Genomic DNA, 54,882 nt, shown 5'->3' with positions numbered 1-54,882 from the left:
GGGCGCCACGGCGCCCTCAATGCCCTTGCTCGCCGTGATCGGTCCCATGGCCCCCGGCGAGGCGCTCCGACAGAGCGAAGGCCAGCGTCGAGACGACGAAGGTCAGATGAATGCCGAGATAGAAATACAGATCCCGGTCATTCATATGCGGCACGTCCATGAAGGCTTCGAGCAATTTGATCGCGGAAATGGCGACGATAGTCGAGAGCAGCTTCAGCTTCAGCTCGGAGAAATCGATCGAGCCCATCCAGTCCGGCCAGCCGGGCTGGCTGTCCGTATCGACCTTGGAGACGAAATTCTCATAGACCGACAGCATGACCGTCACCACCAGAGCGCCGGTCAGCGTCATGTCGATGAGGTCGAGCACGAGCAGCGTCATATTGGATTCGGTAGCGGTGACGAGATGCGCCGTCGCCTCGAAGAGATGGACGCCGGCTTTGTACAGAAGCTCGAGGAGCCCCACCGCCAGCATGATGAAGAAGGGCGCCAGCAGCCAGCGCGACAGGAACAGGAAGGATTCGAAAAAGCGCTTCATCTTCGTCTCGCTCGGCGTGAGGGCGGCGGAGGCGTACACGAATTCGCCCCTCCGGCCAAGCTCCCGTGGGCGGAGCGACCCGCGCTGCGCCCGAGCGCCCGCGGCCTGCCCGCGGAATCGTCTTGACCCCTGCGGTCGTCTCCCGTAACGTCGAGCCCAGATTTCGACTGGGAGCGGGCCGTGAAGGGCATTCTTCTCGTACGCAGGGCGCTGGAGACGGATCGGGTCTGAACCCGAATGTCCGCCGCTAGCGCTTATCCGAGGCCCTCCCGGGGGCCTTTTTTATTGCCTGCGTTGCGCCCGCCCGCCGTCGTCGAGCGTTTCCAGCCGAAGTGGACGCCGGTTCGGCGTTGGAAACGCGTCAAAACAAAAGACTCTATAGGTCGCAGAAACCGGAGCTCGAGAAATATGGCGAAGCAAATGACCGGAGCGGAAATGGTCGTCGAGGCCCTGAAGGATCAGGGCGTCGAAGTTCTTTTCGGCTATCCCGGCGGCGCCGTGCTTCCCATTTATGACGTGCTCTTCCATCAGGAGAAGGTTCGTCACATTCTCGTGCGCCACGAGCAGGGCGCGGCCCATGCGGCCGAGGGCTACGCCCGCTCCTCCGGCAAGCCGGGCGTGCTGCTGGTCACCTCCGGCCCCGGCGCCACCAACACCATCACCGGCCTCACCGACGCGCTGATGGATTCCATTCCGCTGGTCTGCATCACCGGCCAGGTGCCGACGCATCTCATCGGCTCCGACGCCTTTCAGGAATGCGACACGGTCGGCATCACCCGCCACTGCACCAAGCATAATTATCTGGTGAAGAACGTCGACGATCTGCCGCGCATATTGCATGAGGCGTTCTACGTCGCCTCCAGCGGGCGGCCCGGCCCCGTCGTCATCGACATTCCCAAGGATGTGCAATTCGCGTCCGGGGCCTATACGGGCCCGCGCAATGTGCATCACAAGACCTATCGACCCAAGCTCGACCCCGACACGGACGCGATCCGCAGCGCGGTGAAGATGATGGCCGCCGCCAAGCGGCCGATCTTCTATACCGGCGGCGGCGTCATCAATTCCGGCCCGGCGGCCTCGACGCTGCTGCGCGAATTGGTCTCGCTGACCGGCTTTCCGATCACCTCGACCTTGATGGGCCTCGGCGCCTATCCGGGCTCCGGGCCGGGCTGGCTCGGCATGCTCGGCATGCACGGCACTTTCGAGGCCAATAACGCCATGCACGACTGCGATCTGATGATCGCCGTCGGCTCGCGTTTCGACGATCGCATCACCGGAAGGCTCGACGCTTTCTCGCCCGGCTCCAAGAAAATCCACATCGACATCGATCGCTCCTCGATCAACAAAAATGTGAAGGTCGATCTGCCGATCGTGGGCGATTGCGGCCATGTGCTGGAGAGCCTGGTGCGCGTCTGGCGCGCCGAGGCGATGCATGCGGAGAAGCAGCCGCTCGACGCCTGGTGGAAAAAGATCGACGAATGGCGCGACCGCAAATCGCTCGCCTTCCGCAATTCGGACAAGGTCATCAAGCCGCAATACGCCGTGCAGCGGCTCTATGCGCTGACCAAGGATCGCGATCCTTACATCACCACAGAGGTCGGCCAGCACCAGATGTGGGCCGCGCAGCATTATCATTTCGACGAGCCCAATCGCTGGATGACCTCGGGCGGGCTCGGCACGATGGGCTATGGCCTGCCCGCGGCGATCGGCGCGCAGCTCGCGCATCCCAAATCGCTCGTCGTCGACATCGCCGGCGAGGCGTCGATCCTGATGAACATTCAGGAGATGTCGACGGCGATCCAATATCGCCTGCCGGTCAAGATATTCATCCTGAACAACGAATATATGGGCATGGTGCGCCAGTGGCAGGAGCTTCTGCACGGCGGGCGCTACTCGCACTCCTATTCGGAGGCGCTGCCCGATTTCGTGAAGCTGGCCGAAGCTTTCGGCGCCAAAGGCATTCGCTGCTCCGACCCCGCCGATCTCGATCGCGCGATCCAGGAGATGGTCGACTATGACGGGCCGGTGATCTTCGATTGCCGCGTCGAGAAAAACGAGAATTGCTTCCCGATGATCCCCTCGGGCAAGGCGCATAACGACATGCTGCTCGCCGATCTCTCCGACGACGCCGGAGTCGAGCTCGGCTCGATCATCGACGAGAAGGGCAAGATGCTCGTGTGAGACGAGTGAGATCGTGAGTAGGGAGCGGCCGGCAGCGCCGCTCTTTCTACTCGCCGCTCACTGCTCACCACTCACTCGCGGAAACCGCTCATGAACGCTCCCCTCTCCCCGCCCTCGCCCTATTCCTCGCCGACGTCGCGCTCCAATGTGGAGACGCATACGCTGGCCGTGCTGGTCGACAATGAGCCGGGCGTGCTGGCGCGCGTCGTCGGCCTGTTCTCCGGGCGCGGCTATAATATCGAGAGCCTGACGGTGGCGGAGGTCGCCCATGGCGAGCATCTTTCGCGCATCACCGTCGTCACCTCCGGCACGCCGGAGACGATCGAGCAGATTCATCACCAGCTCGAGCGTCTGGTGCCGGTCCATAAGGTGACCGATCTCACCGTCTCCGCCCGCTCGCTGGAGCGCGAGCTGGCCATGGTGAAGGTGAGAGGCAAGGGCGAGGAGCGCAATGCCGCGCTGCAGCTTGCCGAGGCCTTCCGCGCCCGCGTCGTCGACGCCACGACCGAGAGCTTCATCTTCGAGCTGACCGGAAAGCCCAATAAGATCGACGAATTCGTCGATCTGATGCGCCCGATCGGCCTCGTCGAGGTCTCACGGACGGGCGTCGCGGCGATCTCGCGCGGGCCGGACCCGATCTGACCGCGCCAATCCTTAATTTTTGACCTTCGCGCAATGGACGCGTAGAAAGGTCGACGAAATGCGCCGTTATCTCGCAGGTCTTCCCGAGATGACGGAAAAGCCACGTAAAATCAATCAGGAAAGACGATCCGCCGGGACCGACCGGCGGTTGAAGAACTCTTGAAGGCGAGCGACGGCGTCTGTCGTCCTGCGGAGGAAAGCGAGAATATGCGCGTCTATTACGATCGGGATGCCGACATCAATCTGATCAAGGGCAAGAAGGTCGCTGTGGTGGGCTATGGCAGCCAGGGCCACGCCCATGTCCTGAACCTCAAGGATTCCGGCGTCACCGAGGTCGCGGTCGCGCTGCGCAAGGGCTCCGCCTCCGCCAAAAAGGCCGAGGGCGCCGGCGTCAAGGTGCTGGAGGTCGCCGAGGCCGCCAAATGGGCCGATGTCGTCATGATGCTGACGCCGGACGAGCTGCAGGGCGAGATCTACGCCGCCGAGCTCGCGCCGAATCTCAAGCCCGGCGCGGCGCTGTTCTTCGCCCATGGCCTCAACATCCATTTCAACCTGATCGAGCCGCGCAAGGATCTCGACGTCATCATGGTCGCGCCCAAGGGCCCCGGCCATACGGTGCGCGGCGAATATCTGAAGGGCGGCGGCGTGCCCTGCCTCATCGCCGTGCATCAGAACGCCTCCGGCAATGCGCTCGAGCTCGGCCTCTCCTACGCCTCGGCGATCGGCGGCGGCCGCGCCGGCATCATCGAGACGAGCTTCCGCGAGGAATGCGAGACCGATCTCTTCGGCGAGCAGGTCGTGCTCTGCGGCGGCCTCGTCGAGCTGATCCGCAATGGCTTCGAGACGCTGGTCGAGGCCGGCTATGCGCCGGAGATGGCCTATTTCGAGTGCCTCCACGAAGTGAAGCTGATCGTCGACCTCATCTATGAGGGCGGCATCGCCAATATGAACTACTCGGTCTCCAACACGGCCGAATATGGCGAATATGTCACCGGCCCGCGCATCATCACCAAGGACACCAAGGCCGAGATGAAGCGCGTCCTCGAAGACATCCAATCCGGCAAATTCACCCGTGACTGGATGCTCGAGAACAAGGTGAGCCAGACGTCCTTCAAGGCGACCCGCGCCCGCAACGCCGCTCATCCGATCGAGGAAGTCGGCGGACGCCTGCGCGGCATGATGCCCTGGATCGGAAAGAACCGCCTGGTCGACAAGGACCGCAATTAGTCGAGCCGTTCCGAGGAGGGGGAAATCACGACGCTCAGCTCGGATCGAACGCATCGTCGGAAGAGGAGCGGTTGCACGGCCGCCCTCACGACGGGGAAGCGCGATGCAGCCGAAAATCGACGAGCCTGACGAGGAGCATCGTCGCGAATTGAGACGCAATGTCTTCGAGATCACGCGCCTGCGCATGGCGGGCAGGATCGACGAGATGATGCGTTATTTCGCTCGCGATGTCGTCGTGCGTTATCACGGCACCAAGGAGGGCTTGTTCCTTCCGGGCGTCCTGCATGGCCGCGACGCGTTCAAAGAGAATATCCGCCTCACCGACGTCAATTACGAGCCGCTCGGCGGCGAGGTGCTCGACATTCTCGTCGACGGCGAGCGGACGGTGGTCCGGTGGCGCAATTCCTGGCGCCACCGCAACTCCGGCCGCACGGCGACGCTGGACATGGCGCATTTCTTGTACTGGCGGAACGGGAAAGTCGTCGAGCTGCTCGAATATCTCGACTATCACGGCTTGGGACGATCCGCCGCGGAGGCGCTGATCGAGCGGGACGAGCCTTAACCCCGATAATCGCGGATCGAGGCGTCGCATGACGAATTGCGAAGATTACTTCTCTCGCCCGCCGCCAGGGCTCGATCGTGACGAGATACTGCGCCGCGTCGAGCTGCTCGCCGCGCAACCCGCCGAAAACGGCGATTTCGGCGTCGTCCGGGATTTCTGCTCGCCGGAGGTCGTCTGCGAATTCGTCGGCGACAAATCCCGCATCCCCTACGCCGGCCGCCATTTCGGGGTCGACGCGCTGCTCAACATATTGCGCGCGATCAATATCGACTTCGCGCAGTCGGAGCAGCAGATCGACGACGTCATCATCGACGGCGGCCGCGTCGCGATCCGACGCAGCGTCCGCTGGCGCCACCGCGGCGCCGGCCTCGAAGGCCGTGTCGATCTCGCCGATTTCGTGCGTTTCGAGAACGGCCTCATCACCGAATTGATCGAATTCCGTGATTCGATCACCATTCTCTCCATTCAGGGCGATCCGCCCTGGCCTTAGCCGAACCCGGGCCCTTTCTATGCGATTACGTTTTTCGACACTCGACGTCTTCACGACGCGCCGCTTCGCCGGCAATCCGCTCGCCGTCGTGCTCGGCGCGGACGGGCTCGATTGCGCGACGATGCAGACGATCGCCCGCGAGTTCAATCTGAGCGAGACCGTCTTCGTGCTGGAGCCGCGCGATCCGGTGAACACGGCGCGCCTGCGCATTTTCACCCCTCTGCGGGAGCTGCCTTTCGCCGGCCATCCGACAATCGGCGCGGCCATCCTGCTGGCGACGCTGCGCGCGCCCGAAATGCTGACGCGCAACGGCGTCGTCATCGCTCTCGAGGAAGAGATCGGCCTCATCCGTTGCGAGGTGGTCAGAGACGCGTCCAGCGCCATTCTCGCCCGCTTCGTCGCGCCGCGCCTGCCTGTCCGCGGCGAACGGACGCCGGACGCCGCGTCGCTGGCGCGCGCGCTCGGCCTCTCGGCGGAGGAGATCGGCTTCGGCCGCCACCTTCCGTCGAGCTTCTCCGCGGGGGTGGAGTTCGTCTTCGTTCCGCTCTCCTCCCGCGCGGCGCTGGATCGCGCGGGGCCGGACCCGGCGACCTTTGCCGCCGTCATGGGCGACGCAGTGGGCGCCTATCTCTATACGAGCGAGACGGTGGAGCCCTCGAGCGCGGTCTGCGCCAGAATGTTCGCCAATGGCGTCGGCATTGGCGAAGACCCGGCGACGGGCTCGGCCGCAGCCGCCTTCGCCGGCGTCGCCCACGCCTTCGAGGCCCCCGAGGACGGCGAGCACGAATTCGTCATCGAGCAGGGCTACGCCATGGGCCGCCCCTCCCGCATCATCCTCGGCTCGCGCGTCGAATCGGGTCGGCTCGCCGCGGTCAGCGTCGCGGGACATGCGATCGAAGTGCAGCGCGGAGACCTGGATCTATGAGCGGCGAGGTCGAATTCGCCACAGTCTCGGCTCTGCATTGCGTCCTCGAGCCACATGACTGGGCCTTCGACCGGCTGCGTGGCGCGGAGATCGACGCCCATTGGGCCGCGCGCCGCGCCGCGATTCCCGCGCTCTATGACGGGCCCGTGATGCTCGCCCATGGCGTCTCGCGCGGCGACGGCGCGACGCTCGGCGTCAAATTTTTCCAAACGCGCTTCTCGCGCTTCCTCGCCTGGCGGGATTTCGGCTTTCCGGACGCCGCCGTCTACAATTGCTTCTCCATGCCGGCGCTGCGCTCGGCCGACGGCGCCTTTCTGCTCGGCGAGATGGGGGCGGACCATTCCGCGGCCGGCGCGATCTATTTCCCGGCCGGCACGCCGGACCCGAGCGATCTGCGCGACGGGCTCGTCGATCTCGAGGCCAATCTGCTGCGCGAGCTCGAGGAGGAGACCGGCGTCGCGCCGCGGGAGGTGGCGCTCGCTCCCGACTGGACCATCGTCTTCGCCGGACCGCGCGTCGCCTGCATGCGAATCGCCCAATCGCCGCTTTCCGCCGCCGCGCTCGAAGCGCGCGTCACGGCCCATATCGCCTCGCAAAAAAAGCCGGAGCTCGCCGGCGTTCGCATGGCGGCGCGACGCGCCGACCTCGCCGAGCCGCGAATGCTGGACTTCATCCGCCGTTTTCTCGAGCCACTGCTGCCCGCATGAGCAAATCGGGGCTGAATTTCCTGCGGGCGCGGTGTAGATTGCTCGGCATGAGCAAAGTGCAAGCGATCGGCGGCCAAACCATCGGCGGCCATGCGGCGCGACCGGGCGGCCCGACTCCGCCCGAGGACAGCGCGCGCGCCATTCGCGGCGCTCTGCTCGGCCGCTCGCTCGTCCTCGTCGGCATGATGGGCTCGGGCAAGACCTCCATCGGCCAGCGCCTCGCGCAACGCCTGGGGCTCCCCTTCAAAGACGCCGACGCCGAGATCGTCGCCGCCGCGGCGGGCATGTCGATTCCCGATATTTTCGCCAAATATGGCGAGGCGCATTTCCGCGATTGCGAGCGCCGCGTCATCGCCCGCCTGCTCGCCGGCGAGCCCTGCGTGCTGGCGACCGGCGGCGGCGCCTTCATGGACGAGACGACGCGCCTGCGGGTGAAGGAGCGCGGCGTCTCGCTGTGGTTCGACGCCGCCCATGACGTGCTGCTGCGCCGCGTGCGCCGCAAGGGCGACCGCCCGCTTTTGCAGACCAGCGACCCCGCCGCCGTGCTGCGCCGGCTGATGGACGAGCGCTATCCCGTCTACCGCCAGGCCGATATCGCCGTGCTCTCTCGCGACGTCCCCCATGAGGTGATGGTCGAGGAGACGGTGGCGGCGCTGCTCGCCTGGGCCGTGGGCGCGCCGGAAAGCTCCACGACACAAGGGTTTACCAGATTCATGACGTCACGAACGCCGCCCGCCCCCGTCGAGCCGCAAACTGTCGAGGTGGGGCTCGGCGACCGCGCCTATGACATCATCATCGGCGCCGGCCTGCTCGAGCAGGCCGGCGAGCATCTCGCGCGCATCGCGCCGGGCGCGGCCTGCGCCGTCGTCACCGACGCCAATGTCGCCCGGCTGCAGCTCCCCGTGCTGCGCCACAGCCTCGAGAAAAGCGGCATTCGCACCACCTCCATCATCGTGGAGCCGGGCGAAAGCTCGAAGTCCTTCCCCGTCTTCCAGCGCGTCTGCGAGGAGATTCTCGAGGCGCGCATCGAGCGGCGCGACGTGGTGCTGGCGCTCGGCGGCGGCGTCGTCGGCGATCTCGCCGGCTTCGCGGCGGCGAGCGTGCGGCGGGGCTCCCGCTTCGTGCAGGTTCCGACGACTCTGCTGGCGCAGGTCGACTCCTCCGTCGGCGGCAAGACCGGCATCAACACGCCGCAGGGCAAGAATCTCGTCGGCGCCTTCTACCAGCCCTCGCTGGTGCTGGCCGATGTCGACGCTCTGGCGACGCTGCCGCTGCGCGAGTTCCGCGCCGGCTACGCCGAGGTCGTGAAATACGGCCTCATCGACGACGCCTTCTTCTTCGAATGGCTGGAGAACAACGCCTCCGCCGTCTTCGCCGACCGCGCCGCCCGCGTCGAGGCGATCTCGGTGAGCTGCCGCTCCAAGGCCAAGATCGTCGCCCGCGACGAGACCGAGCAAGGCGATCGCGCCCTGCTCAATCTCGGCCATACATTCGGGCACGCTCTCGAGCGGCTCGTGCATTACGACAGCGAGCGCCTCGTCCATGGCGAGGGCGTCGCCATCGGCCTCGTCTCCGCCTTCCGCTTCTCGGCGAGCCTCGGCCTGTGCAGCCAGCAGGACGCCGAGCGCGTCGGCCGCCATCTGGCGCGCGTCGGCCTGCCGACCCGCATCCGCGACATTCCCGGCTGGCGCGACGACGCCGACGCCATGCTCGACGCCATGTTCCAGGACAAGAAGGTCGAGAAGGGCGCGCTCACCTTCATTCTGGCGCGCGGCGTCGGACGATCCTTCGTCGCCAAAGGCGTCGAGGTGGACAAGGTGCGCAGCTTCCTCAAAGACGAGATCGCCCGCGAGTAGGCGCGAACAGGTTCATCATGCACGGCGGAGTCGAAACGGGCCTCGAGAAGGTCGACATTTGGGTCGCGGCCTTCGTGGTCCTGCTATGCGTTCTCCTGTCGGCGTTCTTCTCCGCCTCCGAGACGGCGCTGACCGCCGCCTCGCACGCCCATATGCATGCGCTGGAGAAGGAGGGGGACCGCCGCGCGGGGCTCGTCAACCGCCTGTTGCGCCAGCGCAATCGCATGATCGCGGCGCTGCTGCTCGGCTCCACTCTGGTCAATATCGGCGGCTCGGCCTTCACGACGAGCGTGCTGGTCTATCTCACCGGCGAGAGCGGCGCCGTCTACGCCACCATCATCATGACTGTGCTGCTGCTGGTCTTCGCCGAGGTGCTGCCGAAGACGGTCGCGATCAACCATCCCGACCGTCTGTCGCTGCGCGTCGCCCGCGTCATCAGCCTGTTCGTCGCCATTTTCGGCCCGCTGCTCTTTGCGGTGGAGGCCTTCGTGCGCGGCGTGCTGAAGCTCGCCGGCGTCGAGATCGGCCACGGCCGCACGCTGCTCTCGCCCTATGACGAGCTCAAGAGCGCCGTCGACATCATGCACGAGGAAGGAACCGTCGAGCGCAATTGGCGCGACATGTTCGGCGGCGTGCTCGATCTGCAAATTCTGCATGTCGCCGATGTGATGATCCACCGCACCAAAATGCGGACGATCGACGCCGATCTGCCGCCCGAGCAGATCGTGCGCGAGGTGCTGGCCTCGCCCTTCACGCGCATGCCGGTGTGGCGCGACCGGCCCGACAATTTCATCGGCGTCATCCACTCCAAGGATTTGTTGCGCGCGCTCGATGCGGCGGGAGCGGATTTCTCCAAGCTCAGCATCGACGACATTGCGCTCGAGCCCTGGTTCGTGCCGGAATCGACGACGCTCGAGGATCAGCTCGAGGCCTTCCTCAAGCGCAAGACGCATTTCGCGCTCGTCGTCGACGAATATGGCGAGGTGATGGGCCTCGTCACGCTCGAGGACATTCTCGAGGAGATCGTCGGCGACATTCGCGACGAGCATGATCTCGCCATGCAGGGCGTGCGCCCGCAGGGGGACGGCTCCGTGCTCGTCGACGGCGCGGTTCCGGTGCGCGATCTCAATCGCGTGATGGAGTGGAGCCTGCCCGACGAAGAGGCGACGACGATCGCCGGCCTCGTCATCCATGAGGCGGCCGCCATTCCGGAGGCGGGGCAAGTGTTCAACTTCCACGACTTCCGCTTCGAGGTGCTGCGCAAGATGCGCAACCGCATCACCGTGCTGAAAGTGACCCCGACCGAGGCCAAGGAGCCGGACTGACGCGCGCCGGGATCACGCCGCGCTTTCCTCGGCCGGCCCTTCGTCGAAGCGTCGCCGCGCCGCGACGATCGCCGGATGGCTCTGTTCCGCCCAGCGAATGAGCGCCGCGAGCGGCTCCAACATCGCGCCGCCCAGAGCCGTCAACCGATAATCCACGCTCGGCGGCTTGGTCGGATAGACGGTGCGCGCGACCAATCCGTCCCGCTCCAGATTGCGCAGCGTCTGCGTCAACATGCGCTTGGAAATATCGGGCGCCGCGCGGGTGAGCGCGCCGAAGCGCTGCGGCCCGCCGGCCAGCGCCATCACTATCAGCGTCGTCCATTTGTCGCCGACGCGATCCAGCACGTCGCGCACCGGACAGCGGCTCGCGTCCAGGACCAGGCTCCGCCATTCGACGAATTTGCGCGCGAGCTCGTCCCGCCCGCTCGGCGAGACGGTTCCCTCGAGGTCACCACGTCCCAAAAAACTGCCTCCTTCACGGGGTTTGTGGTCTCGGATAGTTACCATGTAGCAGAAATGAACCTGGAAGGAACCATCCCATGACCTCGATCGCCACCCCGCGCATTTTCGTGACCGGCGCGACCGGCCAGCTCGGCCGGCTCGTCATCCACGCGCTGCTGCGAAGCGCGCCCGCGACACAGATCATCGCCGGCGTGCGCCGCGCCGACAGCGACGCCGCCCGCGATCTCGCCGCCCTGGGGGTCGAGCTGCGCATCGCCGATTACGCGCGGCCGGAGACGCTCGCGACGGCCTTCGAAGGCGTCGACCGGCTGTTGCTGATCTCGTCGAGCGAAGTGGGCCAGAGAACGGCTCAGCATCGCAATGTGATAGAGGCGGCGACGCGGGCCGGCGTCGGGCTCATCGCCTATACGAGCCTGCTGCGCGCCGATGTCTCGCCGCTGGCGCTGGCGCAGGAGCATCGCGAGACGGAAGCAGCCTTGCGCGCCAGCGGAACGCCTTTCGTGCTGCTGCGCAACGGCTGGTACACGGAAAATTACGCCGCCTCCATCGCGCCGGCGCTGGCGCATGGCGCCTTCATCGGCGTCGCCGGCGAGGGCCGGATCGCCTCCGCCGCGCGCGCCGATTACGCCGAGGCCGCGGCCGCCGTGCTGACGGGCGCGGATCATGCCGGCCGCATTTATGAATTGGCCGGAGACGACGCCTATACGCTCGCCGAATTCGCCGCCGCGATCGGCGAAGCCTCGGGACGAAAGATCGTCTATCAGAACCTGCCCGAGGCCGATTTCACCGCCGCTCTCGTCGGCGCCGGCCTGCCGGACGGATTCGCCGCTCTGCTCGCCGATTCCGACGCCGGCGCCGCAAAAGGCGCGCTATTCGACAATGGCGGCCAGCTCAGGGCGCTGATCGGTCGGCCGACGACGCCTTACGAGGTCACGATCGCGCAGACATGGGCGACGCTCGCCGCATCCTCCAGCGCCGAATGACCGACGCTTCGATCCCGCGCGTGCGGGTGATAAGCTCCCGCGTATGAGCGAAGCAGCGGCGGATTTCTCCACGGTCACGATCGGCGCGTCTTTGCGCCGCGTGACCTTCGGCAATCATTTGCCGCTCGCGCTCATCGCCGGCCCCTGCGCGCTGGAGAGCCGCGCGCAGGGCCTCGAGATCGGCGGAGCGCTGGCCGAGTTCGCCGATCGGCTGAAGCTCGGCGTCGTCTTCAAAGCCTCCTTCGACAAGGCCAATCGCAGCTCGGGCGCCTCGGGGCGCGGCCTCGGCCTTTCCGCCTCTCTGCCGATTTTCGCCGAGATCAAGGAGCGCTTCGGTCTGCCCATCCTCACCGACGTTCATGAGACGACGCAATGCGCGCCTGTGGCGGAGGTTGCGGATATTCTGCAAATCCCCGCCTTCCTCTGCCGGCAGACCGATCTTCTCGCGGCGGCAGCCCACACGGGGCGCGTCGTCAATGTGAAAAAGGGCCAGTTCCTCGCGCCCTGGGACATGCGCCACGCCATCGACAAGCTGCGCGCCGAGGGCGCCGCCGGCACATTGGCGACGGAGCGCGGAACCAGCTTCGGCTATAACGCCCTCGTCTCCGACATGCGCGCTCTGCCCATTCTCGCCGAGACGACGGGCGTTCCGATCATTTTCGACGCCACCCATTCCGTGCAGCAGCCGGGCGGGCTCGGCGCGGCCTCCGGCGGCGAGCGGCGCTTCGTCCCCGTGCTGGCGCGGGCGGCGGTGGCGGTGGGCGTCGCGGCGCTGTTCATCGAGACGCATCCAGACCCGGATAGCGCCGTCTCCGACGGCCCGAATATGATCGCGCTGCGCGAATTGCCGGCGTTGATCGAGGCGCTTCTGCCCTTCGACCAGTTGGCGAAGGCGCTCCGATAAAGCGCCTCACCCCCGCCCGCGATAGGGCGGAACGCCCTGGTCGGGCAGCCAGAGTCCCGCGGGCGGCTCGCCCGTCTGCCAGAAGACGTCGATCGGTATGCCGCCGCGCGGATACCAATAGCCGCCGATGCGCAGCCAGCGCGGCGTCATCGCCACCACGAGATCCTTGGCGATGCGGATGGTGCAATCCTCGTGGAAGGCGCCGTGATTGCGATAGCTGCCGAGATAGAGCTTCAGCGACTTCGATTCGACGAGCCACTCCATCGGCGCATAGTCGATGACGATATGCGCGAAATCCGGCTGGCCGGTCACCGGGCAGAGCGAGGTGAATTCCGGCGCGACGAAGCGGACGAGATAGGTCTCGCCCGGATGCGGATTGGCGACGAGGTCGAGCTCGGCCTCGTCGGGCGAATTGGGCAGCGCCGTCTTCTGCCCGAGCAGCGCGGCGCCCTTGTGCGTCTTCGTCATGCGGAAAACTCTTAACCCGACGCGGGCGCGCGTCAATCGGGCGCGTCAGTCGGGCGCGTCAGTCGAGAATGAGATCGGCGCGAAAACGCCGCGCCAACTCGATCATCGCGCCCGCAGCCACGGCCGCGCCGGCGATGAGCGCGAAAAAACCCGCGCCCGAGAGGCTGGACCAGAAGCCGCCGAGCCAGCCGCCGAGGAAATTGCCTGCGAACATGGTCAAGAACCAGGCGCCCATCGCCATGGAGCGCGAGCGCGGCGGCGCGAGGCGCGAGACCAGCGAGAGCGTGATCGGCGAAAAGCACAATTCGCCGAGCGTGAGAACGGTGAAATAGACCGCGAGCCACAGCCAGCTCGACAGCCCCTCGTCGCGCGTCGCCGCGGCCAAGGCGAGGATCAGATAGGCGAGGCCGAGGCCGAAACAGCCGAGCGACAGTTTGACGATGGTCGAAGGCTCCCGCCCCGCGGCCGAGAGCCGCGCCCATAGCGCCACGAGCGGCGGCGTGAAGAGGAAGATCATCAGCGGGTTGAAGGATTGGAACCAGGTGACGGGAATTTCGCCGCGCCAAAACCATAGATCGACATGGCGATCGGTGAAGCGCTCGGCCCAGAGCGCGATGGTGTTGCCCTGCTGCTCATAGGCCGCCCAGAAGAGAATGGCCGGCGGCGCGAGCAGCAGCAGGCCGAGCAGCCCGCGCCGATCGCCGCGCGTCGCGCTCTCGGCGACGGGCGCCGGCGCGGTCTCCATCGGCAGGCTGGGCAGGCCCGAAAGATAGATGGCGAGGCCGATCGCCATGCCGACGCCGGCGCTGGCGAAGCCATAATGCCAGCCCAATGTCTCGCCGATCGTTCCGCTCACCAGCGGCGCGAAGAAGCCGCCGACATTTATGCCGACATAGAAGATCGAGAAGGCGCGATCGCGGCGCGGATCGTCTTGCCGATAGAGCCCGCCGACTTGCGTGATGATATTGGGCTTGAAAGCGCCATTGCCGAGCGCGAGCGTCATCAGCGCGACGAGAAACAGGCTCTCCGACGCCATCATGAAATGGCCGGCGATCATCAGCGCCGCGCCGAGACACACCGTGTAGCGGCGCCCGAGCCAGCGATCGGCGAGATAGCCGCCGAGAATGGGCGTCAGATAGACGAAGCCCGTGTAGAGCCCATAAATCTGTGAGGCGAAGGGCTGCGGCGCCAGCGGGCCGAAGGCGAATTCGAGCGCGCGCTTCAGCGTGTCGAGGCCGATGACGCCCTCGGCGCGCCCCGGCCCGAGCAGATGATCCACCATGTAGAGAACGAGCAGAGCGCGCATTCCATAATAGGAGAAGCGCTCCCACATTTCGGTCGCGAAGAGAAAGGCGAGCCCGCGCGGATGGCCGAGCAGATCGGCCGCGCGCGGGGAGCCGATCACAGGCGCTCGCCCGCATCCGGCCGCATCGCCTTTTTCAGAATGTCCGGCGGAATGCGAATATCGGCGACCTTCCACGTCCAATCCGAGAGGGCGAAGACGATCGCGACGCCGTCCTTATGCGTGATGCGAAATCGCGTCGGCGACACGAGCTCGAAGCGATGCGCGAAACGCCGGAGATCGAGCTCCTTTTGCTCGCCGCCCTCGCCGCCGCCCGCGGCCGCCGGCGCGCGCCGGGACAGCAAGGCGCCTATGGCGGCAGGAGAGACGAAGCGATCGACCGCCGTGTCGATGAGCGCGGGGCCGATGGCCGCCAGCAGACCGGCGCCGAGCCGCGCGCCGGGACTGCGATTCTTGTCCGCCTCGTCGAGCGCGCGCGTCATGACGATCGTCGCGAGCTGCTCCTTGATCGAGGTCCGCACGGCGGGAAAATCGACATGGTCGGATATAGCCTCGGCATTGCCCGCTTTGACGCCCGCCTCGAGCTGGCGCAGCGAGAGAAAGGCGTAGCCGGCGTAGAGAAGCGCCAGAGCCAGCAGCGCGACAAAGGCGATAAGGGCGCGTCGCATGATGTTTCCCCGGAAAGCCGCGTCGAAGGTGACGACGCGGCGACCTGTCGGTTCTCGTCCATCCGGGGACGATCTGGCAAGCCTGCGCGTCAGGCGCCAGGTCGATCGCTGCGAGCGCGCGGGGTCGATGAAGACACTCTGTGAGAGTGATTTGGTGCCCAGGAGAGGACTCGAACCTCCACGGCTTTCACCACTGGTACCTGAAACCAGCGCGTCTACCAATTCCGCCACCTGGGCAACGCGGCTCTCTTACGAGGCCGACGCTCCGCTTGTCAATGGCGCTCGTCATGCTTCGGTCACGCTCGCGCGGCGCATTCCCTTTCCGGCCAAATCGCGCTAGAGCATCCGCCCGAAACGGAGCGATAGTCTCGAGCGCTCCGAGCGAATCGGCGTGGGGCGAAGAATGAGCGCAGATGTGAACGATGCCGGGCGGATCGTGACGGTGTTCGGCGGGTCGGGTTTCATCGGGCGCCATGTGGTGGCCGCCCTGGCGCGGGACGGCTGGCGCGTGCGCGTCGCCTGCCGGCGGCCGGACCTCGCCTTTTTCCTGCAGCCTCTGGGCAAGGTGGGGCAGATTTTCCCGGTGCAGGCCAATCTGCGCAATCCGGCCTCCGTCGCCGCCGCCGTGCGCGGGGCCGAGGCCGTCGTCAATCTGGTCGGCGTGCTGGCCGAGGGCGGCAAGCAGAAATTCTCGACCCTTCATGCGCAGGGCGCCAAGGCCGTCGCCGAGGCCGCCGTCGCGGCGGGCGTGAAGCATCTCGTGCATGTCTCGGCGATCGGCGCGGACAAGAATTCGCATTCCGTCTACGCCCGCACCAAGGCGGAGGGCGAGGCCGCGATTCGCGGCGCTTTCCCCGGCGCGGTGATTCTGCGCCCCTCGGTCGTCTTTGGTCCGGAGGATCAGTTCTTCAACCGATTCGGCACGCTGGCGCGCTATCTGCCGTTCGAGCCCGTCATCGGCGAGGCGACGCGCTTCCAGCCGGTCTATGTCGGCGATGTCGCGCATGCCGTGGCGCTGGCCGTGGACGGCCGCGCCCAGGCCGGCGCCACTTATGAGCTCGGCGGCCCGGAGGTGAGGACGTTCCGCGCGCTCGTCGAATATGCGCTGAAGGTCGCCGAGCGAGACGTGAAAATCCTGCCGCTGTCCTTCGCCACCGGCGCGCTGATCGCCCGCGTCACGCAGACGCTGCACTCCCTGTCGCTCGGACTGTTCCCGAGCCTGCTGACGACGACGGTCGATCAGGTGGAGCTGCTGCGCCACGACAATGTCGTCTCCGCCGAAGCCAAGGCCGCCGGGCTGACGCTCGAGGGTCTGGGGATCGCGCCGACGGCGTTCGAGACGATCGTCCCGTCCTATCTCTACCGTTTTCGCAAGACCGGGCAGTATCAGGCGCAGCGGCTCGCCTGAGCCGCGCCGCCGTCAGCGCGCCCGCGCCGCCGCGCGGGCGGGCGGGGCGGCGAGACGCTTGTGCAGGCGCACCATGAAGGCGACGCCGAACAAAGGCGTGAACAGATTGAGCCCCGGCACGGCGACGAAGCCGGCGATGAACAGGCCCGCGAGGAACAAGGTCGTCGCATGGCGGCGCGTCAGCTCGCGGGCTTCCGCCAGCGAGCAATAGCGCGTCGCGGCGAAGGCGAAATATTCCCGGCCGAACAGATAGGCGTTGGCGATCACGAAGACGATGGCGTTGACGCCCGGCACCAGCAGCAGCAGCAGCGCCACGAGATTGACGCAAGCCGAGACGAGCGCGAAGCGCAGCGCCATGACCATCGCCTGACCGGCCGGCAGCGGGCGGCCGCGGGGCCCATGGGGGTCCAGCTCCTCCTCGACGACATCGGCGAGATCGTCGAGGAAAAAGCCCGCGACGAGAATGGAGATCGGCGCGATGAGAAAGGCGAGGCCGACGATCAGCCCCGCCCCCGTCGCGAAAGAAACGATGGTTCGCAACCAATAATTATCGACCGTGAGAAACGAGAGCGCGACCTTGTCGAGCCCCGTCCAGGCGAGCGCCAGCAGCACGAAGGTCAAGCCGAGGCTCTTGAGCAGCACTGTGCGGAAGGGCGGAGAGAAGATCTGACGGGCGGCGTCCAGGGCGGCTTGCAGCATGAGGGCTCCGAGGCGAAATTCGCCGTCAACATGGGGGGATGCGGGCGCAGGCGCAAGCCGCGCCGAGGCAATCGCGAGAAAGGCTCGGCGGAAGCGGCCCTCCTCGCGACGAGGCGCGTCGCGCGGTCGTCCGCAGGCCTGAGCGGCGCGGGCGAGCGCCGTCGTGAAATTTGTGCTAGGGGCTCGCGCGCGGCCCGAATTCGAAAGGCGAGGTCTCGGCATTGATAGGACGACATTGGTTCAGACGGCGCCCCCGTTCCGAGGAGGTTCCGGTCGCGAATTTGTTTACGGGCGACGAGACGCGCGCCCCGTCATTCCAGAACGCCGTCGACACGATTCCCGGCTGGAACTGCCATTTTCCCGTCGAATATGGCCTCACGGCCGGACGACTGCCGGCCTTCGACGATCCGCGCATCAGCTGGACGATCGAGCGCTATGGCGATCTCACGGATCGCAAAGTGCTGGAGCTCGGCCCGCTGGAAGCCGCGCACACCTATATGCTGGCGAGGGCAGGCGCCCATGTCGACGCGGTGGAGGCCAACCGGCTCGCCTTTCTGAAATGTCTGGTGACGCGGGAAGTTCTCGATTTCCCCAACGCCCGCTTCTATCTCGGCGACTTCGTGCAATGGCTCGAGCAGACGCAGAAGCGATATGATCTCATCGTCGCGAGCGGCGTGCTCTACCATATGCGCGAGCCGTTGCGGCTGCTGCGCGCCATGTCGGAGCGCGCCGACGCCATTTATCTTTGGACGGTCATGGTCGACGACGACCAGCTCCCCCCCAGCGCGACGCAGCGGTTCGAAAATCTCGACGTGCGTCTCTATGCGCGCGGCTATGGCGATCGCAGCGTGGCCTTTTGCGGAGGCTCGATGGATTTTCCCAATTGGATGCACAGGGACGACATTCTCGCCGTGCTCGCGGCGCTCGGCTATGACGACGTCGCCGTGCTGAACGACATCATCGGGACGGCGGGCAACGTCCTTCCGACATTTTCCGTATTCGCCAGACGGAGCGCTTCGGTCGGGTGACGACGTCTCGCGGCGCGGCGGGGGCCCGGCCCTTTCGTCTGCGCCGCCCGATCCGACAAGGCGCGCGCCGCCAGCGGGCGTCTCTTCATAGAGGAATGGTATGAGCATTCAGGACAACGCCAAGCAGCTCCCCTTCGGCAGACGCATGTTGCGCGCGCTTCGTTCCCTGGTCGGGTTGAAGAACGAGCCGCTCCCCGTGGAGCACGTCAAGCTCAATCGCAGCCAGTACAAGACGATCTGGAACTCCGTCTCGGTCTCCGAAGACAATGCGAAAATGGCCGTCAGCGGCTATATCGACGAGGATCTGTATCGCCAGATGGGCGAGGGCACGCGCGACATGCTGCAGAACTATGTCGGCATAGGGCCGAACGATGTGGTGCTGGAGATCGGCGCCGGCGTCGGCCGCGTCGGCGCCGCGCTGGCCCCCATCTGCAAAGAATGGATCGGCGCCGATGTCGCCGAGAACATGCTCGGCCATATTCGCCAGCGCCTTGCCGCTTTCGACAATGTTCGCACCGTCGCGACCAGCGGCTTCGATCTCTCCGCCGTGCCGGACGCCTCCGTCGACGTCGTCTACAGCACGGTCGTCTTCATGCATCTCGAGGAATGGGATCGCTACAGCTACATCAAGGAAGGCTTCCGCATTCTGCGGCCGGGCGGACGCATGCTCGTCGACAATGTCGACATCACCTCCGACCTCGGCTGGAAATTCTTCGAGGAGCATTGCGCGGTTCCGCCCTTCGAGCGGCCGGCGCAGATCAGCAAGACCTCGACGCCCCAAGAGCTCGAGACCTATTTCCAGCGCGCCGGCTATGAGGCGATCGAGCAGGTGCGCGCCGGACTGTGGATCGTCACCTATGGACGCAAGCCCGCGGCTCCCGCGCAGGAGGCCGCCGCCGCTCTGGAAGAGGCCCAAGCCGTCGGCTGACGGCGTAAAAATTGCTTTCATGCCGCCCGAGGAACGGGCGGCATGAAGACATTTCTCGACTGGTCGGCTTACGACACTTACGGCATAGGCGACGCCTATTCCGGCATTCCGGCGACCGGCGGCAATTACGCCAAGGCGGTCGCCGTGTGCATGCACAGCCGCGATTGTCAGAAGACCGCCAAGGGCGTCATGTGCCCGAGCTATCGCGTCACCGGCGATGTGAAACATTCGACCGAGGCCCGAGTCGCCGCCTTCAAGGCCGCGCTCAACGACGGAACCGACGAGCGCGCCTTCGCCGACCCGCGCCTCGACGAGGCGATGGACCTCTGCGTCTCCTGCAAAGCGTGCAAGAAGGAATGTCCCAGCGCCGTCGATATGACGCTGATCAAGACCGAATATCTCGCCCAGCGTCATGAGATCGTCGGCGTGCCGAAGCGGCTGCGCCTGTTCGGCGGCGTGCCGGAATGGGCGGGGCGGCATCGCGCGCTGCTGCGCTTCGGCATTCGGCTGCGCAATCGCTCGCGTCTTCTGTCCAAGCTCGCGGAAAAATGGATCGGCGTCACCGCCCGCCGTCCGATTCCCGAGCCCGCGCCGGCGGCTTTCACACGCTCCGCCCCGGCGGCCGGCGTCGGCGCGCGCGGCGAGGTGATCCTCTTCGTCGACACTTTCTGTCATCACTTCGATCCGCATGTGGCCGAGGCCGCCGTCGAGGTGCTGGAGCATGCCGGCTATAGCGTCCGCATCGCCGAGCCGGCCCCGACCGATGCGGAGCCGGATCGTCCGCTGTGCTGCGGCCGCACCTATCTCACCACCGGAATGGTGAAGAAGGCCCGCGGCGAGGCGGAGCGCGTGCTCGCCGCCTTCCGCGGCGAGATCGCCGCCAAGACGCCGATCATCGGCCTCGAGCCCTCCTGCCTTCTGTCGCTGCGCGACGAGCTCTACAGCCTCGGCCTCGGGCCGGAGGTCGGCGATCTCGGCAAGCAGCTCTTTCTGCTCGAGGAGTTTCTGGCCCGCGAGCATCAGAACAAGGGCCTGCGCCTCGCGCTGAAGCCGCTCGATCTGCCCAAGGCGGTGGTGCATGGCCATTGCCATCAGAAGGCCTTCGGCGTGATGAAGGCGACGAAAAAAGTGCTCGGCTGGATTCCGGGCTTTTCCTTCGACATCGTCGAGACGAGCTGCTGCGGCATGGCCGGCAGCTTCGGCCTGGAGGCCGAGCATTACGAGACCTCGATGAAAATGGCGGAGCTTTCGCTGCTACCGGCGATGCGCGACGCCGCGCCCGACGCGCCGCTGATCGCCAATGGCTTTTCGTGCCGCCATCAGATCGAGCATGGCAGTGGCCGCAAGGCGCGCCATATCGCGCTTCTGCTGCGCGACGCGCTGCAACCGGCGCAGCCCGCGGAATAGGGCGAGAGCCACCAAGGCCGTCATGGCCGGGCTTGTCCCGGCCATCCACGCCAAGCGGCGGAGGCATTGTCGGACGCGCGCTCTCGCCAGAGGGCCATAAGGCCCGCTTCGCGCGCAACCGTCCAGCTTTGTCGGCTATCCGACAGAAATGAACGCCAGCGCGCTCAGCTCTCCCCCGCGCGACGCTGGGAGAGTTCCTCCATCAGCGCCGATACGGTGTCGAGCAGGCGGATCGCTCCCGGCAGGCGGGAATGGGCGTTCTGCTGCGCCTCGCCCACGGGCTCGAGCCCGCGCCACCAGTCGATGAAATCGCCGATCAGCGCCCGCCCCGGAATTTGCTCGAACGGAACGCCCGGATAGGCGTCGAGGCCGAAGGCCGCCTCGAAGTCCCGCAGGCAATTCTCGACATAGCGGGCGTCGGTCCCATTGAGCGCGAAAGGCCGCTCCGGCGCGCGACGCACCATGCGGACCTCGCTCAGCTCCGGAATATAGTCCTTGATCACCGCCCCTGCTCCGTCGCCGCGGACACCGCTGCGAGCGTCCCCATCAATTGCGGCGCCAGTCTCGATTCGCGCCGCATGGCGCGACGCTTGCATTTTCGAGGAATGACCACCACAGCGACCGATGCGGCGCAAGCCGCCCCGCCGACAGGCGAAAGAGGGCCGGTTCCGCCGGCGCTCAAACGATTCATCTGGGACATTCAATCGATGGTCGAGCTCGCCGACAGCGAGCGAGAGATTCTTCTCATCGGCCGCGACCTCATGACCCGCCTCGTCGCCAGCGACGACTGCCTGCCGGAGGTTTTCGCCGCCGCTCTGCCGGCGCGGGGCCGACAGGTCCAGCTCTATAGCGACGGGGAGGAGCGCTTCACCGTCGTCGCCTCCGTCCTCGCCGGCGGCGCGGGCCTGTCGCTGGAGCAGCCGGGCGTCTGGGAAATCACCGGCGTGCTGCGCGGCGCCGTGGCGCGGCGCCTGCCCGCGGAGGCCGAGGAGGCTCGCACGCTGGAGAGAGGCGCCGTCGAGGCGCGTCTCTCGAAGGCGGGCGCCTCCGCCGCGCTCGCCAATGCGCTGGCCGCGGAGGTTTCGATCGCGCTTCATGTCTATGGCGGGGCGATCGGCGGCATGATCCGGCGTTCGGTCTCGCCCGACGGCGCGATCGGCGAGGGAGAGCCCTACGCCAATGGCGAGGCGACGCCGCCCTACGATATTTTCACGATCCAGACCGAGATAAAGGATTAGGGGCGAGGCCCCTCCCCAGCCCTCTCCCGCGAAAGCGAGGGAGCGGGCCGCTCAGCGCGCCGAGACGAAGCGATCCGTCGGCAAAATCGCCGCCTGGCCGGCGAAAGCCTGCGCCTGTCCGCTCGCCGTCAAGGGCGCGAACAAGCCCAAATCGGCGCGCGCCGCGGAGCGCGGCGCCGCGAAAGTGGTCCCGAGCGTCGTTCCGCCCGGCAGCCGGCTCGCCGAGACGGCGGTGGTCAAGGTCTGGAAGTTGGAGCGGTCGAGACGCGCCGGCACCAGCTCCACTTTGGGCTTGGCTGCGGGCGCCGGCTTGACGGGCGCAATGCGCAGATCCGAAGCGGTGGGCAAATCGCCGGCCCCATAAGGAAGGGATTGGGCGGCGGAGGGCGCATAGGCGAGCAGCGGCTCCGGCTTGGCGACGGCCAGCGTCGCCGGACGCGCGACCGGCTGCGGGACGCTGCGCGGGGCCTCCTCCGAGACGCCGCCGCGCAGGCTGGCGGCGCCGAGATCGACGAGGCTCGCAATGGCGCCGCCGGCCCGTCGGGCGGGGGCGGACGGAGCTGCGGTCGGCGGAGCGGCGGCCGGAATGCTCGCCAGCGACGCGAGCTCGCTCGGTCGCGACGGCGGCAGAGGCGCCCCGACGAGCGAGAGAAACATAGGCCGCCGCGGCGGCAGCGGGGCCGCGATCGCGGCGTCGAGCTTCGCCTCGATCATCGCCTCCTCGGCCGAGAGCCCGAGCGACGCCACGGCGACGGGCTTCTCCCGTTCCGTCGTGCGGGGCGCGGCGGGCGCCGCGCGCAGCTGCGTCTCGCCGCGCGGCAGATCGCGCTCGGCCGTCACGATGCGTTCTTGCTCGCGGCGGCTCGGCTTGTCGGCGGGGGCGGCTTCGGCGCTCTCCTCATCCGCTTCGGCGGAGGGACGGGCGGCCGAGCGGCGCGGCGCCAGAGACGCCCATTGCTTGCGCGCGGCCGGCGGCGGCGCCGTCGCGACGGCGTTGTCCTCGTCCTCCTCGCCGCCGCCGAACAGCATGGCGAAGAGACCCTTGCTCTGGCGCTCGACGGCCGGCACATAGGCGCCATTGCCGCGCGCCTCGATCTCGGCCTTGGCCTCCTCATAACGCGCGAGCGGCTGATTATTGGTCGGCAGATGCACAGTCTTGCCGTCCGGGAACAGCCGGGCGAGCTGGTCATAGTTCATGCGCGGCCAGGACCGCACGCCGCCGACGTCGAGATGCACGAAAGGCGTGCCGGCGGTCGGATAATAGCCGACTCCGCCGCGCTGCATGCGCATGCCGATCTCGCGGATCTGCTCCATGGACATGCCGGGCATTGTGGTGTCCATCGCCTTGCCGAGCATATGCTGCGAATATTTCGCCACCGCGCGCGAACGCCGGCGCAGCATGGCGTTGGTCTCCGGCGAGCGATAGGCGGAGACGACATGGACGGGCTCGGACGCGCCGGCCTGCCGATAGGCCTCCCACACGACATCGAACAAATGCGGGTCCATCTTGGTCGGCTCGTCGCGCCGCCAGTCGCGCAGGAACCAGTTCAGCTGCTCCAGCACGGATTGGTCGTAGCGCCCGCCGACCAGATAGGTCGCGGCGATCTGCTCTTTGGTGTGGGTGTGAAAGAGATAGAGCGTGCGCGTCTCGCCATTGGCGACCGCGTCTTCGGTGAAGGACGGAGTCAGCGCCGCCAGGAGCGCCGTCGTGAGCGCCGCCACAGCGCTCACGAGCGGCGCGATAGACCGTCGTGAGAGGAGAGGCGCGCCTTCCCGCCAATCGTGCAAAACGTCTCTTCTTTCCGCTGGTCGACGGGCGAACGCCCGACGAAATGAATTCCAAGACGCGAGCGCCGAACGCGCCGAAAATCGATCATGCGATCGATCACGGTTTCGCCCTTGCCGGCGCCTTAGCGCCGCTGGACGCAGTCTTCCCCCTATGACGGGCGAATCAGTCTCGCCCTTAGGGGAGGCACGCTATTTCGACATAATGGCGAAAAATTGCCCAGCCGCCTTTGCGACACAATGTCGAGTTCACGTTGAAAGTCAATGCGTCGCGACGGCGGCGAGGGGCGGGACGAAGACGCCCGAGGCGAGAATAGGCTGGCCTCCGGGGATGATCGGAGCAGGCGCGGCTGCGACAGCCGGCTCCTCGGGCCGAGTCTGCGCCTCGGCGTCGCGAGGGGTGAAGGCGCCCGAGGGCGGACGGCGCGGCGGCTCGGGAGCCTCGACCGGCGCAGCGCCATTGGCGCGGATGGAGGCCGTCGTCATGGGATCGACCGCCCCGGTCGCCGCCAGCCGATCGCGCGCGGCGAGGGCGAGGCGGATCGGCCCCTGCGGCGGCGCGGCGGGGTCGGCGAAAGCCTGAGACACGGCGCCCCGCACTTTCTGGGCGAGATCGCCCAGCGGATCGGGCGCCGGCGCGGCGGAGGCGAGGGTCTGGGCGGCGCGCCGGCTGCGGCCGGCGGAGGCGATCATCGTGCGATCGCTGCCGTTGCAATTGCGAATGCCTAGTGAAATCAGCTCATTGCCGTTCAACACCCGATATTGGCGGGTCAGATAGCCGAGCCGCTCGCGCACTGCGGCGGGATAGTAATTGAACAGCTCGGCGGAGACGCCGGCGTCGGTCTGATGGTCTATCGCATTATAGGCCAAATGGAATTTGACCAGCGAATCCGGATAGACGCAGACATTGGGCAGGCTGAGAGCCATCGTGCAGGCCGACCGGCATTCGTGCAGGCGAACCTCGCGGCCCTCGCGGCGGTATATTTCCGTTTGCGCCTGATACTCCGAGACGAGACCGCCGACATCCTTGTAGACGACGACCGGCGCCGGAGCAGGCGGCGGCGACAGATATCCCAAGAAACACCCCTACGCTCTACTGACGTCCGACAAGAGGAGATTCACCTCATCATGGTGAATAGTCTCTTAAAGCCCGGATCATCCTCTGATGCCGACCCTCAGGCCGGGCGCAGGACGTTCTTGCAAGACATTGCGGCGAAAATGAAAAAGGGCGGCGGGACGGCCGCCGGTCTTCAGCGACACCTCGCCCGTCGGCTCGACGGCGGCCGACGTTTCCACGAGGCGTCGGAAGTTCTGCTTGTGGAGATGGCGGCCGGCGATGGCCTCCACCGTGCGCTGCAGCTCGGTGAGCGTGAACGCCGGCGGCATCAGCTCGAAGATCACCGGGCGGTATTTCATCTTGGCGCGCAGCCGGCCCATCGAGGTGGCGAGAATGCGCCGATGATCGTGCTGCATGGCCGCGCCTAGCGGCGGCGGCTTCACGCCGCGCTTCAACGCCGCCTCGCGTCCGTCGCGCCAGGCCTCCTCGACGAGGCCGGCCTCATAGAGCAGCTCATAGCGCTCGAGCGCATTCTCCTCGTCGAGCCCCCTGCCCTGTGGCCGGAACAGAAGATTGACGCGGTCGCGCCGTCGCAGCCCGGAGGAGGAGAGCGCGTCCGGCGCCTCCTCCACCCAGGCCGAGAGGCCCGGCAATATCGTCGTCTCCATCAGCTCGGGCCGGCCGCCGCGCCAATCCTCCCAGGGGAAGAATTCGTACCAGCTGCGGAAGCCGCGAATGTCGCCCGCCTGTCCCTCGGCGATGCGGGTCAGCGCCAGATAGCCCACGGAGACGACATGCGGATCGCGGTCGCCGGCGCGGGCGTGGCGACCGCGGTCGCCGAACGTATAGAGCTGCTCGACATAGCCGAGCGTCATGCCGGTCTGCTCGGCGACCCAGGCGCGCAGGCCGATCTCGAATGTGCGGTGGCGCACCGGATCGAAGGGACCGGAGGGCAGCGCCGCGCGGGCGTCCTCCCCGGAGGCGGCGACAGTGAGGATGAGCGGCTCGTCCTCCTGCGCGGCGACGATCGCGGCGGTGAGGCCGATGGCGACCGGCAGCGGCCCCTCCGGCTCGCGCGGCGATCCCTCCGGCGCGCGCGGATGGTCGAAGCTCGTCATGAAAAGCTCGTCATGAAATTGGCGTCAGGCGAGCTCGAGCGCGAAGGGCGCACCCTCATAGCAGTCGGCGCCGCGGCCGATCTCGGCGATGGCCGCCGTCATGCGGCCGTCGCGCGCGAGGATGCGATCGGCGAGCGCGACGAGCCGGCGGTTGGGCGTGGCGGTCGGCGAGGCGCGGCGCAGCTCGCACGCCAATTCGCTCTCGGCGCGCTGCGGCGCCAGCGCGCAGGCGAGAATGAAGGCCGCCGCCGGCGAGCGGCTGACGCCCGCGTAGCAATGGATGACGAGCGGCTCGCGCCGGTCCCAGGCGCCGGCGAAGGCCAGCAGGCTCTCTATATGGGCGCCATTGGCGAACACATGGCCGTCCTGGTCCGCCTCTATGTCGGAGACGGCGAGGCGCAAATGGCGCTCCGGGACGATCTGGCTCGGGCGCGCCAGCGAGGCGCCGGCGGTCAGAATGGTGATGAGCGAGCGCGCGCCGCTGGCGCGCACCGTGTCGACGACCTTCGTAAGCGAACAGACATAGAGGTGCGCCATGTCTCACCTTCTCTGTGTCACTTCGATGCCTCATCCTCGATGCGTCGCTATTCGCCTCGCTCGACAGCGGCGAAGCGCGCGAGAAAGCGCTGCTGCGCGGCCTCGACCGAAAGCGGCTCCAACGCTCGCGCGCAAGCGTCGGGCGCCAACCCCGGACGGCCGAAGATGCGCTCGGCTTCCGCGCGTGTAAAGCCGGCGAGACCCACCGCCTCGAAAAAAGCCGAGGCGCGATCCGCCCGTTTGGCGAGACGCAAAAGCGCGGCGTCCGGCTCCGTCGGCAGCGAAAAGCGCAGCAGGATCGCCGTCAGAATGCGTTTCTCCACGCTCTTGTATGTGTCGCCTATGACGGCTTTGAAGGGGGAGATCATGTCGCCGATCACATATTCCGGTGCGTCATGAAGCAGCATGAACAGCCGCCCCTCGCGCCCGAGCCCGGGCGTGAGGGCGCAGGCGATCTCCTCGACCAGCAGGCTGTGCTGGGCGACCGAGAATATATGTGGGCCATGCGTCTGACCGTTCCAGCGGGCGACGCGGGCGAGCCCATGGGCGATATCCTCGATTTCCACATCCAGCGGCGATGGATCGAGCAGATCGAGCCGCCGGCCGGACAGCATGCGCTGCCAGGCGCGGGGGGCCGCCTCGGCCTTCACTCCGCGCATCGGTGGCACTCCGCCAGATGGTCGTCGACCATGCCCACCGCCTGCATGAAGGCGTAGACGATCGTCGGGCCGCAGAAGGCGAAGCCTCGCGCCTTCAGATCTTTGGCGAGGCGGCGCGAAATTTCGCTCTCGGTCGGAACGCCGGCCGTCGTGCGCGGGCGGTTGACGATCGGGACGCCGTCGACGAAGTCCCAGAGATAATTCGAAAATCCCACGCGCTCCTCGATCTCTATCCAGGCGCGCGCCGAGGCGACGGCGCCTGTGATCTTGGCGCGATTGCGGATGATTGCCTGATTTTGCATCAAAGTTTCGACGCGCGCGGCGTCGAATCGCACGATCGAATGCGGATCGAAACCCTCGAATGCGGCGCGGAAGCCCTCGCGGCGGCGCAGAATCGAGATCCAGGAGAGGCCCGCCTGGAATCCGTCGAGGATCAGTTTTTCATACAGAGCGCGCGAGCAGCGCTCCGGCCGACCCCACTCCTCGTCGTGATAGGCGACGTAGAGCGAATCGTAACCGGCCCAAGGACAACGCAAAAGCCCGTCCGGATGAGCGAGCGCCGGCGCATCTCGCCAGGCGAGTGGGTTTTCACGTTTGGCGGCCATGCCCCTTCCCTCGCGCGCGGAACGCGCCATCTGAGCCGAAAGAGCGTTTCATAACATCCTCATTGCGGTCCCGGCGAGCTTGCGGCCCATGCGTCGATGCAAGACAATTGGCACAGGCCGTGCTCGCAGTGCGGCCGTCGGGAGCCGATTGCGCCGACGAATCTTCATCGGCGACGGCGCTCACCAAGGAGAAATTTTATGTCGATCCGTCTCGTCTCTTACGCTGCTGCCGGCGCCCTCGCAGTCGCCCTGGCCGCCGTCGCCGCGGGTGAAGCGAAAGCGCAGGCGAATGTTTTGAAGGAATGCGGCTCGCAATATCAAGCCGCCAAATCCGCCAATGAGCTGAAGGGTCAGAGCTGGCAGGATTTTCTGAAGGCCTGCCGCGTCCGCCTCTCCGAGCAGCCCGCCGAGACCGCACCGGCCGCCGCCGCTCCCGCTCCGGCGGCGCCGATCCCGGCCGCCGCGCCCGAGCCCGCGCCGACGCCCGCCCCCACGCCGGCTCCGGCCGCCGCCACGCCCGCTCCCGCGCCGACGCCCGCCCCAACCCCGACCCCGGCCGCCGCGGCCAAGCCCGCGAAGCCGCTGAGCGAGGGCAAGGCCGCCCAGACCGCCCGCCAGAAGAAATGCGGCGCCGAATGGAAGGCGAAAAAGGCCGAGCTGCTGAAGGCCGACCCCAAGGCCACCTGGCCGAAATATTGGAGCGAATGCAACAAGCGCCTCAAAGCCGCGGGCGAGTGAGCGCCGGCGACAGCTGGACGATCGACAGGCCCGGCGCAAAAAGCGCCGGGCTTTTCATTTCGAGAGATCGGCGCGAGAAGCGCCAGGCTTTTCGTTTAGAGAGGCCGCGCGAGAAGCGCCGGGCTTTCGCTTCTGCAAGTGGAGAGAGCCGGGCGGCCTCTTGCGGCGCGGCGGCGTTTCATGGCACAGGCAGCGGGTCGCGAGACGATGGCGAGGCGCTCGGCAAGAAGCGCGAGAAGCGGGGAGACCGGAAGTTGGACAAGATCGAACTGCGCAAACTGCAGGCCTTCTTGCGCCGGTCGTTGGGCAATGAGGGCATTCGCGTGACGCCCGATCCCAAGAATCCCGATGAAGGAGCCGTTCACCTCGGCGAACGCAAGATCGCCTCCATCTCTCTCGACGACGAGGACGGCGACCGCTCCTTCGCCTTCGCGATGAAGCTGCCCGTCGGGCGCGAGACGCTGCAATCCTATCTGCGCAAGCTGTTCGAGAACGACGGTCTGACGATCGCGCCGCGGGGCCGCAAGACCGATTCGGTCGAGCTCAATTGCGGCGAGGATTTCCTCGGTGTCATCTCCGCCGACGACCCCAAGCAGCAGAGCTACACGCTGCAGATCGCCATACTCGACTTCGACCTCGACGATTTCTGACGGGTCGAGACCGCGTCAGCGCGGCCGATCGCCGTCGATCGACGCCAAAAAGGCGCGCAGGCCCCTCGCGAGCTCCTCCCAATCGCGCAGCAGCGCGGCGGAAAAACGCGCCTCGACGTCCAGCGTCTTCCACCGCAGCGCCCAGATGCAGGGAGCCGAGCCGAGAAACCCCGCGTCGCGACGCGGGCAGCGCGCGAAAAATTCCGTTCCATCGGGCGGCGCGAGATAGAGCTGCTCGAGCTCATAGGGCGATCCCGGCTCGAATCGGCGCATCACGAGGCCGCCCGGCCCGGCCCACACTTCGCTCTCCAGAAAGCGCGCATAGAGCCGCGACGGCCGCTCGGCGGGATCGAGCGCCTCGTCGCGCGGCGCGAGCGTGACGAAGACGCGCATCGGATCGAGCTCCTCGGAGGCGCGCCGCCGCGGATCGGCGCTCGGCCTCGGCGGCGGGGCGAAATCCGGCAGCACGGCGAGAAAGGAGAGACGGTCGAGCGCGCCGCCATAGCGCGTCGATTCGTCGCGCGCAAAGGCGGGAGCATAGGCGAAGCGCGCGTCGCCGAGGCTGGCGGCGACGATGGCGGGCTCGGCCTCATCGGTTTTGCGGAGGAGGCGATTGGCCCCCGCGGCGAGCAGCGCCAGCACCAGAGCGAGGAGAAAGAGACGCATGACTCTCGGGAAAGTGGAGCGAAGGGCGATCGGCCGAGCTTAACCGATTCCAGCCGGCTTCGCGCGCGGCGCGGCTGTCATCGGATCGCCGCAGCCGCACGCTTCTATGCGCGGCGCGAGCCGGCGCATTGTCAAAACAGGAGAATCGACGGACAGTTGCGCTCGAGCTGGCTCCCGGCTCGAAAGCGGCGTCGGTGACGCCCAACTACCAGCGTTTTCTAGAGAATCGATAATAATGGAGGTCAATATGCGTTCGATGAGCAAAGGATTTGCGTCCCGCTTGTCTCTCTTGGCCCTGGCCGCATTCGGCCTGGGGTTTGCGCCTAACGCCAACGCCGGCCAAACGCACGGCTGCTCGCTCTCGAGCCTGCGCGGCGCTTACGCCGTCAAGCTGGACGGCGTCTTGCAGGTTCCGAGCCTTCCCGAGCGGAAAATCAATCTGATCGCTTCCGTCACTTTCGACGGCGCGGGCAAGTTCAGCGCCACTGTGACCGGCAGAATCAACGGCGACCCGGTTACCGGGCCGTTCGCCGGCGTGTATTCGCTGGCGAGCGATTGCAACGGCGCTCTGGACCTGACTCAGGTCTTCAAGGGCTTCTCCAACGTGCAGGCCGACATCATCGCGATCGAGCGGGGGAAAGAATTGTTTCTCGTCATCGATTCTCCCGCTCCTCCCACCAATCCCGCCATCATCCAGGTCAGCGGCGTCGCCAAGCGCCTCCGCAGCGAGGACTGAGGACGCCGAAACCTGCAGAGCAGAGGAGGGCGCGCGATCTTCGCGCGCCTTTCGATTTGCGCGGAGCGGAATGACTCTAGCGGGACTTCGAACCGGCCCATCGTCTCCGCTCGCGGTTCCCTCTTCCCGCCAAAGACTCTAAAAAGCCCACGAAGCCCCTGCGCGCCTCGCTCCGAGGCCGACCGCGAAAACGGGCCCGGGAGACGAGGAGACCATGCCCCTCTACAAACTCGACGGCGTCGCGCCGCGCCTGCCGGCCTCCGGCCGCTTCTGGGTCGCGGCGGACGCTCGGATCATCGGCCGCGTGCAGCTCGACGAGGACGCCAACATTTGGTTCGGCTGCGTGCTGCGCGGCGACAATGAATGGATCACCGTGGGCGCGCGCAGCAATATTCAGGACAACAGCGTTCTCCACACCGATATGGGCTTTCCGCTGACGATCGGCGCCGATTGCACCATCGGCCATGGCGTCATTCTGCACAGCTGCATCATCGGCGAGGCGAGCCTCATCGGCATGGGCTCGACGATCCTCAATGGCGCGAAGATCGGCCGCAACTGCCTCGTCGGCGCCAATTCGCTCGTCACCGAGAATAAGGAATTCCCCGACAATAGCCTGATCGTCGGCGCGCCGGCCCGCGTCGTGCGAACGCTCGACGAGGGCGCGCTGGCGCGCAATCTCGAATCGGCGAAACATTATGTCGAGAACGCCGAGCGCTATGCGAAAGGACTGGAGCCGATCTGACGGCCCTCGCGGTCGTCGCGAAGAGCGCAGCGACCAGAGCGAAGGGCGCTCGAGCCCCCTCCCCAACCCTCCCCCGCTTTGCGGGAGAGGGAACAGATTCGGCGCTTCATCGAAGCTTCGCGTTGCGCTCGCCGTCCCCTCTCCCGCGAAGCGAGAGAGAATGAGGGAGGGAGCCCTCGGCTCGGATGACGCGCGCCATCGGCTTGCTTCGCTGCGCTCGCACCGACGAACGGAAACTCCCCCTGAGCCGCCTCAGCGCGCCGCGAAGAGCGGAACATTCGGATCGTCGATCGCGACCCAGATATTCTGGTCGAACTGCGATTGCCGCTTGACGAAGCGATAGGGCGTGTTGGTCCAGGGCCGCACGGCGTCATTCATATTGTCGAGGACGAATTCGCCGCGATTGGTCTTGACGGTCAATATCGCATGGCCGTCGCCGTTCTTCTCCTTCACCACCGTCATGAGCAGCGCGCCGCGGGGAAAGCCGAGCTCGATCAACATGCGGCGCTTCATCAGCGCATAATCCTCGCAATCGCCCTTCCCGTCGGTGGGATAGTCCCACCGATCGACGACGCCCCAATGCTCCATGTCGGAGACGGGCTCGATCGCATGATTGACATGGGCGTTGACGCGCTGAATCTCCTTATATGCCTTGGCGGTGAGATCGATGTCGCGCGGCGCGGAGGCGTCGATATCGCATTCGCCGCGATAGCGATGACAAAAATCCAGCCATCCATACGGAACGCTGGTCTCCGGCCCGAGAGCGGCATGGAGCAGAGACTCGGAAGCCGCCAGAACGGGCGCCGCTCCCCAGAAGGAGATCGCGCCGGCCAGCGCCACGCGCATCGTCGTTCTCGCCACTCTACGCAACATCTTCGTCGTCTCCCCGATCTGGAGACGAGAATAGATTTATTGTTTTGCTCGCTCGGTAAGTCGATAGCTCAGTTTTTCGTCCAATCCATTTAGATTTGACCGGATGATTTGTAAGTATACCAAGTGATGACCGAAATAGGCGAAATTTCGCGCTATTTTCGACAACCGACTGAAAATGCGCCGTGTTCCAACGCCTCCGAGGGCCCTCGGCTCATCGCCCGAGCAGGCGCTTCTGCTCGCGGCTGGCGCGTTCGTTAACGCGGGGGCCGAAATCGTCGTTAACGGGCTTGCCTCGGCGACGGCGAGGGACGAAATTGCGGCGGCGGCCATGGTTCCGTCTCAAAGGCGGCGTAGAGACACGGGCCGAGTTTCCATCGGGGTTCGACGACGATGTTGCTGCGCTTCGCAATTGCCCTGGCGACGAGCCTTCTCGTCTGCGTCGTCGCCGGCGCGCCGGTCGCCGAGCCGTTCAATCGCGCCGCGGACAATCCCTTCGTCGCGCGGCGCAGCCCGCTCGAGACCCATATCGACGAATGGCGGCTCGCGCTGCGCCTCTCGGGCGAGCAGGAGCGGCTGTTCTCGGCCTTCGAGCAGCAATTGCAAGTCGTGGTTCAGGATCGCGACGCCGCCATCGTCGCCGCGGCGATCGACCGCAATCGCGACAGCGTTCCGCGCGATCCCGGCGCGCCGCTGCGCGCGCGAGCCGAACGATTGAGCCGCCATGTGGACAATTTGCGCGCCCTCGCCGACGCCGAGACGAGCTTCTTCGCCTCGCTCTCCGATGAGCAGAGGCGCATCGCAGACCGCGTGCTGCCGCGGGACGTGCTCGGCGTCCACGACCTGTTCCGCCGCCGCGGCATACGCCCCGACCGGAACGGCTGACAGCGTGCGTAGACGAATGCGCGGAATGACCGAGCCCCCCTGCCCTCCCCTTTTCGCCTACCCTGGCGAGGGAGCCGATTCGGCGCTTTATCCTGCGTTGGCGAGGCGCCCGCCGCCGTCTTTCCCACGCAGCGGGGAAGGGTGAGGGAGAGGCCTTTCCTCAGCCCTTGCTCATCGCCGACACGAGACAACTTCCGCCCTTCGCCGCGAGACAAGAAATGGAACCCGTTTCGGCCGCCCCGAGCGCCCGCCCAGCCCGCCGCGCCTCAGTCGGCCGCTGGGGGCTTCTGGTCTGCGCATTATTGGGCGCAGCGCTCGCGCCGCCGGCCTCCGCGGCCAGCAACAACAACGACAAGCCGCCGGCTTTCGAGCCCGCGCCGGCGGGGCCGCCGATCGTCGGCAAATCGGCGCATGAGCCCGCGCCGACGCGCAAGCGGCTGACCAAATTCGAGGCGCGACGCATTCGCCACGCCTGTCAGGGACGCGCCAATGAGCGCAGCCTCGCCGGGCCCGAGCGCGAGGCCTTTTTGGGGCGATGCTATTTCGGCCGCGTCTCGACGCGCGTCGAGCGTCAGCAATGCCGGCAGGAGGCTGCTGCGCGCGGCGTCGATCGGTCGAGCCTGCGCGCATTCGTTCGCGAATGCGTCAGAGAGCGCCTCCGCGCCAAGGAAGATCGCAGGGACTGAGCGGCGCAGGGCGCGCCGCCGTCAGTGGCGCACCACCAGCACCGAGCATTTGGCGTGACGCACGATCGTCTTGGCGTTGGAGCCGAGCAGATAGGTCGACATCGCCGGACGATGCGAGCCGAGCACGATGAGATCCGCGCCCCACTCCTCCGCCTCCGCCAACACCTCCGGATAGATCGCGCCGAAACGCACCACCGTGGTCACCAGATTTTGCGGATAATCGATCTTGGCCGCGACATCGGCGAGCTCCTGCTCGGCCGAGGTGCGCAGCTCCTCGTCGAAATTCGCCGGGATGTAGTCGATGAAGGCGACGGGCACCAGCGATTGCACATTCACGAGCCGCAGTTTCGGCTTCGCCGCGCCTGCGGCGAAAGAAAGCGCTTCGTCCAGCGCGAGGCGCGTCAGCTCGGGTTCGGTCAAATCGAGCGGAACGAGAATTTTTTCATGCATGAGCGCTCCCTCCTGTGCTTGATCTAAGGCTCGCGCTCCCGTTTTATCAGGGGGCGACCTCGCGCGGCGGAATGTCGCGCGGGTCGATCTCGGCCTGCGTCAGATCGCCCTCGCGGACCGTGGGACGAAATTCGGATCGGCTCGCCGCGACGGCCTCTATATGGCGTCCGATCTCGGGATTGCGCTGCGTGAAAACATGTAGATCGAAAGCGTCGAGGATCAGCAGCTTGATCGGCGTCGCCGCGCGCACATTGGCGGTGCGGCGCGTTTTGCGCAGCAACGCGATCTCGCCGAAGAACTGCCCCTCGCCGAGCCGCACCGGGCCGCTCGGCAGCTCGACCTCGACCTCCCCTGCGGCGATGAAATACATCGAATGGGCCGGCTCGCCCCGCCGCACGACGAGCGCGCCGGCGGGCAGCGATTGCGCGCGCAGATAGCGCATGATCTCGGCGATGGCCGAGGCGTCGAGCGTCGAAAACAGCGGCGCCTTGGCGACCATGCTCCAAGTGACGACGAATTCGCGGCGATGGATCTCCTCCGCGAAGGCGGTGGCGACGATGCCGACCGGCAGGCCGAGCATCACGAAGCCCATGACCATGGAGATCGCCGCTATGACGCGCCCGGCCGGCGTCTGCGGCACCACATCGCCATAGCCGACCGTCGCGATCGTCTGGATCGCCCACCACATGGAGGCGGGAATGGAGCGGAAGGCCTCCGGCTGGGCGTCATGCTCGACGACATGCATCGCGGTCGCCATGAACAGCACGACGCCGAACAGCACGATGCCGGAGGCGGCGAGCGCCTTTCGCTCCGCATCCAGCACGGCGAAGATGGAGCGTATGCCCGGCGAGTAGCGCGCCAGCTTGAAGAAGCGCGCGAGGCGCAGGAACAAGAGGATGCGCAGATCGGCCGCGACGAAGACGGAAAGATAGATCGGCGCGATGGCGATGAGATCGATGAGCGCCGAGGCCGAGAAGAGGAAGGCGAGACGCGCCTGCGCCGGCCGCATGCCGGCGTAGAGCGTATGGTCCGGCGCACTCCAGATGCGCAGCGCATATTCGACGCTGAAGGCGGCGACGGCGACATATTCGACGATGCGGAAGATCGGGCCGAAACGCGCCGCATGGTCGGGATCGGATTCGAGGATCACGGCGCCGACGGAGAGAATGACGAGCGTCATCAGCGCGCCATGGACGAGCCGCGCCGCGCGGCTGCCAACGCCGCCGCTGTCGAGAAGGAAATGAACGCGGAGGCGTAGTCGAGACAGCGGCGACAGCGCGTCGTCGCTCACTGCGCCGCCTTCAGTCGCAGCGTTTCCTCGATCGCCGCGAGCGCGGCCTCGAGCGCGGATGCGTCCGGCCCGCCCGCCTGGGCGAGATCGGGCCTTCCGCCGCCGCCCTTGCCGCCCAGCTTCTCGCTGGCGACGCGCACGAGATCGACGGCGTTGTAGAGCGAGGTGAGATCGGCGGTCACGCCGACGACGACGCCCGCCTTGCCGTCGGCCGAGGCGTTGGCGATGGCGACGACGCCGGAGCCGATTGTCTTCTTGGCGTCGTCGACGAGGGATTTGAGATCCTTGGCGTCTATGCCGCTGACCGCCTTGGCGAAGAGCTTCACGCCGGCGACGTCGCGCACCGGGGCGGCCGCCCCATCGCCGCCGCCGCTCATAGCCAGCTTGCGCTTGGCGTCGGCGAGTTCGCGTTCCAAATTCTTGCGCTCCTCGATGAGGCTCGCGAGCCGCGCCGGCGCGTCCTCGACGGATGCGCGCACGAGAGCGGCGATCTCGCGCAGCGCCTTCGCCTCGGAGACGAGCTGCGCGCGGGCCCCTTCCGCCGTCTTGGCCTCGATGCGACGCACGCCCGAGGCGACGGCGCCCTGCGAGACGATGCTGATGAGGCCGATATCGCCGGTGCGGCGCACATGAGTGCCGCCGCAGAGCTCGACGGAAAAGGCGCGATCGACGTCGACCGGCGCATGGCCCATGGCGACGACGCGCACCTCGTCGCCATATTTCTCGCCGAACAGCGCGCGGGCGCCGGAGCGAATGGCCTCGTCCTGGTCCATCAGCCGCGTCTCGACCGGCGCATTGTCCTGCACCACCTCATTGGCGATCTGCTCGACCGCGGCGATCTCTTCGTCGCTCAAGGGCTTGGGATGGGTGAAGTCGAAACGCAGGCGGTCCGACGCGACGAGCGAGCCTTTTTGCGCGACATGATCGCCCAGCACGCGCCGGAGAGCCTCGTGCAGAATATGCGTCGCCGAATGATTGGCGCGCACCGCGCTGCGGCGGGCGTGCTCGACCTCGAGCTCGAGCGCCAGGCCGGGGACGAGAGCGCCCTCCTCGACGACGCCCTCATGGACGAAGAGGCCGCCGACTTTCTTCTGCGTATTGGTGACGCGGAAGCGCACGCCCTTGGCGCGCAGGACGCCCATATCGCCGATCTGGCCGCCGGATTCGGCATAGAAGGGCGTCTGATTGAGGAGCACCGCGCCGCGCGCGCCGGTCTCGAGCCGGAAGGTCTCGGCCCCTTCATGGAGCAGGGCGACGATCTGCCCCTCGGCCTTCTCATTCTCATAGCCTAAGAATTCTGTCGCTCCGAGACGTTCCTCGAGCGCGAACCAGACCGCCTCTGTCGCCGTCTCGCCGGAGCCGGCCCAGGCCTTGCGCGCCTCGGCGCGCTGGCGCTCCATCGCCGTTTCGAAAGCCGCCTTGTCCACGACGATCCCGCGCGGCCGCAGCGCATCCTCGGTGAGGTCGAGCGGAAAACCATAAGTGTCATAGAGCTTGAAGGCGGTCTCGCCGGAAAAGCGCGCGCCGGCGGTGAGCGACGCGCTCTCCTCGTCGAGAATGGAGAGGCCGCGGGCCAGCGTCTGGCGGAAACGCGTCTCCTCGGTGAGCAGCGTGTCGCGAATGAGGCTCTCCGCGCGGGTCAGCTCGGGATAGGCGAGACCCATTTCCGAGACGAGCGCGCCGACGAGGCGGTGCATCAGCGGCTCGGCCGCGCCGAGCAGCTGCGCATGGCGCATGGCGCGGCGCATGATGCGGCGCAGCACATAGCCGCGCCCCTCATTGGAGGGGGTGACGCCATCGGCGACGAGGAAGGCCGAGGCGCGCAAATGATCGGCGATGACGCGATGGCTCGCCGCCTGCGGGCCGGCGGAGTCGACATTTGTCGCATCCGCCACGGCGCCGATGAGGCGGCGGAAAAGGTCGATCTCGAAGACGGAATGCACGCCCTGCAACAGGGCCGCGATGCGCTCGAGCCCCATGCCGGTGTCGATCGAGGGCCGTGGCAGCGGCGCGCGCTCGCCCGGCGCCGTCTGATCATATTGCATGAAGACGAGGTTCCAGAATTCCAAGAAGCGGTCGCCGTCCTCGTCCGGGCTGCCGGGCGGGCCGCCGGCGACGCTCTCGCCCTGATCGAAGAAAATCTCCGAGCAGGGGCCGCAGGGGCCGACATCGCCCATGCTCCAGAAATTATCGCTCGTCGGAATGCGGATGATGCGGTCGTCGGAGAAGCCGGCGATCTTTTTCCATAGCGAAAAGGCCTCGTCGTCGTCGTGATAGACGGTGACGAGCAGCTTTTCGCGCGGCAGCGCCAATTCGCGGCTGACGAGAGTCCAGGCGAGCTCGATCGCGCCTTCCTTGAAATAATCGCCGAAGGAGAAATTTCCGAGCATTTCGAAGAAGGTCAGATGGCGCGCCGTATAGCCGACATTGTCGAGATCATTGTGCTTGCCGCCGGCGCGCATGCATTTTTGCGCCGTCGTCGCGCGCGCGTAATGACGTTTCTCGAAACCCGTGAAGACATTCTTGAACTGCACCATGCCGGCGTTGGTGAACATCAGCGTGGGGTCGTTCTGCGGGACGAGCGGCGAGGATGCGACCTTCTCGTGCCCATTGCGCGAGAAATAGTCGAGAAAGGTCGAACGGATCTGGTTGACGCCACTCATGTCGGTTCTTGTCGCCCGCTGGTTCGGCTCAAATCGCCCTCGAACGCGCGCTCGGCCGTAACCGTCGCTGGGAATAAGGAAAAGGCCCGGCGCGAACCGAGCCCTTCTAGAGCATTTGCCGGCGAAGTGAAACACCGCGCGGCCGCGAGACGCACAATGAGCGGCGCGCTACTCCTCCGCGCCAGCGCCATCCTCCTCGCCGCCAGCGTCGAGGATGCGCTCGGCGATGAGGCCGGAATTCTCGCGGATCGCCTGCTCGATCCGCTCTGCGGCCTCTTTGTTCTGCCTGAGGAAGGTCTTGGCGTTCTCGCGGCCCTGGCCGAGACGCTGGCTGTCATAGGAGAACCAGGCCCCGGATTTCTCGACGACGCCGGCCTTCACCCCGAGATCGACGAGCTCGCCGACCTTGGAGATGCCCTCGCCATACATGATGTCGAACTCGACCTGCTTGAAAGGCGGAGCGACCTTATTCTTGACGACCTTGACGCGGGTCTGGTTGCCGGTGACCTCGTCGCGGTCCTTGATGGAGCCGATGCGGCGAATGTCGAGCCGGACGGAGGCGTAGAATTTCAAGGCGTTGCCGCCGGTCGTCGTCTCCGGCGAGCCATACATCACGCCGATCTTCATGCGGATCTGATTGATGAAGATGACGAGCGTGTTGGAGCGCGAGATGGAGGCGGTGAGCTTGCGCAGCGCCTGGCTCATCAGACGCGCCTGCAGGCCGGGCTGCACATCGCCCATCTCGCCCTCGATCTCGGCGCGCGGCGTCAGCGCGGCGACCGAATCGACGACGAGCACATCCACCGCGCCGGAGCGCACCAGAGTGTCGGTGATCTCCAGCGCCTGCTCGCCCGTGTCCGGCTGCGAGATCAGCAATTCCTCGAGATTGACCCCGAGCTTGCGGGCGTAGACCGGATCGAGCGCATGCTCTGCGTCGACGAAGGCGCAGACGCCGCCCTTCTTCTGCGCCTCGGCGATCACATGCAGCGTCAGCGTCGTCTTGCCCGATGATTCCGGCCCGTAGATCTCCACGACGCGGCCGCGCGGCAGGCCGCCGACGCCGAGCGCTATGTCGAGCCCGAGCGAGCCGGTGGAGATGGTCTCGATCTCGACGGCCTTTTGATTCTTGCCGAGCCGCATGATCGAGCCTTTGCCGAAGGCCCGCTCGATCTGCGACAAAGCGGCGTCCAGCGCCTTGGTCTTGTCCACGGAGGTTCCTTCCACGAGGCGGAGATTGGCTTGGCTCACGGCGATGATTCCTTCTGGCACAGGCAGGGCGGCAGGCGCAACGCGAGATGCGGCCCGGAAGCGGGAGAGCGGCGAAAGACTTGTGATGATCGGATCGGTGTCGGACGCGAAGTTCGGATGGGCAGAGTGTATCCCATTTGTTCTCATCGCCAAGTTCTTTTTTTGTTCCGCACGGATTTTTCGTGATCCCCGTGCCGACGCCGACAGCGGGGGATGGAACCGGCTTGAAGTCCGCGAGTTCCTCGGCATAAGGGTTCCGAGCCGGCTCCCGGCGTTTTTCATCGATCGACAGCGGAGTTTCGACAGCCTATGAGCGACACGCGCGCGCCCACCCGTCCCGACGCCGTCCTCGATCCCGCCGATCCGCGCTGGGCGCGGCTGCATCGGCTGATCGACACGCATTCGCTGCTGCGCGGCGATTTCACGCTCTCCTCGGGCCGCAAGAGCAATTATCTCTTCCAGACCCGCCAGACGACCATGCTGCCGGAGGGCGCGCATCTCATCGCCGACATCGTCGTGGACTATATGAAGGCGCAGTCGATCGCCGGCGTCGGCGGCCTCGCCGTGGGGGCGGTGCCGATGGTGGCGGCGATCGCGGCGGTGAGCTTTGCCAAGGGCGCGCCGGTCGAGGCCTTTTTCGTGCGCAAGGAGGCCAAGGGGCATGGCGCGCGGGAGCGCATCGACGGCTATGTGCCCAAGGGCGGCGAGGCGCTGATCGTGGACGATGTGGCGACGACGGGCGGCTCTATATTGGAAGCGATCGCCGGCATGAAGGAGGAGCACCCGCAGGCGCGAGCCACGCGCGCTCTGGTCGTCATCGACCGCGAGGAGGGCGCCGCCGAAAAGCTCGCCGAGCAAGGAATCACGCTGGTGTCGATCTTCAAGCGGGGCGATTTCACGATCTGAGGGGAGAGCCGAATGAATTACGCGACGCCGACGTTCTTGGGCTTGCTCGCCATTGCGGCGCCGGCCGCCGCGCAATCGACCGATCCGGCGGCGGGGCGGCGTCTCGCCGCTTCGCTCTGCGTCGAATGCCACCGCATAGACGACAAGACGCCGGCCAAGGACGAGGCCGCCAAAGCGCCGAGCTTCGTCGATGTGGCGCGCATGCCCTCGACGACCGAGCTCGCCATCAAGGTCTTTTTGCGCAGCTCGCATCGGCAAATGCCCAATCTCATCCTCACGCCGGACGAGATCGATTCGCTCTCCGCCTATATCGTCGGCCTTGCGCCGAAGAAGTGACCGGCGACGTCAGCGCGCAGGCGGTTTGGGGCATTCGGGGCCGAGAAATTTTGCGTCTATGGTGAAGCCCGAGCGTTCTCGCGTGACGCCGCCGGCTTGCGTGAGCGTGATTTTCGATTGGGCGCGATACCAGCTCGTGAAATCTCCCGTGATGAGGAGGCTCGTCGTTTCACGCGCGCCGCGGAGATCGCAAGAAAATGTGACGATGACCTCGCCTCCAGCCGACTCGACGGTCGGCTTCGAGCAATTCTCTCGCGCGGCTCCGAGGATGCCGTCCCCGGCTTCGATGCACGCCTCATGCGTCTGCAGGCCCACTTCCGGCGATATCGTGGAGATTCGCCACAGGCCCGGCCGGCGCTGCGGCAGCTCGGCCGCGGGGCTCGGCGCTTGCGACGTTTGCGCGTTCGCGTTCGACGCGAGAGACAAAATTGCGGCGACCAATGTCGCAAAGCGCAGATGACGATCGGTGTGGACGCTCACGCTTCGCCTCGATCTCAGACGATATGGCCTCGGCCAGGGCGCGAAATATGCGGCGCTGGCGTCTTCCAGGCAACTCGCGATCGAGGGGAGAAGATGCAGGCGCTCGAGATTTGCTCCCGCGCTCGCGTTCGGTTTTTCCCGCGTGTCGCGCGGCTTCCTCGAGGGAAGCCGCGCGACAAGGCGTTACGCCTTGGCCTGGCCGGCCGCGCCTTCGACCTTGGGAATGCGCAGCACCTGGCCGGGATAGATTTTGTCGGGATCGGCGAGCAGCGGCCGATTGGCGGCGAAAATCTCTTCGAATTTGCCGCCCTTGCCGTGGCCGTATTGGGTCTCGGCGATCTTCCACAAAGTGTCCCCCTGGCGCACCTTGTAGAAGAGCGACTCCGTCTCCTGCTTGCCGACGACGATATTGCTCTCGACCTGCGAGACGCCTTTGGTGTTGCCGACGGCGAGCACGATCTTCTCGGCCTCGCTGGTCGACGGCGCCTTGCCGCCGAGCTTCACCTTGTCGCCCTCGACCGAGATTTCGATCTTGGAGGCGTCGAGACCCTTCTTCTCGATCTCCTTCTTCAATTCTTCCGGCGGAGCCGCCGCATTTTCGGTCGCGCCTTTGGGCGAAGGCGCGTCCTTGGCGATCGGCTCGCCGCTCTTCGAGTTGTTCCAGAAATTGAAGAGACCCATGTGTCGACCTCCTTCGCGAGCAACGTGAGCGCGAGCGTCGCGGAACGACGTCGCGCGGCGTTACATAGGGCGCGCCGCGCTCAGGCGATCCCCTTGCGAGAAAGGCGCTCGCCAGAGAGGCGCTCGCAGACCGCCTCGACCCAGATCTCCGTCGCCAGAGGCGAGAAATGCAGGCCGTCGTCGGTCATTTCCAGCCGCCGCGCGCCGCCTTCCGAGAGGCGCGGCTGAAGATCGACGACGGCGAGGCCGCGCGCTTCGGCGAGCGCGCGCATCAGCCGATTGGCCTCGTCTATGCGCGGCGCCTGCGCAGGATCGGCGACATGAGGCGAGAGCATGAGGACGCCTCGCGCATTCTCCGGCAGACGGCGGAGAAGCGCGCGAAAGTCGTGGTCGATCTGCGCGAGCGGCGCCTCGTCGAAGAGCAGATCATTCAGTCCCCCATCGATGACGAAGCAGCGCACGCCGATCATGCGCGCCTCGACGATCTGCGCGCCTATGTCCTTCAGCGTGGCGCCGCCGACGGCGAGGCGCAGCACATCGAAGGGTCGCGAGCCGAGCCTTCGCCAATCGCATTGCGCGGCGAGACTGTCGCCGACAATGGCGACGCGCGGCGGTCGCAGTCGCGCGACACGCTTATGCAGCGCGATGCGGAACGCCCGCCGCGTGCCGGCGTCCGAGACGAGGATCAGCGCGCCGCCGAGAAGAAGGAGAAAAGCGAGAGCGAAAAAAAATTGTGCGAGCGTCGCGATCATGGCCGGCTCTCCTACTCGCAAGCATGTCGCCGTGACATAGATTCAGCGGGGAGAGGAAGCCCCCATGATCCTCCGCGCCGCCAAAATCCTTCTCGTCCTCTGCGCCGGCCTGCTGGGCCTCCTCAGCGGCTTCGACAATATCATCGACTATGACGTGAATTTCGAGGTCGTGCGCCATGTCGCCTCCATGGACACGACCAAAGCCGGCGCGGCGACCATGGGTCGCGCCATCCTCTCCGACACGCTCCATCGGCTGATCTACGCCGGCGTCATCGCGACAGAGCTCGCCTATGGCGCGCTCTGCCTCTATGGAGCGCTGCGGCTTTTTGGCGCATGGCGGGGCGATGCGGCGACATTCGAAGCGGCCAAGGAATTCGCTATAGGCGGGCTCGCGCTCGGCTTCGCGCTTTATTTTTTCGGCTTCATGATCGTCGGCGGCGAATGGTTCCAGATGTGGCGTTCCGTTGATTGGAACTTCCAGCAGCCGGCCTTTCGATTCATCGGTTGCCTCGGCTTCATCCTCGTCTTCCTCGCCATGCCGGAGCCTGTGCGCGGCGAGCGCGGCTGAGCCGTCGACGCGAATTGTTTGGAACCGATCCAATCTATGAAGTTTGACGGGATTGTCGCTCCTTCACTAGATTTCGCGCCTCGCTCATTCGGAGAGTTTCATCTCTCGATCGGAGAAATTCATGGCGCTCGCGTTTCGATCGCGCCTCTCGACCTTGTCGCGCGCCTGCCTGTTTCTCCTCGCCGCGGCGTCGCCCGCGGCGAGCCTCGAATCCGCGACGACGGATGCGCGGACGGCGGACGAAGCCGGCCTCGCGCCGCGCGAGCTGCTGGGCAAGAGGATTTTCGAGGACAAGCGGCTCTCGGAGCCCCAAGGCCTCTCCTGCGCCTCCTGTCATGATCCGGCCAAGGCGTTTCAGGGCAACAACGGCTCGCCGATCGCGGCGCTGGCGCGCGGCAGTCGGCCGGATGCGCTCGGGACGCGCAAGACGCCGACGCTCTCTTACGCCTCCTTCAGCCCGCGCTTTCACTTCATGAAGAAGAAGGACGAAGAAACCGGCGAGACGGAGCTCGTTCCTGTCGGCGGACAATTTTGGGACGGACGCGCGAATGATCTCGTCGCTCAGGTCGAAGGGCCGCTGCTCAATCCGCGCGAGATGAACAATCCGTCCAAAGCCGTCGTCGTCGAGAAGATCGGGACGGGCCCTTATGCCGATCTCGCGCGGCGCGTCTATGGCGAGAAGATTTTCGAGAGCGATTCCGCCTTCGAGAAATTGGCGCGCGCCGTCGCGGCCTATGAGAGCTCCGCGCGCTTTCATCCCTTCTCGTCGAAATTCGACGATTTTCTGCGCGGGCGCGAGAAGCTGACGGCGGAAGAAGCGCGCGGTTTCGCGCTGTTCAAGGACAAGAAGAAGGGCAATTGCCTCGCCTGTCACGTCGGCGAGGAGACGTCGCGCCGCCCGCAGGACTGGCTCTTCACCGATTTCAGCTATGACGCGCTCGGCGCGCCGCGCAATTTGGCGATCCCCGACAATAAGGATGCGGATCACGTCGATCTCGGCCTGTGCAAGCGCGAGGGCCTCGCGAAGATCGCGCCCAAGAATTATGCGATCGACGGCCTCTGCGGCCAGTTCAAGGCCCCGACCTTGCGCAATATCGCCGTGACCGGCCCCTATCTGCACAATGGCGTCTTCTCGAGCCTGCGCGACGTCGTCGCCTTTTATGCGACGCGCGACACCGATCCGGCGCGCTGGTATCCGAAGAAGGCGGGGGCGATCGACAAATACGACGATCTGCCGGAAAAATTCCACGACAATGTGAATGTGAAGGAAGTTCCCTATGATCGAAAGCCCGGCGAGACGCCGCGGCTCGACGATGGCGAGATCGACGCCATCGTCGCCTTCCTGCACACGCTGACCGACCGCCCGGCGCACGCCGGCCGGGCCGAGAAATAGCGCCGCCTCCGCCGCGAAAAGGCCATAAGCATTGGGCCGGATAGAACCTCCTTTTCCCTCGAGGAGGCGGCCCCATGCGGCTTCGCGTCATACTGCTCGTCTGTGTCTCATCGACTGTCGCTCTCGCCGCCGCACAGGCGAAAGAGACGATCGTGGAGGCGGCCTCGACGATCGACAGCGTCATCGTCCATCCCGACGCGGCGACGGTGACGCGCGAGGCGACGATCGATCTCGTCGCCGGAGCCTCGACCATTCTCCTCAAAAACCTTCCCTTTTCGCTCGACCCAGATTCGCTGCGCGTCTCTGGAGAGGCCAATGGCCGCGTGACGATCGGCGCGGTCGAAACGCGCCTCGCGCCGGACGAGACGCGCGCGCCGGATTCGGCGATCGAAGCAAAGCTGAAGCAATTGCGCGGCGCGCGCGAGGGCTTGCAGGTGACGCTCGACGCGCTCGCCGCCAAGCAGGCGATGATCGCCCGCTATTCGCAGGCCGGCCCGGAGAAGATCGCGCCCGAGGCGCGGCCCCTCGCGATCGGCGAATGGAACGCGGCCTTCGACGCGATCGGCTCCGCGCTGACGAAGACCGGCGAGGAATTGCGCAATGCGCGCGCCAAGGCGAAAGAGCTCGACGACGAGATTCATGCGCTGGAGGTCGGAGCGGGCGGACGCGCGACGCGGCGCCCGGCGCGCGAGGCGGCCATCGCCGTCGAATCGGCGAGCGGAGGAAAGCTGCGTCTGACCATCGCCTATCTCGTCTCCAACGCCTTTTGGCGGCCCGCCTATGACGCGCGGCTCGACACGAGCGGCAAGGACGGCAAGCCGCGGCTCGATCTCGTTCGCCGCGCCACGGTGACGCAGAACACGGGCGAGGATTGGAGCGATGTCGCGCTCACCGTCTCGACGACGCGGGCGCATCGTGGCGCGGCGGCGCCCGATGTGCAGCCGCAGCGGGTGAGCTTTTACGAGCCGCCCGTCGTTTATGCGCGCAAAGCCGCCGCGCCGGCGGCGGCGCTCGAACGCGGCGTCGCGACGCGCAGACCGGCGGAGTCGGCGACCCTCGCCGCGCCTATCGCCCCGGCGCCCGAGCCTGCGCCCGTGGAGCAGCAGACCGCCACGCTCGAATCCGACGCGTTTCAGGCGAGCTTCAAAATCCCCGGGCGCGTCGGCGCGCCCGGCGACGGCGCGACCAAGAGCTTCATCCTCTCCTCACGCCGCATGGAGCCGACGCTCGTCGCGCGCGTCGCGCCGGCGCTCGATCCGACCGCATTTCTCGAGGCGCGCATCGTCAATGAGGAGGATGCGCCGCTGCTGCCCGGCCCCGTCGCCGTGCAGCGCGACGGCGTCCATGTCGGACAGAGCCGCATCGCTTTCGTCGCGCCGGGAGAGGCTGTCGAATTGGGCTTCGGCGCCGATGACAGGATCAAGGTCGCGCGCGCGCCGGTCAAACGCGTCGAGAACGAGCCGAGCTGGTTCGGCCAGACGAAATATGAGACGCGTGATTTCAAGACGACGATCCAGAATCTGCATGACTTCGCCATTCCGGTGACGGCGATCGATCAGATTCCTTTTTCCGAGAACACGGCGATCACGATCGAGACCTTGCCGCAGACGACGCCGCCCACGACGAAGCAGCTCGCCGACAAGCGCGGCGTGATGGCCTGGAGCTTCGACGCCAAGCCCGGCGAGACCAAGGAGCTGCGTCTCGCCTATCGCGTGAAATGGCCGGCGGAGCGCGAGATCGTCACCCAGCCGGCGCCCATCGCTCAGAGGTGACGCGCTCCCGCCTTCCGAACGCGATAAAGGGCTGCTCGACAAATCGATAGCAGAGATCCGCGAAGGCCAGCAGGCAGACGAAGGCGACCGGCGTCGCGACGAGCTGCGTCAATGCGCCGCCGGTCGGCGCGACATTTTCGGCGGCGACCATCGCGAGGCCGAAGAAGGCGTTGTGGAAGAGATAGATCGAATAGCAACGCTCGCCCGCCCAGACGAGCCAGCGGTGTGGCGCGGTCTGTTCGAGCCGCGAGCCCGAGGGCATGGCGGCGGCCGCGAGCACCAAGACCGCGGCGAGCGCGTCGACAGGCGCGAGATAGAGGGAGAACGCCTCGACGCTCGTCCGCGTCGACGCATGCGCGAAAGCGGCGAGCGCCGCGAACAGCGCCATCGAGCCGGCGGCCAGCACGCGCGCCGGAAGCCGCGCGAGAATGTCGGGCCGCGCATTGGCGAGAATAGCAGCCAGCACGCCCCAGCCGAAAGCGTCCATTCGGGCGATCGGCCAGCAATAGGCCGCCTGAGCGGGCATATGCGCGCCGATGAGCAATCGGATCGCCGGCCCCGTCACGATCGCGAGACCGGCGAGCAACGCCAATCGGCGACGCGTCATGCCGATGACGACGAGCGGGATGACGAGATAGAATTGCTCTTCTACCGCCAGCGACCAGCTATGCGCGAAGAAATAGCCCCTCCACGCGCCATCGGCGCCGATTTGCCAATTCTGGAGGAAAGCGAGGTAGTGAAGCGGCGAATATGCGCCGTCGAGCAGCCAATTCGACCAGCGCCCGGCGGGCAGGAGCGGCGCGAGCGCGAATCCCGAGGCGAGCAACAGCCAATAGGCGGGCAGAATGCGAAAAGCGCGGCGCCGGTAGAAGGCGAGCGCGGAGCTTCGTCCCGGCTCGCACAAAAGCAGACTGCGCGTGAGAAGAAACGCCGACAGGACGAAGAACAGATCGACGCCCGCGCCACAGGCGATCAATGTCTCGACGATCGGGGCCGGGATGGAGAACAGCTCATAGACGCCGCGCAGGCCGAGATAATGGCACTGGACCACGCCGAGGATCGCGAGGCCGCGGATCGCGGCGACATGCGGCGAATGGGCGCTATTCGATGAGCGGGGGACGACCGCGATCGGGGCGGGCAATGAACGACTCCAAATTCTCGACCGCGAGGCGCAAAATGTCGGGAAAAGGCGCCGGTCGAGCTCGAGTTTCGAACGCAAACGTAAACATTTCGTCTATCGCGCCGTCTCGGCGTGAACGGCGGATCGCCGGCGACCTCGCGGCGCGGCTCTTGAAAGCGCCTTCGGCGCAGCCATTTGAGTGATGTCGAAGCGCTCGCTTCCGAGGAGAGCTCCCCATGCATGTCAATATCGCCGCGGCGGAAGCCGCGATCACCGCCGCTCGCAAGCGCGCCGCCGAGCTCGGCACGAAAATGTGCATCGCGGTCGTCGATTCGGGCGCCGATCTCAAAGCCTTCCATCGCATGGACGACGCCTGGGTCGGCAGCATCGACATTGCGATCAAGAAGGCGAAGACGGCCGTCTTCTTCGGCATGCCGACCGGCGAGATCGGCAAATTGTCGCAGCCGGGCGGCCCGCTCTTCGGCATAGAGCATTCCAATGACGGGCTCATCACCTTCCCCGGCGGCCTGCCGATCGTCGATGAAGACGGCGTGCTCGTCGGCGCCATCGGCGTGAGCGGCAGCTCGGTGGAGAACGACCACGCGGTCGCGCTCGCCGGCGTCGCCGTCGTCGGCGTCAGCGATCTGCCGGCGCATCCTTGGCGGACGTGAGCTCGCCGTCGAGCCATGCGCGCCAAGCGGGAGACGCACCGATGAAATCGGCGAGCGCTGCATAGCCTCCACGATTGGGGTGGGCGCCGTCGCCGGCGTCCGCCTCGCGCAGAAACACCTCGCAGCGCGCGATGAAGCCGCGCGTCTCGATATAGGGAATGCGCAGCTCGGCGCCGAGGCTGCGCATTTCGCCGCAGAGCCGATCGATGCGCGCCTCGACGCGCGGCCCGCCCGGTAGAAACGGCCCGACCATCAGAACGGGCGCGAGCATGGCGGCGTCGCGCAATATTTTCTCCGCATGGGCGAGCGTCGCCTCGAGCGGCATGCGCGCGCCGCCCGCTTCATCCTCCGCGCAATCATTGGCGCCGAAGGAAAACGCCAGGCGCGCGTCGCAGCCGGCAGGCAGGCGGCGGCGCGCCTCCTCCTCCCAACGCGCGGCGATGTCGGCGCTGGTGTCGCGGCGAACGCCGAGATTATAAGAGGTCACGTCCCGGCCCGCGCGCCGCGCGCGCGCGACGAGACGGCCGACCCAGCCGAGGCCGTCGTCGTCGCCCGTTCCATTGACGAAACTATCGCCGAAAAAGCAGATGCGGATGGGCCCGGTCATGGTTCCTCGCCGCTCCATCCGCAGAGCGCGAGCGTGTCCAGCATATGCGACGGCGCGGGGGCGCGAACGACGATGCGCTCCTTGTTCTCGCGCATCGGAACGTCGATCTCGCGCGCATGAAGATGCAGCGGCGGCGCGCCTTCGCGCTTGCCATGGCCATAGACGGGATCGCCGAGGATCGGCCAGCCCATCGCCTGGCAATGAACGCGCAGCTGATGCGTGCGGCCCGTATGCGGCTTCAGCTCCAGAAAGGCGATGTCGTCGCCTCGCGCATCGCGGCCGCGGCCCATGACGCGCCATGAGGTCTGCGCCGGCAGGCCCAGCGGATCGGGCCGCATCCACCAGCCGCGCGTCGAATCGAGCTTGCCGAGCGCCATGTCGATATGGCCCTCCTCCGCCTGCGGCGCGCCTTCGACGATCGCCCAATAGGTCTTTTTGATGCGCCCGTCATGGAAGAGCTTGCCGAGCCGCTCCAGCGCCTTGCGGTGACGGCCGAGCACGAGGCAGCCGGAGGTGTCGCGATCGAGCCTATGGGCGAGCGCGGGCGAGCGCGGCAGGCCGAAGCGCAGCGCGTCGAAATGATCCTCAAGATTGTCGCCGCCCTTGGGGCCGCGATGCACGGGCAGGCCCGCCGGCTTGTCGACGACGAGCATCAGCCCGTCCCGATAGAGCAGCCGCGAGACGAGATCGTCCGGAGTCATGGGAAGCATCCTAATTGAAACGCGCGGCGATTTCGCCCGCCTGCGCGTCTACGGGCCCTTGCCGCCGATATCGGCGCGCTAGCTAGAGAGATGCGGAGCCAGCCCTGCTCGAAGGGCTCGCGATAAAAATAACGGAGAGCACCATGGCCGAAGGAGATCAAGTCGACCGCATGTTGACGCGGAACGCCTATATTTTCGGAGGAGTCGGAGCCGTGCTCGGCGCCGTCATGGGGGCCGGCGTCGTCGGCTTTCCCGCCGCCATCGGGGCCGTGATCATCGGCGCCCTGCTCGGCGGCATACTCGGGTCTTTCATCGTCACCAAATGAGCGTGACGTCGCCCCGTCGGAGCGCGGCCGCCATCGCCGCCGCGCTCCCGCCGCGTCAGGCCGAATGACCGAGATGCGCCAGCAGGAAATCGAGCGCCCCGACACGCTCCAGCAGCCAATAGGCGCCGAGCAGCGCGATGACCGCCGATAGCGCATAGACGAGCTGCGGGCTGCGCTTGCCGCCGGTCTGCTTGTCGATGAAGAGCAAGGCCGGCACGAAGACCAGCACGATCGCCACCTGTCCGAGTTCCACGCCTATGTTGAAGGAGGCGAGCGCCGGCAGCACGGCGTCGGCCGGCACGCCGAGCTCCTTCAGCCCGCTGGCGAAGCCGAAGCCGTGGATGAAGCCGAAGAAAAACGTGTCGCGCCAGCGTCCGTCGACGCGGCGCGAGAAGAAATTCTCGACCGCGACATAAATGATCGAGGCGGCGATCGCCGCCTCCACCCATTGCGAGGGCAGCGTGACGATATCGAGCGCGGCCAGCGACAGCGTGACCGAATGGGAGACGGTGAAAGCGGTGACGATCTTCACCACCGGCCAGACGCGCGTCGCCCACAGCAGAATAGCGATCAAAAAGGAAATGTGGTCGTAGCCGGTGAGAATATGCTCGACGCCGGCCTGGACGAATTTCCACATCAGCTGCCAGACCGTCTCCATCGGCTTGGAGAGATCGAGCGCCGGATCGGCGGGATAGAGCATCGTCTCGCCGGCGTTGGCCCCGGTGAGCGTGACGAGATGCTTGCCCTTGGAGCCCGCGGCCTCCAGCAGCTTTTTCGCATCGTAGAAAATCTGGCCGGGGACGCTCGCGCAATCGAACTTCAGCTTCACCAATGCGCTGTCGGCATTGGTCGGATCCTCGCCCGAATAATCGACGCGCCCCGTGCAGGCGCGCCCCTCGGCGTCATGCAGGGAGATGCGGCGCTGGATGAGCTTGCCGATCTCGGTCTCCAGCACGCCGGGCTGCGAAATATCGACGCCGGCGCGCTCCGCCATGGTCTGCGAGAAGATGCGCTCGAGATCGGTCGCCAGAAAGCCGACCTCGACGCGGTAGATTCCGTCTTTCTCGGGGACGATCTTGACCGTCGAAATATCGGCCGTATGCGCAAAGGCCGGAGCGGCGAATGCGAGCACTGCGGCGACGACGATCGGCAAGCATTTCAACGACCAGCTCATTTTCGCGGACTCCGGCGAAGCCTCAGGACGGGCCGCGCACAATGCCCGACGTCGCGAAAATGGACAAGGCCGCGCGCCCGTGGCGCGCCGCGCGATTGCGGCGGCGCTGTGGGACGGGTAAAAACAATGACATGCGGACCAGCCTGGACCGCCGTGCGGGGGGAGCGTTCCGATATGCAGCGTGTCACCATGACCATCGACGACGATCTCATGGCCGCTCTCGACCAATATATGGAGGCCGGCGGCCATCAGAATCGGTCCGAGGCGGTGCGCGATCTCGTGCGTGCAGGCCTGATGAAGCAGCCGAAAGTCGACGACAGCGACCGCGCCTGCATCGGCGCGCTCGTCTATCTCTACGATCATGAGACGCGGCAATTGTCGAAGCGGCTGATGCATGACCATCACAGCCACGCCGATCTCTCCATCGCCGCGCTGCATGTTCACGTCGACGCGGAGACCTGCCTCGAGGTGTCGCTGCTGCGCGGGCCCAAGTCCGAGGTCGAGCATTTCGCCCAGCATGTGATCGGCGAGCGCGGCGTGCGCTATGGCCAGCTCGTCGTCGCGCCGGCGGAGGCCCATTCGCCCGAGGAGGCTTCCGCGCCAAAGCCCCACCATGGGCACACTCACGCCTGAGGCCTGTGACGGAAATGCAACGCTCTGGGTAAATCCGTACGGAGTCGTCGATCTCGTCGTTGACCCCGACCCCTCTCGTATGATCAGATTAATAAAAAATCATACGGGGGAGCAGCGATGACCAGCCGGCGAATTGGCGAAATTTCCGCATTGGCCCTGACGGTCGCGCTTTTCGGCGGCGGCGCCGTTGCGCAAGAAGCTTTGCCGGACATCGACGTCGCCGCGCCGATCGCGGCCGCGACGCCGGGGGCGGCGGCCACGCGCTCGGACGACGCGCAAAAGGCGAGAGTGAGGGTCGAGGCGGCCAGCGAGACCGTGTTCAGCGGCCAGCAGGTCAACGCCGTTCCCTTCGCGCGTCCGGGCGAGGCGCTCGAGATCGTCCCCGGCCTCTCGGTCACGCAGCACAGCGGCGAAGGCAAGGCGAACCAATATTTTCTGCGCGGCTTCCAGCTCGACCACGGCACGGATTTCTCGCTGACGCTGGACGGCATGCCGATCAACATGCGCACGCATGGCCACGGCCAGGGCTATGCCGACGCCAATTTCCTGATCCCGGAGCTGCTCTCCTCCGTCGTCGGCCGCAAAGGCCCCTATTACGCCGACAAGGGCGATTTCTCCTCGGCCGGCGCCGTCGACATGCAATATATCGACAAGCTCGATCGCGGCTTCTTCCGGGCGACGGGTGGCAGCTTCGCCTATGGCCGCCTGCTCGGGGCCAAGAGCTTCGAGGTGAATGGCGGCAATCTGCTGACCGCCATCGAATCCAGCATCTACAACGGCCCTTGGACGCGGCCGGATGAAATGCGCAAGATCAATTCGGTGCTGCGCTGGTCGCGCGGCACGCAGGAGGACGGCCTCTCGATCACCGCGATGGCCTACGCCAACCGCTGGTTCTCCACCGACCAGATTCCGTCGCGCGCCGTCTATGGCGGCGTCCTTCCGCTGTGGGGCAATCTCGATAGCACGGACGGCGGCGACGCCTCGCGCTTCAGCCTCTCGGCGCGCTGGAGCCAGACGGAAGGGCCGCATTCCTCGCGCGTGGAAGCCTACGCCATTCGCTCGACGCTCGATCTCTACAATAATTTCACCTATTTCCTCTCGCATCCCGATATCGGCGACCAGTTCCGCCAGTTCGACCGGCGCACGGTGCTCGGCGTCAACGCGCAGCACGCCTATAAATACGAGATCGCCGGCCTGCCGATCGAATCGCGCATCGGCCTCGAGAGCCGCTACGACAATATTCGCATCGGCCTCCAGGACAGCTGGCGCCGCCAGCCCTATGACGCGATCGTCAACAGCCATGTGGCGGAAGGCAGCGTGGGCCTTTGGACCGACACGACGGTTCGCTTCACGCCCTGGTTGCGCGCCACCGGCGGCGTGCGCTTCGACTATTTCGCCGCCAGCGTCGGCAGCCTGCAGGATCCGCTCTCCGCGCCCAAGGACGGGAATGGCGCTCCGATCTGGACCGGCCCTTGGAACAGCGGCTCCAAATCGGCGACGATGGGCAGCCCGAAGGTCGGAATCGTCGTCGGCCCCTTCGAGCAGACCGAGCTCTTCCTCAATTTCGGCGAGGGGCTGCATTCCACCGACGTGCGCGGAACCGTGACCCGGCTGAGCCCGGCCGACGGCTCCTCCGTGGCGACCATCCCGCTGCTGGTGAAGCAACGCGGCGCCGAGATCGGCCTGCGAACCACGCGCCTGCTCGAGGGGCTCGAATCCTCGGTCGCCCTCTGGTGGCTGAACAATGATTCGGAAAATCAGTTCGAGGGCGATTCCGGCAGCACTGCCTTCGGCCGGCCGAGCCGGCGCTATGGCGTGGAGATCATCAATCACTACACGCCCACCTCCTGGCTGCGGATGGAGGGCAGCGTGTCGCTGTCGCATGCGCGCTTCCGCGGCGTCGACCAGCAGCAGGCGCTGGCCTGGATCGATCTTCTCTCGCCCGATGCGATCGGCTACGGAACCTTCGTCGGCAACGCCCCCGGCAATTTCATTCCCGACTCGCCGAACATCGTCGCCATGGGCCAGATCGAAGTGGGCGAGGCGACGGGCCCCTTCGCGGCGCTGCGCTATCGCTATCTCGGCGAGCGCCCGCTGACCGCGGACGGCGCCTTCAAATCTCCGGCGACCGGAACGCTCAATTTGCGCGCCGGCTATCGCTTCGACAATGGCTGGAGCATTCAGGCGGACGCTTTCAACGTCACCAATTCGCGCTCGGACATGATCACCTACGGCTATGGATCGCTGATCCCCTCCGATCCGCTCTACGGCCTCTGCAAGGCGGGCGTCGCGCCGGGCAATGTCTGCTCGGTCGGCGTGATGGGCCGTCATTTCAAGCCGATGGAGCCGCCGGCCGTGCGCGTCTCGATCACAGGCCCGCTGCCTTTCTGAGCGGAGTCTCACGAGTTTCGTGTCTCGATCTGGCGTCACGCGAAAAGCTCGGCTAGGCTGAGCGCCCCGCGCGACGCCGGCAATGCGGCCTTGCCGTCTGTCGCAGCGATCCCTTTTCTTGCGGCGCGCGATTTTTTTCGACGCTCCGATTCGTTGCGAAAGAGACGATTATGTCCGACATCAAGGCCAAGAAGAAACTCGTGATCTTCTGCGACGGCACCTGGAACGAGCCGACCAAGCGCGGCACCAATGTCGTCCGAATGCTCCAGGCGACGGATTTCGCCGACGCCGACGACCGGCCGCAGCTCACCCATTACATCGCCGGCGTCGGCACGCGCAAAGACGAGAAAGTCATCGGCGGCGCATTCGGCTTCGGCATCTCCGACAATATCAAGGACGCTTACGCCTTCATCGTCAGCAATTACGAGGTCGGCGACGAGATCTATCTCTTCGGCTTCAGCCGCGGCGCCTACACCGCCCGCAGCATCGCCGGGCTCGTTCACAATCTCGGCGTTCTGCAACGCTGGAATCTGCCGCTCGTCTCCATCGCCTATGACCATTACAAGGACAGAGCGGACGAATGGCGGCCGGGCGGCGGCGCCGCGCAGAAGTTTCGCGACGACAATTGCCATCCCTATCCGACGAAGATCAAATTTCTCGGCGTGTGGGACACGGTCGGCGCGCTCGGCGCGCCCTATGGCGAAATTTTCGGGCGGCTCATCGACAAATTCTTCAAGACCAGCTTCCACAATGTGACGCTGAGCACGAGCGTCGACGCCGCCTATCATGCGTTGGCGGCGGACGAGCGTCGCTGGCCGTTCCGGCCGACGCCGATCGCGCTCACCGACTATCATCGCGCGCGCAATGCGGCGAGCGCCTTTCCGCTCTATGCGGAGCGATGGTTCCCCGGCGTCCACTCCAATGTCGGCGGCGGCTACCAAGAGCATGGCCTCTCCGACTATGCGCTGGTGTGGATGGCGGAACGCGCCGCGCAGAATGGTCTGAAGCTCCTGCGCTTCCCCGACGTCAAATTCTCCGT

58 protein-coding genes and 1 tRNA gene (1 of these 59 running past the window's edge) are annotated in these 54,882 nt (G+C 66.3%); 32 read left to right on the top strand and 27 right to left on the bottom strand.

Annotation, left to right across the window (positions count from 1 at the left end; all coding sequences use genetic code 11):
- Nucleotides 1-16: 16 nt before the first annotated feature.
- The gene (locus IY145_RS12510; protein ID WP_196410526.1) at nucleotides 17-535 is read right to left on the bottom strand and encodes a TIGR00645 family protein; all 519 of its coding nucleotides are present in this window, start codon (nucleotides 533-535) and stop codon (nucleotides 17-19) included.
- A 408-nt stretch (nucleotides 536-943) separates the two neighbouring features.
- Here IY145_RS12510 and IY145_RS12505 point away from each other — a divergent pair, with 408 nt between their 5' ends.
- The 9 genes from IY145_RS12505 to IY145_RS12465 all read left to right on the top strand — a co-directional run bounded on the left by IY145_RS12505 (nucleotide 944) and on the right by IY145_RS12465 (nucleotide 10,450).
- Complete coding sequence (locus IY145_RS12505) at nucleotides 944-2,716, top strand: acetolactate synthase 3 large subunit (RefSeq protein WP_196408516.1); 1,773 nt, start codon at nucleotides 944-946, stop codon at nucleotides 2,714-2,716.
- 90 nt (nucleotides 2,717-2,806) lie between these two features.
- Nucleotides 2,807-3,358 carry an acetolactate synthase small subunit gene (gene ilvN / locus IY145_RS12500; RefSeq protein WP_196408515.1) on the top strand — a complete coding sequence of 184 codons (552 nt, stop codon included), beginning with the start codon at nucleotides 2,807-2,809 and terminating at the stop codon, nucleotides 3,356-3,358.
- Nucleotides 3,359-3,565: 207 nt separating this feature from the next.
- Nucleotides 3,566-4,585 carry a ketol-acid reductoisomerase gene (ilvC, locus tag IY145_RS12495; protein ID WP_196408514.1) on the top strand — a complete coding sequence of 340 codons (1,020 nt, stop codon included), beginning with the start codon at nucleotides 3,566-3,568 and terminating at the stop codon, nucleotides 4,583-4,585.
- 103 nt (nucleotides 4,586-4,688) lie between these two features.
- A complete protein-coding gene (locus tag IY145_RS12490) occupies nucleotides 4,689-5,147 on the top strand; it encodes a nuclear transport factor 2 family protein (RefSeq protein ID WP_196408513.1) in 459 nt (152 codons plus the stop codon).
- Between the two features lie 28 nt (nucleotides 5,148-5,175).
- Nucleotides 5,176-5,637: a nuclear transport factor 2 family protein gene (locus IY145_RS12485; RefSeq protein ID WP_196408512.1), complete on the top strand. Its 462-nt coding sequence runs from the start codon at nucleotides 5,176-5,178 to the stop codon at nucleotides 5,635-5,637.
- 19 nt (nucleotides 5,638-5,656) lie between these two features.
- On the top strand, nucleotides 5,657-6,562 hold the full coding sequence (locus tag IY145_RS12480) for a PhzF family phenazine biosynthesis protein (RefSeq protein WP_196408511.1): 906 nt from the start codon (nucleotides 5,657-5,659) through the stop codon (nucleotides 6,560-6,562).
- A complete protein-coding gene (locus tag IY145_RS12475; RefSeq protein WP_196408510.1) occupies nucleotides 6,559-7,269 on the top strand; it encodes an NUDIX hydrolase in 711 nt (236 codons plus the stop codon). The genes IY145_RS12480 and IY145_RS12475 overlap by 4 nt, the downstream gene beginning before the upstream one ends.
- 47 nt (nucleotides 7,270-7,316) lie before the next feature.
- Nucleotides 7,317-9,125, top strand: a complete 1,809-nt coding sequence (gene aroB, locus IY145_RS12470; protein ID WP_196408509.1) for a 3-dehydroquinate synthase — start codon at nucleotides 7,317-7,319, stop codon at nucleotides 9,123-9,125.
- A gap of 17 nt (nucleotides 9,126-9,142) precedes the next feature.
- Nucleotides 9,143-10,450 (top strand): HlyC/CorC family transporter, encoded by a 1,308-nt coding sequence (locus IY145_RS12465; RefSeq protein WP_196408508.1) that lies wholly within the window; start codon nucleotides 9,143-9,145, stop codon nucleotides 10,448-10,450.
- Nucleotides 10,451-10,462: 12 nt separating this feature from the next.
- Here the strand turns inward: IY145_RS12465 and IY145_RS12460 are convergent, their stop codons facing one another.
- Nucleotides 10,463-10,912, bottom strand: a complete 450-nt coding sequence (locus IY145_RS12460; RefSeq protein WP_246721993.1) for a helix-turn-helix domain-containing protein — start codon at nucleotides 10,910-10,912, stop codon at nucleotides 10,463-10,465.
- A gap of 77 nt (nucleotides 10,913-10,989) precedes the next feature.
- On the opposite strand from IY145_RS12460, the gene IY145_RS12455 reads away from it, so the two are divergent.
- Complete coding sequence (locus IY145_RS12455) at nucleotides 10,990-11,895, top strand: SDR family oxidoreductase (protein ID WP_196408506.1); 906 nt, start codon at nucleotides 10,990-10,992, stop codon at nucleotides 11,893-11,895.
- 43 nt (nucleotides 11,896-11,938) lie between these two features.
- Nucleotides 11,939-12,799: a 3-deoxy-8-phosphooctulonate synthase gene (gene kdsA / locus IY145_RS12450; RefSeq protein WP_196408505.1), complete on the top strand. Its 861-nt coding sequence runs from the start codon at nucleotides 11,939-11,941 to the stop codon at nucleotides 12,797-12,799.
- Between the two features lie 6 nt (nucleotides 12,800-12,805).
- Here kdsA and queF read toward each other — a convergent pair whose 3' ends face one another.
- The 4 genes from queF to IY145_RS12430 all read right to left on the bottom strand — a co-directional run bounded on the left by queF (nucleotide 12,806) and on the right by IY145_RS12430 (nucleotide 15,475).
- On the bottom strand, nucleotides 12,806-13,267 hold the full coding sequence (queF, locus tag IY145_RS12445) for a preQ(1) synthase (protein ID WP_196408504.1): 462 nt from the start codon (nucleotides 13,265-13,267) through the stop codon (nucleotides 12,806-12,808).
- A gap of 58 nt (nucleotides 13,268-13,325) precedes the next feature.
- The gene (locus IY145_RS12440; protein ID WP_312030583.1) at nucleotides 13,326-14,672 is read right to left on the bottom strand and encodes a peptide MFS transporter; all 1,347 of its coding nucleotides are present in this window, start codon (nucleotides 14,670-14,672) and stop codon (nucleotides 13,326-13,328) included.
- Entirely contained in the window at nucleotides 14,669-15,238 is a 570-nt protein-coding gene (locus IY145_RS12435) for a DUF2939 domain-containing protein (RefSeq protein WP_196408503.1), read from the bottom strand. The genes IY145_RS12440 and IY145_RS12435 overlap by 4 nt, the downstream gene beginning before the upstream one ends.
- A gap of 152 nt (nucleotides 15,239-15,390) precedes the next feature.
- Nucleotides 15,391-15,475, bottom strand: a tRNA-Leu gene (locus tag IY145_RS12430).
- 166 nt (nucleotides 15,476-15,641) lie between these two features.
- On the opposite strand from IY145_RS12430, the gene IY145_RS12425 reads away from it, so the two are divergent.
- Complete coding sequence (locus IY145_RS12425; protein WP_196408502.1) at nucleotides 15,642-16,646, top strand: complex I NDUFA9 subunit family protein; 1,005 nt, start codon at nucleotides 15,642-15,644, stop codon at nucleotides 16,644-16,646.
- A gap of 12 nt (nucleotides 16,647-16,658) precedes the next feature.
- On the opposite strand, the gene IY145_RS12420 is transcribed toward IY145_RS12425, so the two are convergent.
- Nucleotides 16,659-17,345 (bottom strand): sulfate transporter family protein, encoded by a 687-nt coding sequence (locus IY145_RS12420; protein ID WP_196408501.1) that lies wholly within the window; start codon nucleotides 17,343-17,345, stop codon nucleotides 16,659-16,661.
- A 281-nt stretch (nucleotides 17,346-17,626) separates the two neighbouring features.
- Here IY145_RS12420 and IY145_RS12415 point away from each other — a divergent pair, with 281 nt between their 5' ends.
- The 3 genes from IY145_RS12415 (at nucleotide 17,627) to IY145_RS12405 (ending at nucleotide 20,708) form a co-directional block, all read left to right on the top strand.
- The gene (locus tag IY145_RS12415; protein ID WP_196408500.1) at nucleotides 17,627-18,373 is read left to right on the top strand and encodes a class I SAM-dependent methyltransferase; all 747 of its coding nucleotides are present in this window, start codon (nucleotides 17,627-17,629) and stop codon (nucleotides 18,371-18,373) included.
- A gap of 100 nt (nucleotides 18,374-18,473) precedes the next feature.
- The gene (locus tag IY145_RS12410; RefSeq protein WP_196408499.1) at nucleotides 18,474-19,301 is read left to right on the top strand and encodes a class I SAM-dependent methyltransferase; all 828 of its coding nucleotides are present in this window, start codon (nucleotides 18,474-18,476) and stop codon (nucleotides 19,299-19,301) included.
- Between the two features lie 42 nt (nucleotides 19,302-19,343).
- The gene (locus IY145_RS12405; RefSeq protein WP_196408498.1) at nucleotides 19,344-20,708 is read left to right on the top strand and encodes a (Fe-S)-binding protein; all 1,365 of its coding nucleotides are present in this window, start codon (nucleotides 19,344-19,346) and stop codon (nucleotides 20,706-20,708) included.
- 164 nt (nucleotides 20,709-20,872) lie between these two features.
- Here the strand turns inward: IY145_RS12405 and IY145_RS12400 are convergent, their stop codons facing one another.
- Nucleotides 20,873-21,211, bottom strand: a complete 339-nt coding sequence (locus tag IY145_RS12400; RefSeq protein ID WP_196408497.1) for a hypothetical protein — start codon at nucleotides 21,209-21,211, stop codon at nucleotides 20,873-20,875.
- A gap of 102 nt (nucleotides 21,212-21,313) precedes the next feature.
- Here IY145_RS12400 and IY145_RS12395 point away from each other — a divergent pair, with 102 nt between their 5' ends.
- The gene (locus tag IY145_RS12395; protein WP_196408496.1) at nucleotides 21,314-21,946 is read left to right on the top strand and encodes a hypothetical protein; all 633 of its coding nucleotides are present in this window, start codon (nucleotides 21,314-21,316) and stop codon (nucleotides 21,944-21,946) included.
- Between the two features lie 51 nt (nucleotides 21,947-21,997).
- On the opposite strand, the gene IY145_RS12390 is transcribed toward IY145_RS12395, so the two are convergent.
- The 6 genes from IY145_RS12390 to IY145_RS12365 form a co-directional block, all read right to left on the bottom strand.
- Nucleotides 21,998-23,677 carry a DUF882 domain-containing protein gene (locus tag IY145_RS12390; RefSeq protein WP_312030582.1) on the bottom strand — a complete coding sequence of 560 codons (1,680 nt, stop codon included), beginning with the start codon at nucleotides 23,675-23,677 and terminating at the stop codon, nucleotides 21,998-22,000.
- Nucleotides 23,678-23,992: 315 nt separating this feature from the next.
- On the bottom strand, nucleotides 23,993-24,808 hold the full coding sequence (locus IY145_RS12385; protein WP_196408494.1) for a hypothetical protein: 816 nt from the start codon (nucleotides 24,806-24,808) through the stop codon (nucleotides 23,993-23,995).
- A gap of 78 nt (nucleotides 24,809-24,886) precedes the next feature.
- The gene (locus IY145_RS12380) at nucleotides 24,887-25,906 is read right to left on the bottom strand and encodes an NUDIX hydrolase (protein ID WP_196408493.1); all 1,020 of its coding nucleotides are present in this window, start codon (nucleotides 25,904-25,906) and stop codon (nucleotides 24,887-24,889) included.
- Between the two features lie 24 nt (nucleotides 25,907-25,930).
- Complete coding sequence (locus tag IY145_RS12375) at nucleotides 25,931-26,443, bottom strand: tyrosine phosphatase family protein (protein WP_196408492.1); 513 nt, start codon at nucleotides 26,441-26,443, stop codon at nucleotides 25,931-25,933.
- 47 nt (nucleotides 26,444-26,490) lie between these two features.
- A complete protein-coding gene (locus IY145_RS12370; protein WP_196408491.1) occupies nucleotides 26,491-27,102 on the bottom strand; it encodes an HD family hydrolase in 612 nt (203 codons plus the stop codon).
- Nucleotides 27,090-27,707: a DNA-3-methyladenine glycosylase I gene (locus IY145_RS12365; protein WP_196408490.1), complete on the bottom strand. Its 618-nt coding sequence runs from the start codon at nucleotides 27,705-27,707 to the stop codon at nucleotides 27,090-27,092. The genes IY145_RS12370 and IY145_RS12365 overlap by 13 nt, the downstream gene beginning before the upstream one ends.
- 198 nt (nucleotides 27,708-27,905) lie before the next feature.
- Between IY145_RS12365 and IY145_RS12360 the strand changes: the two genes are divergently transcribed.
- Nucleotides 27,906-28,445, top strand: coding sequence for a hypothetical protein (locus IY145_RS12360; protein ID WP_196408489.1), 540 nt, complete (start codon nucleotides 27,906-27,908; stop codon nucleotides 28,443-28,445).
- 254 nt (nucleotides 28,446-28,699) lie between these two features.
- On the top strand, nucleotides 28,700-29,095 hold the full coding sequence (locus IY145_RS12355; RefSeq protein WP_196408488.1) for a DUF3126 family protein: 396 nt from the start codon (nucleotides 28,700-28,702) through the stop codon (nucleotides 29,093-29,095).
- A 15-nt stretch (nucleotides 29,096-29,110) separates the two neighbouring features.
- Here IY145_RS12355 and IY145_RS12350 read toward each other — a convergent pair whose 3' ends face one another.
- Nucleotides 29,111-29,761, bottom strand: coding sequence for a hypothetical protein (locus IY145_RS12350; protein WP_196408487.1), 651 nt, complete (start codon nucleotides 29,759-29,761; stop codon nucleotides 29,111-29,113).
- Between the two features lie 106 nt (nucleotides 29,762-29,867).
- Here IY145_RS12350 and IY145_RS12345 point away from each other — a divergent pair, with 106 nt between their 5' ends.
- Nucleotides 29,868-30,497, top strand: a complete 630-nt coding sequence (locus tag IY145_RS12345; RefSeq protein ID WP_196408486.1) for a hypothetical protein — start codon at nucleotides 29,868-29,870, stop codon at nucleotides 30,495-30,497.
- Nucleotides 30,498-30,711: 214 nt separating this feature from the next.
- Nucleotides 30,712-31,239, top strand: coding sequence for a gamma carbonic anhydrase family protein (locus IY145_RS12340; RefSeq protein WP_196408485.1), 528 nt, complete (start codon nucleotides 30,712-30,714; stop codon nucleotides 31,237-31,239).
- Between the two features lie 252 nt (nucleotides 31,240-31,491).
- Here IY145_RS12340 and IY145_RS12335 read toward each other — a convergent pair whose 3' ends face one another.
- Nucleotides 31,492-32,112, bottom strand: a complete 621-nt coding sequence (locus tag IY145_RS12335; protein WP_196408484.1) for a transglutaminase-like cysteine peptidase — start codon at nucleotides 32,110-32,112, stop codon at nucleotides 31,492-31,494.
- Between the two features lie 390 nt (nucleotides 32,113-32,502).
- Between IY145_RS12335 and IY145_RS12330 the strand changes: the two genes are divergently transcribed.
- Both IY145_RS12330 and IY145_RS12325 read left to right on the top strand, forming a co-directional pair.
- Nucleotides 32,503-32,994, top strand: a complete 492-nt coding sequence (locus IY145_RS12330; protein ID WP_196408483.1) for a Spy/CpxP family protein refolding chaperone — start codon at nucleotides 32,503-32,505, stop codon at nucleotides 32,992-32,994.
- Nucleotides 32,995-33,212: 218 nt separating this feature from the next.
- Nucleotides 33,213-33,680: a hypothetical protein gene (locus IY145_RS12325; RefSeq protein WP_196408482.1), complete on the top strand. Its 468-nt coding sequence runs from the start codon at nucleotides 33,213-33,215 to the stop codon at nucleotides 33,678-33,680.
- 21 nt (nucleotides 33,681-33,701) lie between these two features.
- Here the strand turns inward: IY145_RS12325 and IY145_RS12320 are convergent, their stop codons facing one another.
- From IY145_RS12320 to recA, 4 genes are all read right to left on the bottom strand, one after another.
- Nucleotides 33,702-34,130, bottom strand: a complete 429-nt coding sequence (locus IY145_RS12320) for a universal stress protein (RefSeq protein ID WP_196408481.1) — start codon at nucleotides 34,128-34,130, stop codon at nucleotides 33,702-33,704.
- 46 nt (nucleotides 34,131-34,176) lie between these two features.
- Nucleotides 34,177-35,421, bottom strand: coding sequence for a cyclic nucleotide-gated ion channel (locus IY145_RS12315; protein WP_196408480.1), 1,245 nt, complete (start codon nucleotides 35,419-35,421; stop codon nucleotides 34,177-34,179).
- The gene (gene alaS / locus IY145_RS12310) at nucleotides 35,418-38,084 is read right to left on the bottom strand and encodes an alanine--tRNA ligase (RefSeq protein WP_196408479.1); all 2,667 of its coding nucleotides are present in this window, start codon (nucleotides 38,082-38,084) and stop codon (nucleotides 35,418-35,420) included. The genes IY145_RS12315 and alaS overlap by 4 nt, the downstream gene beginning before the upstream one ends.
- 168 nt (nucleotides 38,085-38,252) lie before the next feature.
- On the bottom strand, nucleotides 38,253-39,332 hold the full coding sequence (gene recA / locus IY145_RS12305; protein ID WP_196408478.1) for a recombinase RecA: 1,080 nt from the start codon (nucleotides 39,330-39,332) through the stop codon (nucleotides 38,253-38,255).
- A 309-nt stretch (nucleotides 39,333-39,641) separates the two neighbouring features.
- Here recA and pyrE point away from each other — a divergent pair, with 309 nt between their 5' ends.
- Both pyrE and IY145_RS12295 read left to right on the top strand, forming a co-directional pair.
- A complete protein-coding gene (gene pyrE, locus IY145_RS12300) occupies nucleotides 39,642-40,238 on the top strand; it encodes an orotate phosphoribosyltransferase (protein WP_196408477.1) in 597 nt (198 codons plus the stop codon).
- A 12-nt stretch (nucleotides 40,239-40,250) separates the two neighbouring features.
- Entirely contained in the window at nucleotides 40,251-40,574 is a 324-nt protein-coding gene (locus IY145_RS12295) for a c-type cytochrome (RefSeq protein WP_196408476.1), read from the top strand.
- Between the two features lie 9 nt (nucleotides 40,575-40,583).
- On the opposite strand, the gene IY145_RS12290 is transcribed toward IY145_RS12295, so the two are convergent.
- From IY145_RS12290 to IY145_RS12280, 3 genes are all read right to left on the bottom strand, one after another.
- Entirely contained in the window at nucleotides 40,584-41,054 is a 471-nt protein-coding gene (locus IY145_RS12290; protein WP_312030581.1) for a DUF3617 family protein, read from the bottom strand.
- A gap of 183 nt (nucleotides 41,055-41,237) precedes the next feature.
- Nucleotides 41,238-41,735, bottom strand: coding sequence for a peptidoglycan-binding protein LysM (lysM, locus tag IY145_RS12285; protein WP_196408475.1), 498 nt, complete (start codon nucleotides 41,733-41,735; stop codon nucleotides 41,238-41,240).
- An 80-nt stretch (nucleotides 41,736-41,815) separates the two neighbouring features.
- Nucleotides 41,816-42,487: an SGNH/GDSL hydrolase family protein gene (locus IY145_RS12280; protein ID WP_196408474.1), complete on the bottom strand. Its 672-nt coding sequence runs from the start codon at nucleotides 42,485-42,487 to the stop codon at nucleotides 41,816-41,818.
- A gap of 64 nt (nucleotides 42,488-42,551) precedes the next feature.
- Between IY145_RS12280 and IY145_RS12275 the strand changes: the two genes are divergently transcribed.
- The 3 genes from IY145_RS12275 to IY145_RS12265 all read left to right on the top strand — a co-directional run bounded on the left by IY145_RS12275 (nucleotide 42,552) and on the right by IY145_RS12265 (nucleotide 46,220).
- Nucleotides 42,552-43,055: a DUF2165 family protein gene (locus IY145_RS12275; protein WP_196408473.1), complete on the top strand. Its 504-nt coding sequence runs from the start codon at nucleotides 42,552-42,554 to the stop codon at nucleotides 43,053-43,055.
- 121 nt (nucleotides 43,056-43,176) lie between these two features.
- The gene (locus tag IY145_RS12270; protein WP_196408472.1) at nucleotides 43,177-44,448 is read left to right on the top strand and encodes a cytochrome-c peroxidase; all 1,272 of its coding nucleotides are present in this window, start codon (nucleotides 43,177-43,179) and stop codon (nucleotides 44,446-44,448) included.
- Nucleotides 44,449-44,522: 74 nt separating this feature from the next.
- Nucleotides 44,523-46,220: a mucoidy inhibitor MuiA family protein gene (locus IY145_RS12265; RefSeq protein WP_196408471.1), complete on the top strand. Its 1,698-nt coding sequence runs from the start codon at nucleotides 44,523-44,525 to the stop codon at nucleotides 46,218-46,220.
- Here the strand turns inward: IY145_RS12265 and IY145_RS12260 are convergent.
- Nucleotides 46,189-47,361, bottom strand: a complete 1,173-nt coding sequence (locus IY145_RS12260) for an acyltransferase (RefSeq protein ID WP_196408470.1) — start codon at nucleotides 47,359-47,361, stop codon at nucleotides 46,189-46,191. The genes IY145_RS12265 and IY145_RS12260 overlap by 32 nt on opposite strands.
- A gap of 215 nt (nucleotides 47,362-47,576) precedes the next feature.
- On the opposite strand from IY145_RS12260, the gene IY145_RS12255 reads away from it, so the two are divergent.
- A complete protein-coding gene (locus IY145_RS12255; protein WP_196408469.1) occupies nucleotides 47,577-48,011 on the top strand; it encodes a heme-binding protein in 435 nt (144 codons plus the stop codon).
- On the opposite strand, the gene IY145_RS12250 is transcribed toward IY145_RS12255, so the two are convergent.
- On the bottom strand, nucleotides 47,977-48,618 hold the full coding sequence (locus IY145_RS12250; protein ID WP_196408468.1) for a GDSL-type esterase/lipase family protein: 642 nt from the start codon (nucleotides 48,616-48,618) through the stop codon (nucleotides 47,977-47,979). The genes IY145_RS12255 and IY145_RS12250 overlap by 35 nt on opposite strands.
- The gene (locus IY145_RS12245; protein WP_196408467.1) at nucleotides 48,615-49,328 is read right to left on the bottom strand and encodes an RluA family pseudouridine synthase; all 714 of its coding nucleotides are present in this window, start codon (nucleotides 49,326-49,328) and stop codon (nucleotides 48,615-48,617) included. Before IY145_RS12245 ends, IY145_RS12250 begins: the two co-directional genes overlap by 4 nt.
- A 134-nt stretch (nucleotides 49,329-49,462) precedes the next feature.
- Here IY145_RS12245 and IY145_RS12240 point away from each other — a divergent pair, with 134 nt between their 5' ends.
- On the top strand, nucleotides 49,463-49,645 hold the full coding sequence (locus IY145_RS12240; protein WP_196408466.1) for a hypothetical protein: 183 nt from the start codon (nucleotides 49,463-49,465) through the stop codon (nucleotides 49,643-49,645).
- A 55-nt stretch (nucleotides 49,646-49,700) separates the two neighbouring features.
- Here IY145_RS12240 and IY145_RS12235 read toward each other — a convergent pair whose 3' ends face one another.
- Nucleotides 49,701-50,819 (bottom strand): HupE/UreJ family protein, encoded by a 1,119-nt coding sequence (locus IY145_RS12235; protein WP_246721991.1) that lies wholly within the window; start codon nucleotides 50,817-50,819, stop codon nucleotides 49,701-49,703.
- Between the two features lie 174 nt (nucleotides 50,820-50,993).
- On the opposite strand from IY145_RS12235, the gene nikR reads away from it, so the two are divergent.
- The 3 genes from nikR to IY145_RS12220 all read left to right on the top strand — a co-directional run.
- A complete protein-coding gene (gene nikR, locus IY145_RS12230; RefSeq protein ID WP_196408465.1) occupies nucleotides 50,994-51,452 on the top strand; it encodes a nickel-responsive transcriptional regulator NikR in 459 nt (152 codons plus the stop codon).
- A 117-nt stretch (nucleotides 51,453-51,569) separates the two neighbouring features.
- Nucleotides 51,570-53,843: a TonB-dependent receptor gene (locus IY145_RS12225; protein WP_196408464.1), complete on the top strand. Its 2,274-nt coding sequence runs from the start codon at nucleotides 51,570-51,572 to the stop codon at nucleotides 53,841-53,843.
- A 170-nt stretch (nucleotides 53,844-54,013) separates the two neighbouring features.
- Nucleotides 54,014-54,882, top strand: the 5' portion of a protein-coding gene (locus tag IY145_RS12220; protein ID WP_196408463.1) for a DUF2235 domain-containing protein. Its footprint extends 313 nt past the window's final position; 869 of the gene's 1,182 nt are visible here — the first part of the coding sequence; its start codon is at nucleotides 54,014-54,016; the stop codon falls past the right edge of the window.

Source organism: Methylosinus sp. H3A, assembly GCF_015709455.1.
Lineage (GTDB): Bacteria > Pseudomonadota > Alphaproteobacteria > Rhizobiales > Beijerinckiaceae > Methylosinus.
Note: the sequence above shows the minus strand (reverse complement) of the source record. Positions and strands in the feature narration are given on the sequence as shown.

Coding starts and splice junctions, on each gene's coding strand:
- pyrE (WP_196408477.1), top strand. CDS start 39,642: ATGAGCGACACGCGCGCGCCCACCCGTCCCGACGCCGTCCTCGATCCC.
- aroB (WP_196408509.1), top strand. CDS start 7,317: ATGAGCAAAGTGCAAGCGATCGGCGGCCAAACCATCGGCGGCCATGCG.
- IY145_RS12280 (WP_196408474.1), bottom strand. CDS start 42,487: ATGATCGCGACGCTCGCACAATTTTTTTTCGCTCTCGCTTTTCTCCTT.
- queF (WP_196408504.1), bottom strand. CDS start 13,267: ATGACGAAGACGCACAAGGGCGCCGCGCTGCTCGGGCAGAAGACGGCG.
- IY145_RS12425 (WP_196408502.1), top strand. CDS start 15,642: ATGAGCGCAGATGTGAACGATGCCGGGCGGATCGTGACGGTGTTCGGC.
- nikR (WP_196408465.1), top strand. CDS start 50,994: ATGCAGCGTGTCACCATGACCATCGACGACGATCTCATGGCCGCTCTC.
- IY145_RS12510 (WP_196410526.1), bottom strand. CDS start 535: ATGAAGCGCTTTTTCGAATCCTTCCTGTTCCTGTCGCGCTGGCTGCTG.
- IY145_RS12255 (WP_196408469.1), top strand. CDS start 47,577: ATGCATGTCAATATCGCCGCGGCGGAAGCCGCGATCACCGCCGCTCGC.
- IY145_RS12370 (WP_196408491.1), bottom strand. CDS start 27,102: ATGCGCGGAGTGAAGGCCGAGGCGGCCCCCCGCGCCTGGCAGCGCATG.
- IY145_RS12475 (WP_196408510.1), top strand. CDS start 6,559: ATGAGCGGCGAGGTCGAATTCGCCACAGTCTCGGCTCTGCATTGCGTC.
- IY145_RS12270 (WP_196408472.1), top strand. CDS start 43,177: ATGGCGCTCGCGTTTCGATCGCGCCTCTCGACCTTGTCGCGCGCCTGC.
- IY145_RS12325 (WP_196408482.1), top strand. CDS start 33,213: ATGGAACCCGTTTCGGCCGCCCCGAGCGCCCGCCCAGCCCGCCGCGCC.
- IY145_RS12295 (WP_196408476.1), top strand. CDS start 40,251: ATGAATTACGCGACGCCGACGTTCTTGGGCTTGCTCGCCATTGCGGCG.
- IY145_RS12225 (WP_196408464.1), top strand. CDS start 51,570: ATGACCAGCCGGCGAATTGGCGAAATTTCCGCATTGGCCCTGACGGTC.
- IY145_RS12490 (WP_196408513.1), top strand. CDS start 4,689: ATGCAGCCGAAAATCGACGAGCCTGACGAGGAGCATCGTCGCGAATTG.
- IY145_RS12485 (WP_196408512.1), top strand. CDS start 5,176: ATGACGAATTGCGAAGATTACTTCTCTCGCCCGCCGCCAGGGCTCGAT.
- alaS (WP_196408479.1), bottom strand. CDS start 38,084: ATGAGTGGCGTCAACCAGATCCGTTCGACCTTTCTCGACTATTTCTCG.
- IY145_RS12375 (WP_196408492.1), bottom strand. CDS start 26,443: ATGGCGCACCTCTATGTCTGTTCGCTTACGAAGGTCGTCGACACGGTG.
- IY145_RS12250 (WP_196408468.1), bottom strand. CDS start 48,618: ATGACCGGGCCCATCCGCATCTGCTTTTTCGGCGATAGTTTCGTCAAT.
- IY145_RS12265 (WP_196408471.1), top strand. CDS start 44,523: ATGCGGCTTCGCGTCATACTGCTCGTCTGTGTCTCATCGACTGTCGCT.
- ilvN (WP_196408515.1), top strand. CDS start 2,807: ATGAACGCTCCCCTCTCCCCGCCCTCGCCCTATTCCTCGCCGACGTCG.
- ilvC (WP_196408514.1), top strand. CDS start 3,566: ATGCGCGTCTATTACGATCGGGATGCCGACATCAATCTGATCAAGGGC.
- IY145_RS12320 (WP_196408481.1), bottom strand. CDS start 34,130: ATGCATGAAAAAATTCTCGTTCCGCTCGATTTGACCGAACCCGAGCTG.
- IY145_RS12340 (WP_196408485.1), top strand. CDS start 30,712: ATGCCCCTCTACAAACTCGACGGCGTCGCGCCGCGCCTGCCGGCCTCC.
- IY145_RS12380 (WP_196408493.1), bottom strand. CDS start 25,906: ATGACGAGCTTCGACCATCCGCGCGCGCCGGAGGGATCGCCGCGCGAG.
- IY145_RS12435 (WP_196408503.1), bottom strand. CDS start 15,238: ATGCGACGCGCCCTTATCGCCTTTGTCGCGCTGCTGGCTCTGGCGCTT.
- IY145_RS12345 (WP_196408486.1), top strand. CDS start 29,868: ATGCGCGGCGCGAGCCGGCGCATTGTCAAAACAGGAGAATCGACGGAC.
- IY145_RS12420 (WP_196408501.1), bottom strand. CDS start 17,345: ATGCTGCAAGCCGCCCTGGACGCCGCCCGTCAGATCTTCTCTCCGCCC.
- kdsA (WP_196408505.1), top strand. CDS start 11,939: ATGAGCGAAGCAGCGGCGGATTTCTCCACGGTCACGATCGGCGCGTCT.
- IY145_RS12455 (WP_196408506.1), top strand. CDS start 10,990: ATGACCTCGATCGCCACCCCGCGCATTTTCGTGACCGGCGCGACCGGC.
- lysM (WP_196408475.1), bottom strand. CDS start 41,735: ATGGGTCTCTTCAATTTCTGGAACAACTCGAAGAGCGGCGAGCCGATC.
- IY145_RS12240 (WP_196408466.1), top strand. CDS start 49,463: ATGGCCGAAGGAGATCAAGTCGACCGCATGTTGACGCGGAACGCCTAT.
- IY145_RS12335 (WP_196408484.1), bottom strand. CDS start 32,112: ATGTTGCGTAGAGTGGCGAGAACGACGATGCGCGTGGCGCTGGCCGGC.
- IY145_RS12465 (WP_196408508.1), top strand. CDS start 9,143: ATGCACGGCGGAGTCGAAACGGGCCTCGAGAAGGTCGACATTTGGGTC.
- IY145_RS12405 (WP_196408498.1), top strand. CDS start 19,344: ATGAAGACATTTCTCGACTGGTCGGCTTACGACACTTACGGCATAGGC.
- IY145_RS12330 (WP_196408483.1), top strand. CDS start 32,503: ATGTTGCTGCGCTTCGCAATTGCCCTGGCGACGAGCCTTCTCGTCTGC.
- IY145_RS12505 (WP_196408516.1), top strand. CDS start 944: ATGGCGAAGCAAATGACCGGAGCGGAAATGGTCGTCGAGGCCCTGAAG.
- IY145_RS12245 (WP_196408467.1), bottom strand. CDS start 49,328: ATGCTTCCCATGACTCCGGACGATCTCGTCTCGCGGCTGCTCTATCGG.
- IY145_RS12365 (WP_196408490.1), bottom strand. CDS start 27,707: ATGGCCGCCAAACGTGAAAACCCACTCGCCTGGCGAGATGCGCCGGCG.
- IY145_RS12480 (WP_196408511.1), top strand. CDS start 5,657: ATGCGATTACGTTTTTCGACACTCGACGTCTTCACGACGCGCCGCTTC.
- IY145_RS12410 (WP_196408499.1), top strand. CDS start 18,474: ATGAGCATTCAGGACAACGCCAAGCAGCTCCCCTTCGGCAGACGCATG.
- IY145_RS12235 (WP_246721991.1), bottom strand. CDS start 50,819: ATGAGCTGGTCGTTGAAATGCTTGCCGATCGTCGTCGCCGCAGTGCTC.
- IY145_RS12350 (WP_196408487.1), bottom strand. CDS start 29,761: ATGCGTCTCTTTCTCCTCGCTCTGGTGCTGGCGCTGCTCGCCGCGGGG.
- IY145_RS12395 (WP_196408496.1), top strand. CDS start 21,314: ATGACCACCACAGCGACCGATGCGGCGCAAGCCGCCCCGCCGACAGGC.
- IY145_RS12275 (WP_196408473.1), top strand. CDS start 42,552: ATGATCCTCCGCGCCGCCAAAATCCTTCTCGTCCTCTGCGCCGGCCTG.
- IY145_RS12360 (WP_196408489.1), top strand. CDS start 27,906: ATGTCGATCCGTCTCGTCTCTTACGCTGCTGCCGGCGCCCTCGCAGTC.